Source organism: Paenibacillus marchantiophytorum, from assembly GCF_014640555.1.
In the GTDB taxonomy this organism is placed as follows: domain Bacteria; phylum Bacillota; class Bacilli; order Paenibacillales; family NBRC-103111; genus Paenibacillus_E; species Paenibacillus_E marchantiophytorum.
On sequence record NZ_BMHE01000041.1, the window covers coordinates 1 to 57,671 of the forward strand.

The 57,671-nt window shown below is 49.3% G+C and carries 33 protein-coding genes (1 of these 33 running past the window's edge); 31 read left to right on the plus strand and 2 right to left on the minus strand.

Features of this window, described 5'->3' with window-relative positions; genetic code table 11:
* The first annotated feature begins 420 nt into the window (after window positions 1–420).
* The 11 genes from IEY34_RS27200 (at window position 421) to IEY34_RS27250 (ending at window position 30,657) form a co-directional block, all read left to right on the plus strand.
* On the plus strand, window positions 421–3,534 hold the full coding sequence (locus tag IEY34_RS27200) for a hybrid sensor histidine kinase/response regulator (protein WP_308423054.1): 3,114 nt from the start codon (window positions 421–423) through the stop codon (window positions 3,532–3,534).
* Window positions 3,527–4,639 carry a response regulator gene (locus IEY34_RS27205; protein ID WP_189017855.1) on the plus strand — a complete coding sequence of 371 codons (1,113 nt, stop codon included), beginning with the start codon at window positions 3,527–3,529 and terminating at the stop codon, window positions 4,637–4,639. Before IEY34_RS27200 ends, IEY34_RS27205 begins: the two co-directional genes overlap by 8 nt.
* A gap of 186 nt (window positions 4,640–4,825) precedes the next feature.
* Entirely contained in the window at window positions 4,826–5,545 is a 720-nt protein-coding gene (locus IEY34_RS27210; RefSeq protein WP_189017858.1) for a S1 family peptidase, read from the plus strand.
* A gap of 32 nt (window positions 5,546–5,577) precedes the next feature.
* A complete protein-coding gene (locus tag IEY34_RS27215) occupies window positions 5,578–10,854 on the plus strand; it encodes a DUF5011/hyalin repeat domain-containing protein (protein ID WP_189017861.1) in 5,277 nt (1,758 codons plus the stop codon).
* A 29-nt stretch (window positions 10,855–10,883) separates the two neighbouring features.
* A complete protein-coding gene (locus IEY34_RS27220; RefSeq protein WP_189017864.1) occupies window positions 10,884–18,371 on the plus strand; it encodes an S-layer homology domain-containing protein in 7,488 nt (2,495 codons plus the stop codon).
* Between the two features lie 37 nt (window positions 18,372–18,408).
* Window positions 18,409–25,254 carry an S-layer homology domain-containing protein gene (locus IEY34_RS27225; protein ID WP_189017866.1) on the plus strand — a complete coding sequence of 2,282 codons (6,846 nt, stop codon included), beginning with the start codon at window positions 18,409–18,411 and terminating at the stop codon, window positions 25,252–25,254.
* Between the two features lie 1,508 nt (window positions 25,255–26,762).
* Window positions 26,763–27,137, plus strand: coding sequence for a response regulator (locus tag IEY34_RS27230; protein WP_189017869.1), 375 nt, complete (start codon window positions 26,763–26,765; stop codon window positions 27,135–27,137).
* Between the two features lies 1 nt (window position 27,138).
* Window positions 27,139–27,369: a helix-turn-helix domain-containing protein gene (locus tag IEY34_RS27235; RefSeq protein WP_268240187.1), complete on the plus strand. Its 231-nt coding sequence runs from the start codon at window positions 27,139–27,141 to the stop codon at window positions 27,367–27,369.
* 112 nt (window positions 27,370–27,481) lie between these two features.
* Window positions 27,482–28,309 (plus strand): hypothetical protein, encoded by an 828-nt coding sequence (locus IEY34_RS27240; protein WP_189017874.1) that lies wholly within the window; start codon window positions 27,482–27,484, stop codon window positions 28,307–28,309.
* A 179-nt stretch (window positions 28,310–28,488) separates the two neighbouring features.
* A complete protein-coding gene (gene aroC / locus IEY34_RS27245; protein WP_189017877.1) occupies window positions 28,489–29,544 on the plus strand; it encodes a chorismate synthase in 1,056 nt (351 codons plus the stop codon).
* Window positions 29,545–29,838: 294 nt separating this feature from the next.
* Complete coding sequence (locus IEY34_RS27250) at window positions 29,839–30,657, plus strand: ADP-ribosylglycohydrolase family protein (RefSeq protein WP_189017880.1); 819 nt, start codon at window positions 29,839–29,841, stop codon at window positions 30,655–30,657.
* Window positions 30,658–30,668: 11 nt separating this feature from the next.
* On the opposite strand, the gene IEY34_RS27255 is transcribed toward IEY34_RS27250, so the two are convergent.
* Both IEY34_RS27255 and IEY34_RS27260 read right to left on the minus strand, forming a co-directional pair.
* Window positions 30,669–32,258 (minus strand): response regulator transcription factor, encoded by a 1,590-nt coding sequence (locus tag IEY34_RS27255; protein ID WP_189017883.1) that lies wholly within the window; start codon window positions 32,256–32,258, stop codon window positions 30,669–30,671.
* The gene (locus IEY34_RS27260) at window positions 32,245–34,053 is read right to left on the minus strand and encodes a cache domain-containing sensor histidine kinase (RefSeq protein ID WP_189017886.1); all 1,809 of its coding nucleotides are present in this window, start codon (window positions 34,051–34,053) and stop codon (window positions 32,245–32,247) included. Before IEY34_RS27260 ends, IEY34_RS27255 begins: the two co-directional genes overlap by 14 nt.
* 183 nt (window positions 34,054–34,236) lie before the next feature.
* Between IEY34_RS27260 and iolD the strand changes: the two genes are divergently transcribed.
* The 20 genes from iolD to IEY34_RS27360 form a co-directional block, all read left to right on the plus strand.
* A complete protein-coding gene (gene iolD, locus IEY34_RS27265; protein ID WP_189017954.1) occupies window positions 34,237–36,102 on the plus strand; it encodes a 3D-(3,5/4)-trihydroxycyclohexane-1,2-dione acylhydrolase (decyclizing) in 1,866 nt (621 codons plus the stop codon).
* A 21-nt stretch (window positions 36,103–36,123) separates the two neighbouring features.
* Window positions 36,124–37,032: a myo-inosose-2 dehydratase gene (iolE, locus tag IEY34_RS27270; protein WP_189017889.1), complete on the plus strand. Its 909-nt coding sequence runs from the start codon at window positions 36,124–36,126 to the stop codon at window positions 37,030–37,032.
* A 7-nt stretch (window positions 37,033–37,039) separates the two neighbouring features.
* On the plus strand, window positions 37,040–38,050 hold the full coding sequence (gene iolC / locus IEY34_RS27275; RefSeq protein WP_189017892.1) for a 5-dehydro-2-deoxygluconokinase: 1,011 nt from the start codon (window positions 37,040–37,042) through the stop codon (window positions 38,048–38,050).
* Window positions 38,051–38,075: 25 nt separating this feature from the next.
* Window positions 38,076–39,521: a CoA-acylating methylmalonate-semialdehyde dehydrogenase gene (locus IEY34_RS27280; protein WP_189017895.1), complete on the plus strand. Its 1,446-nt coding sequence runs from the start codon at window positions 38,076–38,078 to the stop codon at window positions 39,519–39,521.
* A gap of 20 nt (window positions 39,522–39,541) precedes the next feature.
* Window positions 39,542–40,420 (plus strand): class II fructose-1,6-bisphosphate aldolase, encoded by an 879-nt coding sequence (gene fba / locus IEY34_RS27285; protein ID WP_189017899.1) that lies wholly within the window; start codon window positions 39,542–39,544, stop codon window positions 40,418–40,420.
* Window positions 40,417–41,454, plus strand: a complete 1,038-nt coding sequence (iolG, locus tag IEY34_RS27290) for an inositol 2-dehydrogenase (RefSeq protein ID WP_189017902.1) — start codon at window positions 40,417–40,419, stop codon at window positions 41,452–41,454. The genes fba and iolG overlap by 4 nt, the downstream gene beginning before the upstream one ends.
* An 18-nt stretch (window positions 41,455–41,472) precedes the next feature.
* Entirely contained in the window at window positions 41,473–42,291 is an 819-nt protein-coding gene (gene iolB, locus IEY34_RS27295) for a 5-deoxy-glucuronate isomerase (RefSeq protein ID WP_189017905.1), read from the plus strand.
* A gap of 76 nt (window positions 42,292–42,367) precedes the next feature.
* Complete coding sequence (locus tag IEY34_RS27300; RefSeq protein ID WP_189017908.1) at window positions 42,368–43,387, plus strand: LacI family DNA-binding transcriptional regulator; 1,020 nt, start codon at window positions 42,368–42,370, stop codon at window positions 43,385–43,387.
* Between the two features lie 587 nt (window positions 43,388–43,974).
* A complete protein-coding gene (locus IEY34_RS27305) occupies window positions 43,975–44,940 on the plus strand; it encodes an ABC transporter permease (protein WP_189017910.1) in 966 nt (321 codons plus the stop codon).
* Between the two features lie 21 nt (window positions 44,941–44,961).
* Complete coding sequence (locus tag IEY34_RS27310; protein ID WP_189017913.1) at window positions 44,962–45,834, plus strand: carbohydrate ABC transporter permease; 873 nt, start codon at window positions 44,962–44,964, stop codon at window positions 45,832–45,834.
* 92 nt (window positions 45,835–45,926) lie between these two features.
* Complete coding sequence (locus IEY34_RS27315; protein WP_229757866.1) at window positions 45,927–47,612, plus strand: type 2 periplasmic-binding domain-containing protein; 1,686 nt, start codon at window positions 45,927–45,929, stop codon at window positions 47,610–47,612.
* A 107-nt stretch (window positions 47,613–47,719) separates the two neighbouring features.
* Window positions 47,720–48,799: a Gfo/Idh/MocA family protein gene (locus IEY34_RS27320; RefSeq protein WP_189017918.1), complete on the plus strand. Its 1,080-nt coding sequence runs from the start codon at window positions 47,720–47,722 to the stop codon at window positions 48,797–48,799.
* A 24-nt stretch (window positions 48,800–48,823) separates the two neighbouring features.
* Window positions 48,824–49,834, plus strand: coding sequence for a Gfo/Idh/MocA family protein (locus tag IEY34_RS27325; protein ID WP_189017921.1), 1,011 nt, complete (start codon window positions 48,824–48,826; stop codon window positions 49,832–49,834).
* A 94-nt stretch (window positions 49,835–49,928) separates the two neighbouring features.
* A complete protein-coding gene (locus IEY34_RS27330) occupies window positions 49,929–50,876 on the plus strand; it encodes a sugar phosphate isomerase/epimerase family protein (protein WP_189017924.1) in 948 nt (315 codons plus the stop codon).
* An 11-nt stretch (window positions 50,877–50,887) separates the two neighbouring features.
* Window positions 50,888–52,624: a hypothetical protein gene (locus tag IEY34_RS27335; RefSeq protein ID WP_189017927.1), complete on the plus strand. Its 1,737-nt coding sequence runs from the start codon at window positions 50,888–50,890 to the stop codon at window positions 52,622–52,624.
* Between the two features lie 14 nt (window positions 52,625–52,638).
* Entirely contained in the window at window positions 52,639–54,870 is a 2,232-nt protein-coding gene (locus IEY34_RS27340; RefSeq protein ID WP_189017929.1) for a glycoside hydrolase family 88/105 protein, read from the plus strand.
* 10 nt (window positions 54,871–54,880) lie between these two features.
* Window positions 54,881–55,111, plus strand: coding sequence for an MgtC/SapB family protein (locus IEY34_RS27345; protein ID WP_373291352.1), 231 nt, complete (start codon window positions 54,881–54,883; stop codon window positions 55,109–55,111).
* Window positions 55,090–55,239 carry a hypothetical protein gene (locus IEY34_RS37940; RefSeq protein ID WP_189017932.1) on the plus strand — a complete coding sequence of 50 codons (150 nt, stop codon included), beginning with the start codon at window positions 55,090–55,092 and terminating at the stop codon, window positions 55,237–55,239. The genes IEY34_RS27345 and IEY34_RS37940 overlap by 22 nt, the downstream gene beginning before the upstream one ends.
* A 670-nt stretch (window positions 55,240–55,909) precedes the next feature.
* Window positions 55,910–57,217 carry an ABC transporter substrate-binding protein gene (locus IEY34_RS27355; protein ID WP_229757867.1) on the plus strand — a complete coding sequence of 436 codons (1,308 nt, stop codon included), beginning with the start codon at window positions 55,910–55,912 and terminating at the stop codon, window positions 57,215–57,217.
* 69 nt (window positions 57,218–57,286) lie between these two features.
* Window positions 57,287–57,671 carry the start of a carbohydrate ABC transporter permease gene (locus tag IEY34_RS27360; protein ID WP_229757868.1) on the plus strand. It continues 506 nt past the right edge of the window, so only the first 385 of its 891 coding nucleotides appear in the window; it begins with the start codon at window positions 57,287–57,289; its stop codon lies beyond the right edge, outside the window.

The following is a 57,671-nucleotide window of genomic DNA, read 5'->3' on the forward strand; positions in this document are numbered from 1 at the left end:
TATTCCTAAGAATCCGCAGTGTGATCTCCACTCTACAAAAACAAGCTCGCCCAATTTTCGACTCTCTTTTCCGTGCATTTCGGGGGCAATTTATTTTCAACTAACTGATACCTAAGTAGTTACAGCGAAAAGTGTCCTTATCGCGAGCTGGAGGGAACTACAGTCCGCTATTTTGCTGTGTCCTGGGAAATTCAGCGTTTTTCGTGGAAATAAGACCCTGTAGTTCCGCTATCACCCCAGAGCCCCCACTATTTGCCTAAATAGCGCCCTGGAGTTCCCTTAAAAGGCCGAGTCGCTTGTAATCGACTCATTTCCTAGGGGCGAAGCCGTTTTTCACATACTTTCGGACTTGTGAGTTTTTTGTGAGTGTGAAATGATAGGATCATTACTATCTGACAAACGGAGAAAGGGGAGATAACGGTGAGAAACTTTCCTAAAATGATAAGCATAGGAATGGTTTTCTCTCTTTCTATCCTACTATTTATCGGTATTTATTCACAGATGATCCCCAGTCAAAATAAGCAGACAGCAAAGCACGGAGTCATGGACTTATCGAACTATGATTTTCACAAGTTGGGGCTGGTTTCTTTAGATGGTGAGTGGGAGTTCTATGAAGGGAAGCTTCTGGGACCTAGCGATTTCCAGGGAGGTTCACGAGCGGATGTCTCTTACTTAAACGTGCCGGGAACGTGGAAAGGAACAACGAAAGAGGGCGGCATGAGCAGGAAAGGGTACGGAACGTACCGCCTGAACGTACAAGTGAATGATGCTGACGACATTTACGGCATCAAGCTGCGCAGCATTCGAATGGCCCATCGGCTTTTTATCGATGGGAAGCTGGAGGGGGAAAGCGGACTTCCAGCGATGAACAAGATGACGAATATGCCGGGGAATACGCCTTACAGCACTTTTTTTCACACAAAGTCGAAGCAATTTGATATTATTCTCCAAGTATCGAACTATGAATTCCCGACAGGCGGTATCATTAATGCTATTCAATTTGGCTCGCATGCGGATATTACGAAGCTGAACAGTCTGTTGATCGGCGGCGATCTGTCCATCATTATGATGCTTGTCATGTTCGGGGGCTATCATGTCAGCTTATATTTTCTGCGTATCCGTGAGAAAACGTACCTGCTTAGCGGGATGTATCTCTTCTCCACAGCTGGGGTCCAAATGTTGTATGGCGAGAAGCTTTTTCAACGACTGCTGCCGCATATCCCATTTGAGATCGCATACAAGATGTTGGATGTTTGTGAGTTTTTTAGTTCTATTTTGAGTCTTTTATTTTTTTGCTCGATCCACAAACAACTGCTTTCACGCACAAAAATGAATCTATTGAATGCACCGGTCGTCTTAATTCTATTGGCCGTTGTCTTCTTGCCCTATTCGCTTTATAACGAAATGAGAAGCATCTTCTTTCTCTATATCGGCTTGGTGCCTGTGCTGCTTTTCATTAGAATGGTCTACCTGTACATGAAGAGCAACAAGGGGACATATGAACGCAAAGAACTTGGGTTGTTCATCGTTGCTCTCGTTGCTTTGATGGTCTTTTTAGTGGATGGGGTTCTCTATGCGGAAAGTGCAGTATCTTCGGATATGTGGGGGAAAGTCGGCGTTATTAGTTTCATTACTTTAATGAACCTCTTGTTGGCCGTCCGGTTAACTACGGCGTATGAGAAGACAGAAACGCTGACTCACCGACTCACGATCTCCAATCAATTGAAAGACGAGTTCCTGATGCACACTTCGCATGAAGTTAAAACGCCGCTGCACGGCATCCTGAATATTACGTCATTTTTGCTTGACGACAATGAGGGCAATTTGTCATCCAGACAGAAACAGCATCTGTGGCTGATCAAGGATACTTCGGTTAAGCTGTCGATGCTGATGCAAGATCTCATTGATGTCACCCGCTTGAAGCACGGCGAGCTGCGCCTGCACATGACGGTTGTGGACGTTAGGGCGGTGACACAAATTGTCTTCGATGTTCTGCAGTTCGAGCTCGCAGGCAAATCGGTGCGTCTCGATAATCATGTGATGCCGGATATGTGGGTACAAGCTGATGAGAACCGTCTGCGCCAAGTTATGTACAATTTGGTGCATAATGCTATGAAGCATACAGAACGAGGAGCCATTAGCATAAAAGCGAGAACACTGGAAGAAACCATCCAGATTACAGTCGAGGATACGGGGACGGGGATTCCGCGCGATAAGTACGACAAGGTCTTTGAATATTTCGATCAAATGGACCATGCTTTGCCCGAGGACGGCTACACAGGTATGGGAGTTGGCTTATATATTAGCCGCAAGCTTGTGGAGCGAATGGGCGGAGAAATACGGATTGACTGGTCAGAGGTGGGAAAAGGGACGCGCATGGCCTTTAAGCTGCCGATCGCCTTGGATTACATCCCTGTGAGTCATGACCGTCTGTTCGTCGATAAGTTTCAGCAAAGAGAAGTCGAAGACCCCGATTCTCTGGACATTCTGGAAGAACATGCGCATACGGTTCTCATTGTGGATGATGAGGCTTCTAACATCTACACGCTGCTCAATATTTTGAAAAGGCACCAATATAATGTGATCGCAGCCTTATCAGCCAAGGAAGCTTTGGCCAAAATAAAAGAGCATCCGCAAATTGATCTGGTTATTTTGGATGTGATGATGCCGGGCGTATCAGGTATTGAACTTTGCCGGGCGCTGCGCACGCAATATTCGATTCTGGATCTGCCGATTTTATTCGCCACGGTCAAGGATACATCGCAAGATATTGCCCTCGGATTTAGTGCGGGAGCTAATGACTATGTGACAAAGCCGTTCGAAGCGGAGACGATCGTAGCGAGAATTCAGACGCTTATTGCGATGAAAACATCTATTCAGGAAGCTATTCGGAGCGAACTTGCCTTCCATCAGGCGCAGATTAAACCTCATTTTCTATATAATGCTCTCAGCAGCGTAATTTCGTTTTGCTATACGGATGGAGAGAAGGCCGCTTACTTGCTGTCGAAGCTTAGCCAATTTCTGCGTTACATTCTGGATATGGATCGCAATGACTTGTTCGTCAGCCTGCACAGGGAGTTGGAGTTGATTGATGCCTATGTCGAGATCGAGAAGGCTCGTTATGGAGAGCGGTTTGATTTCATTTGCTATGTAGACGAGGGTCTTAAACATCGCGCTGTTCCATCCCTCTGTATTCAGCCGTTCGTGGAGAATGCAATTCGTCACGGTTTCTTTGAGAAAGACGGGCATGGAACCGTTACACTAACGATTCAAGAAGGTGATACCTACTTGCAAATTACGGTGCAGGACAATGGTGTCGGTATCCCGGATGATCTTCTATATCAGATTGCTCGAGGTGAACGAGGAAGCGGAGGTATCGCGATTGCCAATATCCGCAAGCGGTTGGATGCGATCCCAGGCGCTACGTTAACTGTCAGTTCGGAGATGGGGCGCGGTACGAAGGTTACGATGTATTTGCCCTTAAACGGGAAAGACCAGGATATCATAGAGGAAAGGTGGGATAATCTTGTTTAGGGTTGTTATTGTAGAGGACGAAAAGCCGATTCTCGAATTAATGAAGGTTTTGATCGGGCGCAATCCGCATTATACGATAATCGGTGCTTTCAGTAACCCCTTGGAGGCGCTCGCCAGCATGCCCGAACTGAAGCCGGATATTGCTTTCCTGGACGTGGAGATGCCCAAAATCAACGGTCTTGAACTCGCGCAAAGAATGAATGACATGGCGGGGACGACCAAGATTATCTTTACGACCGCTTACAAGGAGTATGCGCTGGAAGCATTCAAGGTCTATGCGTTCGACTATATATTAAAGCCGGTCACGCCGGCTGCCATCGAACGCATTACGACTCGGTTGATGAAACTTGAACATCCGCCTGTCCCTGCTCAGCAGAAGACGAGGCAGTCTGCGATTCGGTGCTTTGGCAGTTTGGAGGTGCGCAATTCGGAAGGCGCGCTTGTTCGCTGGCCGACGAAGAAAACGGAGGAGCTGTTCGCTTACTTCCTTTGTTATCCGGGACAAGAGATTAATAAATGGCATCTGGCCGATATGTTATGGCCGGAGATGCTGGAAGACCGGGCTTCGCATAATTTGCACAATACGATCTACCGCTTGAAAAAGCTCTTGAAAGAACAAGAGATCGGTTTGGACATTCTCAAAACGAACGACGGTTACATGATCGACACGCTGGGTATGACTTACGATCTGATGGAGTTTCAGATGAGCGAAGTGACGTCAATAGATGGGACGCCGGATAAGGAGCGAGCGGAACGATTATTTTCTCTGTACCGCGGCCCTTTGTTAGAACGTAAGGACTATCTGTGGAAAACCCAACTGGAGGAAAGCTACGGCAAGCAATATACTTCGCTCGTGCGACTTATGATTCAACAAGGTATGTTGGAACAAGCCTGGAGTCAAGCTGAGATGAAGTTGGATACGTATTTGAGCTTATATCCATTGAATGAAGAAATGAACCAACTGGTTATGGATTTGTATGCAAGCAGTGGGAAGAAGGAACGAATCGCCAAGCATTATGCCAGCTTCAAAACGTTGTATTTGAGGGAACTGGGGCTGGAACCTCCTGTGGGGATGAGCGCCAGAGTAGCGGCTTATTTGGAATAGACAGATAGAAAGACGGAAGGTGTATAGGCGCCTTCCGTCTTTTTTTACGTGATTCGACAGTATTTTCTGCTTTGTGAGAATTTTGAGAGAGTGTCTCTCTATAATGTATAGGTGTAAAGAACTATTCGCCAGTGAAGTCATGCGTGGTTCAAGAGTAGCGACATTGAATGTATGAGGTGAATGTAATTGCGGAAAGTACGACAAATAGTAGTGATATTGCTTGGGTCTTTAGGCCTATTCACCAGTCATTTTTCCATTTCTGGAGCAGATCCGCCGGAAACTTACGATGCGGAAGGCATCTATGCACATGCGGAAAAGTCGGTCTTCTATGTAAGGGCATTCCGTGCTGACGGAACGTTGCAGGATGTTGGTACTGGCTTCACAGTGGGGCAGGATGGTACCGCACTTACCGCGTATCATGTGATTGGCGGGGCTGAGCGGATTGCCTGTGTGTGGAATGACGGTACGGTGGCAGCGACATGCTCCGTCATTGCGCAGGATGAAACAACCGATGTGGCTGTGCTCAAGCTTGCCCCTTCGGGGCATATGTCAGGCCAAGCCGACGAGGATATACCGCTTGAACTCAGATCGAGCCAAGTCAAGCATGGAGCAAAGATGTTTGCCATCGGCTATCCCATGAAGGAAACAAAGATCATTACAGAGGGCATTGTGAACAGCCCGCGAGCTCCGATCAACGGACGTGATCGAATGCTGATCTCCGCGCAGATTGTAAGCGGGATGTCAGGTGGTCCTGTTTTGGATAAATACGGGAAAGTTGCCGGGCTCATATCCGGATCGCTTAGGACGATGAATAACATTCATCTCGTTGTCAGCGCACAGGATATTCGGAAAGTCATGACAGATAGTGCCTATAAAGTGAAGGATTCGGCTGAAATGAGTAACTAGCCACTAATTTCTTACCTACTGGAGGTCAAAGTGTGAACATACGGTTGAAAAAGAGAATTTCCATGTTTATGGCGGGTTGTTTGCTGTTAACGACACTGCTTACGAGTTTGACGGCAGGTATCGCAAGTGCTGCCAGCACGAACACTGACTATTTGGATACGTATATCTACGGTGCGAAAGTTGTGAATCATAAGGACATGCCGTCTTGGTCGTCCAGTTATGATTCTGCCGAATTAAATTTTTTCTCGGTTTTTATGCGAGTTGCGTATCCGTGCGGAGCAAAGCAGCTGCCCGGAATTTCGTTCTCCATGGAAGGGGACGATTATGATTGCAAAGATCGTGAGTTTACGGATAAAGACGTGGACCGTGTAAATGGCTTTTTTAATGGCTATATTAACGTATCGCAAATTCCAGAACTTAAGCGGATTGCTGAGGGAGGCACAGCTAGATTCCTGGTCAAAGCAGGGAAACTGGACAGTACGACGAACAACGGCGCTTACATCAAAGCTTTTACGAATGGGACGGAGCGCTGGTACGAGCATTCTACGAGCAGTGAAGCTGATAAAGTGAATGTCGACTCAGGATGGCTGACATTTGGGCCGAACGATACAATCCAGGTCCAGACTGAAACAAATGGAAGTGATACGCAAGTCAATAACATCCGCATCTATTTCGCTGACATCGATCTACCTACAATTTCTGATTACACGTTTACTTCGAACGGTAGGGAGCATGACAACACCAAGATTAATCAAAAAGAGCTATTTATAAAAAAAGACCAGAAAATCAATTTGACTTACAACTTCAATGAGCCCGTCAAAGCTCACGAATCAGTGCTAGTTACCAAACTAACGAGTCATTACTTATTTACGAATCCTGCGGGAACGGGGCTGCCAGCCTCGGGTAAAAATCAAAGCATGAAGCTCTCGCTGGACGCTAATGAGTTAACTGATTATACAAAGGTGCTCCCTTATGTGTACACGGGTTCTGATTTCCATCATACCGGCAATCTTCCGATTTCAGATGGCGGCGAGTTGGAAACGCATCGGCTGAACGATGAGTCGCTATGGACCCAAATTGACGAGGCTGAGTTTCACGACACAGCAGGAAATCCGCTGACCCTGGATGGTGGCTTCAAGAAACCCAGCAGCGCCAGCAGCCAGTTTTTGCAGGATAAGATCGTGAATCCATTCGACTATGCGTCTGGGCAAGGCTATCGCGTAATCATTGACGCTGTCCCGCCCAAATATACTTCTTCGGCTAACGGGATTCAACCGGATATTGTAACGGGAAGCACGCTCAACAAAGGGGATGTTATTGATTTCAAGGTGCAACTGACCGAAGACAGCGAGGTCAAGGCAGGTTTGAACGTCGGCGGACTCTATCTGTTGTTTAATAATGGCATGAAGGCCTACTACTATAGTGGCGAAAACTCCAGCATCTGGACGTTCCGAGCAACGGTAAGCGAAAACGATCTGGACGTATCTCTGCTGAAAGCGTTAGCGTTGACCCACAATGAAAAGCCGGATCAATCGGACAAAGGGGTTATTCAGGATTATGCGGGCAATCTGCTCATGGACGCCGCTAATGCAAGTAAGTCAGACAATAATGACCCGTCACAGCGGGTCCCGAATACGAAGATTGATTGGGCCAAGCTGTCCATTGATAATACGAAACCAATTCTGAGCTACATCTATGAAAATGGAGGCGCCACAGATGCGGTTTACCAGAAAACCGGGAAAATTAAGATTGATGCCAATGATCCTTCCATTACAACGCCTCCGCTTGATCCTGACGAACCTGGGAAAGTAAGGCCGGGCAGCGGTATCTATCGTCCACTCAATCTGACAGGATCGACGCCGGAAAGCTCGCCAGGGGTAGGGCTTGTCTACTACCAATGGAGCCGAAGCGAGCTTAATCCTTTAGCTGCCAAAAATGCGGACCAATTCGCAGCGGTAAAAAGGTACTCACTCACGGGCTTGCAGCCGAGAGAAGGGCTGTACCCCGGTGAACTTCCGGACGTGAACCTGATGGTTGTGAACAATAAGACGAACTCGTTGATGCCTCCGTCTGAAGCTTTCACACCAGAAAACAGCGGGAAGTGGTACCTGCATACATGGACTGCAGATATGACTTGGGATACGGCACGGGAACTGATGCAGGTCAACAAAATGAAAACATACAAATCCTCCAATGCAGCTCAATATGACGGATGGATAAATGAATATAAAGTAGCACATCCAGGCAGCTCGGATACGGATGCCCAACTGTATGCAGATGGCAAAGCCATGGAGGCAGTCGGCCAATATAAAAACTTGAGTGTATGGACGCCAAATGATTTTAAACAAGATGATTCCAACTGGGTTTATGGAACTGGGATAATCTCGATCGACAACAAAGCGCCAGTTGTGTCGGCCCATATTACTGGCGGCAACAATATGGCAGAGGTTAAGGCAAGTGTAGAGGCAAGTGATGAGCACAGCGATATTGATCCGAATCAACTGCTGTTCCAATGGGTGGAATTCGACGGGCTGCCGCAAGAGATAAGTTGGAAACGGGTCCCGGACAGCCGAACGGTTACTACGCGGAATGAAGTCCTCAACAATGGTAAGTATGTCCTTCATCTTCGAGCTGTGGATAAGGCCGGCAATCAGACGGATACTGTGATGAAAGAACAGGCCATTGTTAACTCGAATGTGAATATTCGCTCAGCCTTCTTGCCGGAGTCCTCTGAACAGTATATGCGGAGTCGTGATATTGCCTTTTCGATAGAAGGCGTATCTGTTGCAGAAGCCGTATATGCTTTCAGCTCATCGGCCGTTGTGCCTGATGCGAGTGCATTCAAAGCATTTGACTTAGCTTCAAATGCGCCGACGCCTGATCCCGGGAGCAGCGTTACAGGTGCGGTTTATACGGCGCTGAAAGATACGTCGCTGAATGGTACGCAGTACCTGCATATCCGAATCAAAGATCAAACGGAGGGGAAATATTACTTCTTCAGCAGTGCCTACAATTTTGATAACAAGGCTCCAACTGTACATTTCAGCAAAACAGAGGTCGGCTATGCCAAACCATCGCATAGTATTGATGTTGTGGCAACAGAGCTGTACGCGTCTGCCGGAATGACAACCAAGTATCAATGGATACCTACAGCGGCAGCGCCGCCGGATGAATTATCGGCGAATTGGAAATCCCTTCCGGGCAATAGCGGGACGGTGGTTATTGATAATTCGCAGATGGCTCCAGGCGAAGTCCTCGACTATACCCTATATGTGTATGCCACAGATGGATTAGGCAACGGAGCCATCACGCATACGGGCTCTTTCAAAATCTCCAAAGAAGAACATACGCCGATTGAAGTCCTGAAGTCGGACCTCGTCTCTTTGGAAGGCAATGAATCGGATGGCTATTATGCCATCACGAAGATTGAACTTAAAAGCGTGTCCAAAGAGGGCTACGAATATGCAATTTCCACGGATGACGGAGCAACATGGCATCCATGGCTGCCCTACAGCAACTTCATTAAGGTCGAAGTGGCAAGCAGCAACGTCGAACAATTGAAGCTCAAGGTCAAATTCAAATCAAATTCCGGTATTGTCAGCAACGTTGTGAATGTGGATACGAGGGATTATTCCTCTTCCATGGATCCGATTTATGGACTTGCCTCCCAGAATACACTGCGGCCGGTGGCTGGCAATGCCTTGCTGACCATCACGGTGAAGCCTGGCATCAAAGTAGTGCCTGCGCCGATTACTGAGAATCAAATACTGCCTGTACGGACGAAGGGCAATAACTTTGAAGTTAGCCTGAATGGCGTATATACCTTTGATCTTACGGATGTGACGGATGATACGCGCAAAGATAAGTTGGTTATCGTTGTGAAGAACGTGGATAATACGGCGCCAAAAGGATCAATCGAACGAAGTGTAGTCGGTCCAACAACGGAGAATGTCCGTGTGAAACTTACGACCGATGAGGACGTTCGCATCAAGAACAACGAGGGGCGTTCCACTTATCTATTCACTGAAAACGGCACATTCACATTCGAGTTCGAGGATGAAGCAGGGAATGCGGGCACGGCTACAGCCGTTGTTGATACGATTGACAGAAGTCAGCCGTCAGCTCATATCGTGAAGTCCTACAGCTACGGAAGTCGCGGCGAGAAGACGTTCAAAACGGTAAAAGATGCCATGGGTCATGTGGTTATGGCGCAGGGGGCAACCTTCGGCGTTGAGAAAAACCAAGCGAGTGACAAAGATTTCATCATCGTAAGAAAACCGAAACAGTCCACGCTGTATGAGAACGGCGGAGTGGAATTCACCATTGCGGACCAGATGGGCAATACTTCCGTCCTGGAGGAGAACATCACGACGATTGTCACCAAGCTGCCGGATCCTGAGCTTATCGAATACGCCTTTGTTAATAACAACGGTCAACTGCTGACTCTGGATCAAACAGCCCTGATTGGCGGCAAACGGTATGCCAAAGGCAAAATGAGAGTTACCCTTCACGGCAAAGTGGATGCGCCTAATCAAGTTTTCCGAGGAACGGTGCCAGTTGCGGAAGGAGCAGGCTACGTTAATCTAATCAGTGATGTGACTGGGAAGTATGACTATACGATGACTTACGGCACGAATGGCGAGATACGAGTGGCCTTGAGCGATCTTTTAGGAAATACGAATATCTCGCTCATCAGGGTTGAAGGGCTCGACAATACAGCTCCAACCATTCGCCTGAATAGTGCTTACATCGCGATTGCGCAAAACAAGAAAGACTTCAACCCGCTTGTCGATCTTGGCGGCTATACGGTTTCAGATAATGTCTCAGAAGCTCGCAATCTCAAAGTTACGGTAGATCAATTGGACATTTCCAAGCTGGGCAAGCAATCGGTGATCTATACCGTTACGGATGAAGTTGGCAATTCAACGAGCATCAAACAAGAAGTCGTCGTGCTTTCAAGCGCTGGTTTGCTTATCGTGGGCAATGATCAAGTCTTGTCTTCCGCATCCAGTGAAAGCATTTTATTGGATCGAAATGATATTACGTTCACGATTTCGGGTTACAACCTGATGAATGTTGATGGGGAAAGTAAAGTCAATGAACGCGGAACCTTCGATATTCTATACCACAGCGGTCTATATCGAGAAGGGCAGATGAAGTATATTGCTCAGAAAATCACGATGGAGCAGCTGATCAACCATAAATTCGAAGTTGTTTTCCCGGAAACCGGTTGGTATACGATCATTGTTAGAACACAAGAACGCGAGAGGGAGTTTGCTACCTTCTTCATCGGCAGAATGAATAAATAGACAGGCAGACAACGAAGGAGCCATTGTGAATGAGAGTTATTAGGAAATGTTTGGCTATTCTGATATTCGTTACACTCGTTATGAACTTTCCATTAGCCGTCTTGGCTGATGGACTTAATGCCAAAGACGTGACGGTGCTCAGCAACAGCTTTATCAAAGTAACCGTCGATAATCACTCCGGACGATTCGCGATTCGTACTGTGGATGGACAGCCGGTGCGCAAGAATGATCAGCAAGTGGATATGATGTTTAGAGGTGATGATCCAGAATCATCGTTTACGACGTTCCGGATTGACGGCACGGACTATATTTTCGGTAATCCTTATAAATTTGGCGTTAACTTCCTATCCGAAGTGACGCCTCCCAAGATTGTCAACAACACCGATGGGACAAGGCAGATTGAAACGGTCTGGACCATCAAAGGCGTAGAGATCAAACAAATCATTATGTTGTATATGGATGTCAAAGATAAGAAGAATTCCGGCAATGTGAATGTCCGTTACGAAGTGACCAATCACTCGGGTGCAGATATTCAAGTGGGTTCACGGATTCTGCTTGACACGATGGTCGGGGGCAATGACGGGCCTGCGTTCCAAGTGGGGACAGCTTATAAAGTGCCTTTGCAAGTTGAAAGAAAGCTCGTCGATGAATCCAAATTGGACGGGAGCATTAGCCCAGAAGAAAAACCATTGTATACATTGCCTGCCTATTGGGTGATGAAGGACAAATACGATCTGACGAACCCGCTCGCGACCAATGTGGTCGCCTATGGTTTTAATAATTTCTCGGAAAAAGATATTAACATTGTCGATGAGATGATCGTCGGTCATTGGAATAAAATGGCCAATACCAAGTGGGATTATCAGGTTAATCCTAACTTGGATTTCACAACAGACACCAACGATTATGGTACTGCCGATTCAGCGGTTGCCTTGTACTGGAACCCTGATCCTGTCGTGAAGGGAGCAACGAAGACATTTGAAACGGTATACGGACTTGGTGAAATTGTAGAGCCAGACAAAGTTTTTTCCATCCGATATATCGATCCTGTCAATCAACTGGCAACGACCCCAGATGGCAGTGCCTATGACAATGAGGGCGTGTTTAATGTTGTTGCCGAAATAGAAAATTTGCCTGCTTTCCAAATGGAACAGTCACGGATCGATGCCGAACTGCAGCTGGCTAACGGGCTTAAGTTCGTCGATCTTGACGAAAGAGGGCAGATCAAACGCGATGGCAATGGCCATATCATGACCAAAACATCGGATAGATCTTCGATCTCGTTCAAAAAAGAAGCCACGCCGGAAGAAGCGCAAAATGGCATCCAACCCAAATTTAAGCCTGGGGAAACCGTAACGGCTTCCTTCAAAGTCGTAGCGAAGGGCAAAGCATGGCCGACGACCAAAGAGTATATGCTGACGGCCAGCAGTCCTGAAACCGAATTAAAGCTGGAAAATGTGAAAGATGAATCGATTAAGGCGCAGTACACGTCCAATAAGGCTAACTTTGTCTTTTTGCCTGCTGTAGGCCAAGGTTCACAGACATTCGTGTATGCGATGTCGCCTAAGGAAGCTTATACGACGGATGTGAAATACATTACGCTCAATTTAAGCAATATTGAAGCTTATAATACCGGCAATGCAACAGCCGAACCGAATTTCGACCTCTATCTGAAGGAATCCGCAACGGGGCACCGCTACAAAGTGCCTGTGAAGAACTCCGTGATCCTGCAGCCGACGGGTGACGGGCTTGTCGGAGATATGCGGATTACTTACCGCACCGGCGACCTTGTCGACACCAAAGGTGCTGTCATGAAGGACGCCGACGGCAAGGAAATGAGAGATTTGGGCGCTGCCCTGCCGCTTGGCGAATATCAAGTCGAGATCGACTACAAAGGCGATAGCGGGGATGACCCGGACGGCGCCAAACTGTACGATATCACGACGAGCCAACGTTTTGTTGTCAGCGAGAATGAAGAAGCCAGAGTGAAGAAGGCTAATCTATTGGCCGTCGTGAAGAAGATGGTTAATTTAGGCCAAGGCTTGACAGATGCAACGAAAAAGGAACTGGAAGAGGCCTACCCTGGGTATACCGTAAATGGCAGCTTCCAAACACATAAGACACTTTTTAACCAAGTGAAGGGCCTATTGGAGCAAGGGAGTAAACTTGCCGATCCTGAACTGGATCTCACGACGATGCTGCCGGAAGCTCGCGTACCGGCTTATCGCTTGGTAGCTTTTGAGAGTGAAGAAGAGCTGGACAAGTTCAAAGAAAAAGCCGAGCAAACCCATCAGGAGGTACTCGTTGAAATTCAAGGGATGATCAACCGTATCGGATCAGGCAATGAAGCCAAATATGTCGTCGATACGAAGTCGGAGCCCGCGATTATTAATAAAAGCGTCGCTTACCGCGGGAAGGACATGGTTTTCTCGAACGGACAGCTGGATGTCTTAGGACTTGTCGGGAAAATTCCTGGTTACAAAGGGATTCCTTTCTTTAATACGCTGAATGTAAAAGGGGACGGCTTGCTGACCGTGGCAAGCAGCGGCTTTGTTTTCCATCAGGGAGAATGGACGCTGGATTTCTTCAACGGCTTTGACAAGTCCTTAGCGGAAGGAGAAAAAGAGAAGAAACCGGACAAGGGCGGCGAAGACGAGTCGTTGAATGGCTCCTTGAAATGGGCAGCCGGCGAGCTTGGCGATCGGTTGAATCCGCTTAGGCAGCTATTGATTCACGATGTTTATTTCAACAAACATAGTTTGTTTGCAGCGCCAAGCTTTTCGATTAGCGGATTCGGATTGAAGTTCAACGATTTCATCCTGCGTGAAGACGGCGTCTCCTTCGGAGGAAGCATTGCAATGAAAATTGCGGATGCGGAAATCAGGAACGTCAAATTTAATGACAAAGGTTTTGTGGGCATTGATGCCGATTTGAAATTCGAGTTGTCGAAGAGCATCGGTCTCATTGACAGTTCTGAATCAGAGGGTGAAGACGAGAAACTGGCTTCCGGGGAATTCAATCTCGTACACTACGAGCAAAAGCAAGCGGGGGTCGTGAACAAATACGATCTTAATTTTGATGCTAATCTTCGCGGCATTACGCAGGTACATGTCGAGATTGCCTTCAAACAGGTTGCAGACAAGCGGATTCTTCCCAATGTCATTGCCTTCTCGGCGGACTTGGGCGATCCCGGTATTATGATCGCGGGCGGGACGTATTTGACCAGCATTCGCGGAGCGATTCGTGAGCTGGCAGATACGATTGCTGGAGGATCCAGCGATGTTCCTTTGACCATCGAGGCCGGAGCCGACGTCACCTTTGGCGTGAAACCGGCAACGTTCTACGGCAGCATCGATATGACATTGAGACGATCCGGCATTAAGCTGGTCGGTAGAATGGACTATCGGGCGAGCTCAACGTCTGATCGCGTAGAGATGCTCAAAGAGGCCACGGTCTCTGCACAATGGATGACGCCTTGGTTCGTCAGCGCATCCGCCGAAATCGATGTTATGGGTTGGGACTTGATCATCGGGAAAGCTTCGATCTTCCTGGGGCAGAATCTACTGAAAAACCGCATCGATTTCGAAGGCTTCGTCAGCGCGAGAGTCCAGGTGCCAGGCAAAGTGCCAATTCTCGGGGGCATGTCTCTCGGAGGTGTCTCCTTGGGAGCCAACAATGACAAGATGTGGGGCGGCGTCTCCATCCTGTTCTTTAGCCTAGGCATCACCTATTACTTCAACGGAGGCGTCGAATTCGGTACATCGGGAGAAGGCTTGCCAGAGGGACTGCTTTACTTGCAAGTGCAGGATCCGGAGACAGGACCGAAATTGGTCGTATTCGGAGAAGGCGTTCAGACCATGGCGACATCATGGGTGTCCAAAGAGGATGCTGTTCATGAAATCCAGTATCACAGCGTCGCTGAAGGTGTTGAGATGTTGGATAACGGCTCCATGAACGTCGGAATCGGTGGCATTAAAGTAGCGGACGAAGGAAAGATTCATGAGATTCCGATGAACAAGATTACTGGCGATGCCCTGCTTGAGCTTACTTATAACGGCCTAACAGCGCCTAATTTTGTATTCAAAGACAACAACGGCAAAGATTATAAACTCATCTATGATGAAACCAGAACGAATGCTCAAGCAAACGCGTTTACACAACAAATAACAACGGATGGCGTTTCATCTAAGAAAGTCTACATTGCTATTCCGCATGATCGCATTGGCGGAAGCATATGGAAGCTGTACGCAGATCAAGCTGTAGAGTCCAAGCTGTTGAACATTCCGCAAGTGGCGCAGCTTGACGAAATCAAGCTGGATCCAAGTCAAACGGATGCGAATAAGTTTACCGCATCCTGGAAAGTGAATCATGCCAAACCAGGCGACAAGGTCAGCCTGTATCTCACCAAGGATGCCGTGAGCGAAACGAAACAGGCATTCAATGAAGAGATCAAGGCTCCCGGCGATGCGGGATTAATTATCGCCAAAGACTTGAATGTTGCTAATTTAGGTGGATTGTCCGGCAGCGTAACATCCGGACAAACCGAAATAGATGTCACGAAAGTGCCTCTTCTTGGCGACACGGAAGATATTCGCGGCTTGCTGTCGCAAGGGAATTATTATTTGCGCGCGGAGTTGAAGTCAGCAAGCAACTTCCAGACGAAGACGACGAAGAACAAGTTCGACATCATCGATCCGCTTGCACCGTCACCTGTCAGTGACGTCGTAGTAAAACCAGCAGGCAACGGTTATTTTGAACTGTCCTTTAAGCCTGCGGGAAGAAAGTTGAACCAAACCGATGCGGAACTCAGCTATGCGATTGATGTTCTTCAGGAAGCCAATGGGAAACTAGGGGCATATCCGAACTTCGCATCGCAGCAATGGACAGAAGCGGAGCTCGCGCCTTACTGGAATAAGACAAGCGGCAAGTACGAACATATTCGTCTTGGCGGCTGGACAGCGAACTCCAACTCAAGCGAAGTCAATCAAGCGAGCTTGGCCGGTCAGCCTGTGGAAGGGAAAATCAAGTATACCGGCTTGGAAGTTGGACAATCGTATGTTGTTGGCGTTTCGGCAGCAGCCAAGCCGTCCAAAGCAGCCGACAAGCATCAGAACGATCATTATGCAGAGCGAGTAAACACGGTTAGCACACTATTGCCTGTACCAAGCAAGCCCAAGCTTACTGCGCAAGTCAGCCAAGCGAAGCAGCTCAGCGCTGTGCCAAGCTCCTTCCTGGAAGTACTGACGAATCAGAAGGAGCAAAGCATTGTCATTACCTCGGATCAAAAAAATGTGGAGGTAGAAGCGATCTATGACGACAAATCAATCGGCATAATAGGGCTGGCGGATCAGTCGACAGGCAGCGCAGGCAAGCTGCAGTTCACTACGTTTAAGACCGATGGCAAATATGCCATTGAACTTAGAACACGGAATAAAACGACAGGTGATTACTCCGTCACGATGCTGTATTTAACGGTCGATACGATGGCGCCTGTGATTTATATCGATACACCGTTAACGGGCGAGCGGACGAAGAACGGTAAAATCAAAGTGTCCGGCACTACGAGCAATGATGCGACGCTCCAGGTCAATGGTCAACCCGTTGCGGTAAGCCAGAACGGCAAGTTCGTAGGCGAAGTGGCGGCTGTCAGCAGCGATGCGACGTTCAGCATTGCCTTTGAAGCAAGCGACCTTGCAGGGAACAGCAATAAGGCATCTGTTATGCTGACCAATGGCGCATTTCAGGTACCTGTTGCCTTGGTGCTTAGAAAAGTACCGAACCTCAAAGTAAACGAGTCCGCACAAGTGAAGGCCTACTTACGGATGGCTAACGGCAAGAATGAGGTCGAGGCGGATGCCAGCAAGCTGACCTTCACCAATTACCTCGGAGAAGCGATCTCCGTAACCGGAAACGGTGCTGTGAAAGCACTGAAAGTCGGAGCGGGCATTGCCAAAGCGGAGTACAAACTATCAGATGAGATGTCGCTGCAAGCGATGACAGTTGTGAACGTGGAAGGCACAATTATCGCCAATACTTCTGGAATAGCGAATAATGGCAAAGCGACCAAACTCAACATCATTTCCGCGGGAGATTTAACGGACGCAGCGCTTGTATATCGCTTGTATCCTAAGTCTGAAGGGACACCGGTTGCGCCTGTCTATCAGGATGATGTGAGTGGTTGGCTGCCAATTCCTGCCGATGGAATTATACCTGCTGTGGAAGGTGACAAATTGGCGGTTGCCAAGCAGCCTAAGGGCGGCAAGCTGAATATCGGGGTTACCGGACTTATGCCAGCAGCTATTTGGACAGTTAGTAGTGGCGGCGCTGGTGGCGGAGGAATGCCTCCAGCCAATTCGGATATTCGGGTCGGTGGCGAGAAAATTGCCTCCGAGCGCAAAGATGATCGTATCTATGCGAAAATCGCTGATTCGCTGGGAATGAATAACGGCAAATCGACGCTGCTTATCCAATCTGAAGATAAGACGGCTAACGGTTACGAGTTTGACATTAGTCAAACAAGGCTGGCACAAGCGGCCAACAGCAAGCAAACGATCAGCTTTGAATTGCCGTTTGCCGAATTAGCCTTCCCGGCTGCAGCAGCCGTTGGTATTAAACAAGATCTGAAAGTGAAGATCGATAAAAATAGCAGCCGTGTACAAAACAGTTTCCGACAGATTGCAAACGAGCTTCAGGCAAATGTGCTGGGCGATGGGCAAGGCGCTAGCTTCGATCTTCCATTGCCGAATGGCTACAAAGATCGCAGTGTTAATGCCAAAGTAGCCATCCCTGCGAATATGAACCCCAAAGAAATTACAGCCGTTGTCGTGCGAGATGCGAATGGGAATTGGACAACGGTGCCGTGGAAGCTGGAAGTAGTGCATAATCAGCCTTATGTCAGTTTGACGTTGACAGGCAGCGGCAGTGTGGCCTTCTTCAGCAATCATAAGAATTTCGTCGATGTCGACGAACAGGATTGGGCGAAACAAACCATTAGTGAAGCAGCCGGCCAACTGTTCATGCTGGGCAGAACAGCCGATCGCTTCGATCCGAATCTTTCTATTACAAGAGCGGAGTATCCTACAGTGCTACTGAGAGTGCTTGGTCTGATGAATCAACAAGCGGTTCACTCCTTTGCTGATATTAACCAGGAAGACTGGTACAGCCGGAGCGTAACAATCGCAGCAAATCAAGGAATTGTGGATGGCTTCCAAGACGGGACCTACAAGCCTAATGAGGAACTGTCGAGAATGGAAGCAATGATCATGGTTAGTCGCAGCTTGAAGCTGATTGGCGCTAATAGCGCGATCACGGAAACCCAAGTGAACGAGACGCTTGGCGCATTCAAGGACGATGCGTCCATTCCGGATTGGGCCCGAGAAGCAGTTGCTTTGTGCATCAAGGCCGGCGTTATTACAGGACAGGATCAATCGATCAATCCTGCGGCCCCTCTCACCAGAGCGCAAGCAGCGGCGATTGCCATGAGACTGAGTCATCTTATAGTCGTGAGCAATCCTTAAATTCTGAGATGAGATCAATAGAGCGGGACGGTGCAATATGCGGTTGAAAAGTAAAAGAGTCGGTCTTATGATGCTCTCGGCAGTTATCTTGTCCCTCTCGGCAGCGGCATTCATGGTGTATGCGGCTAATGACAGTTGGGAAGACCATGCGTCGACGAGTTGGTACAATGAGGATTACAAGACCTTTACCATCGATACGGAAGAGAAACTTGCCGGTGTGGCCAAGCTGGTTAACAACGGCGTGACAGATTTTGATAAAAAGGTGCTGGAAGTTAGTGCTCACTTAGACTTGTCAGCTCATAAATGGGAGCCGGTCGGAAGCGCTAGCCATCCGTTTCGCGGAACGTTGGTGGGAAAAGCCGGGCAGATGATGAATCTGTCCGGTCTTACGATCGCCAGCAGCAGTAAGCAAGCTGGGCTTTTCGGCTACCTAAGCGGAGCTACAGTTGGAGGCTTCCACGTGCTGGGCAATATTCAAATCAACAGCACGGAAGGCGTCCAAGTCGGTGCCATTGCCGGATTCATGGATCAAAACAGCATCGTGTATAACATACGAAATGAAGCATCGATCCGTGTTGCTTCGACCAAAGAAGCTTATGTCGGCGGTGTTGTGGGCGCTGGCTCCGGCGAGTTGTCCGACATTGTCAATCAGGCTGGCGTTACGCTGACCGGTTCCACAACGGGAGTTGTTGGCGGTATCGCAGCAGCCTCAACAGGCGGCTCAGGCCTTTCGCTGAAGAAAGTTGAAAATACAGGCGCGGTAACGGTGACAGGCAGCGTATATCAAGCGAATGTGGGCGGTATTATTGGCTTGGCGAACGCTTCGCTTTCTATGAAGGATCAAAATACACTTATCACCAACAGCGCTCTAATCACGGCAACGAATAACACGAGCAGCGTGATCGGCGGTATTGTGGGCCGAGTGGAGTCCGGGGCGGTTGTGACTTTTTCCAATCTGACTTCGAACAAGGGGAATATCACGGTGTTGGCACCCGGATCGAAGGGGTCATTTGTCGGAGGACTCGTTGGGTCCTTCGAACATGATATGCTGCTGGACGTTCCTTTCACGCAAACAGGCACCATCACCAATCAAGCGGGATCATCCATCTTCACTGGTGGCGTAAGCGGGATTGTCTATGGCGACTTCACGTTGGGACAAAACTTCGCGAACGCCGTTCCTATCATCGTTAACGGGGATAGTGAACTGTATACAGGCGGGATTGTCGGGAAAGCGGGAGGAACAGTTACATTTACCAATGCGGTTCAAAATAAGGCGTCCCTGCAAGTATCGGGGACCAGGGATCAGGTATTCACGGGCGGCCTTGTAGGCTTCGCAGGCAACCGATTCTTCTTGAACAGCACGGTTAAAGACGCTTATATAAACAGCGGGCAGATCACAGTGTCCGGCGCTTCGGAGATATACACAGGCGGTATCGTTGCGAATAAAGCGTATGTAAAGGCAGCGAATAACGTGCTCAGCAAGGGTGATATTGCAGTCACTGGGGCGCAAAAGCTGTACACAGGCGGTTTCGTTGGGATTGTATCCGGCAGCGATACGAGTATGAGCAGCGAATCATTCAGCAATAAAATAACGGTCACAGCCTCCTCCTTAGGAGAAGACAGTGCTGTGTATACAGGTGGTATCATAGGATACTACGGTGTGAACGGAACAATAACGAGTCCGGCATTTGCGGGACAGCTGACGGTGACAGGCGGCAAGGGCGCCAATACCGGAGGAGCAGTCGGTTATGTAAGCGGCGGGACGATCACGGGAGCGACGATCGGCGGCACAAGCGCAAGCTTCGCCAAGTTGGTTTCCGACGGTCGCATCGGTGGTATCGCAGGTTATTTGGATGGAACCGCGGCGGCGTCCAGTGTCCGATTTACAGCTATTCAATCGAACGGAGCCAGCGGTTTCGCGGGAGGCGCAGCTGGTCAAGCCAAAGGTACGATGACGGGCGTGACGGTCGGCTTGGCAGAAGCGGAGAATAGTGACTCAGCTGCGATCAGAGTCACAGCAGGGAACACGGCAGCTGGCGGTATTGTCGGCGCAGATGACGGGGCGCTCTTGATCGCTAACAGCACGGTGAACAAGATGACCATAACTGCCGAGAGTGGTGCAGATCATGTCCGAATCGGCGGTGTGGCAGGAGTCGCTTCCGCAAGTGTTACTAGCGGGCAAGCGATCGTCGTTCATAACGTTGCGCTTGCAACCCAAGGAGCGGAAAGCCTGGTTGGTGGCGCCGTAGGCGACAACAGCGCACTGCTGACAGGACTCGTGGTCAACAACGGAACTATCGAGACACGGGGAGCCGCCAGCGCGATCGGCGGCATCGCCGGATTTACGCGAGGGGATATCTTGAACCCGCGGGTGTATGCAGAAGAAGGCGGTATATTGAAATTTACCGCGAATGGCAAGGACTCCACGGTCGGAGGTATCGTTGGCATCGCGGAAGATAGTGTTATCAGAGGCAATGGTCAAGACGGCAATGTGACAGGCGTTGCGATTACGACTTCGAGTACGGCCAGTGGCGCTCAAGTTGGCGGTATCGTAGGACGCAGCAACAAGACGTCGCTTCAAAACATCGTCGCCGAAAGTCCTGTACTCACCGTTTACGGTGTTGGTACACAGGCTGGCGGATTGGCAGGTCAGATGAAGGACGCGTCGATTACACAGTCCTATGCGCTAGGCGTTCTGCCTGACTATATGCTGCTAAGTGTTTATGGCAGTGATTCACACGCAGGCGGTTTGGTGGGTCAGGCTGAGCGAATTAGTGTGACAGGCAACGCTGCGAAGAACAATGTGGAGAACTTGTCGCTCGTTGTTGACAGTCTTGCGAGCGGAGTACACGCAGGTGGATTTGTTGGAACGAATATCGAGAGTAAAATTGAAAAGGTATTCGGCGCATTCATCAGCCTGACGCCCAAAGGTCAGAGGTCCGTCGTTGGCGGAATGACAGGCTATAACAAAGGCGCAGAGACAGCGGTGCTGAATCTAAACTTCATTGAGTCACTGGCTATTAATGCTGCGGGCACAGCCGTCTCTTCAACGATTGGCGGGATGATCGGTCTCAATGACGCAAGAAGCGGGCAAGCCGATGCGGCTGCGATTGAGAAGGCCGTCAGCACGGTGCAAAACAGCCGTGTTTTGGGCAAAATAATCGTCCATGCGCAGTCCGCGATTACGGGCGGTATGATCGGCGAGAATCGCAGCATTTTGGCCAATAACAGCATTGCCGAGAAACTTCCGGTCACCTCAGACGGGAACAACGGTGTTGTTGGCGGTCTGGTTGGCCGAAATACAGGAACGATCTATTATACGTATTCCAATGCACTTCTAAGCGTCAGCGGCGCATCAACGGTCGCGGGAGGACTTGCCGGAGAAAACAACGGTAACGTTATTGCTTCCTATATTGAAACCGACCTGACTGGCAATGCTGTCGGGACGAGCGGGAATTATGCGCTCCTAGGCGGTTTGGTCGGCAAAAATAGCGGCACTGTAGACAAGAGTTTTACAGCAGCTAAAGTAACGGCGAATGGTGCATACACGTATGTCGGCGGTTTGATTGGCGGAAATACGGGTACGATGATCAACACCTATTCCGCGAAAGAGATCACGGCAAATGCCAAAGATGCTTATGCGGGAGGCTTAATTGGTCTAATGAAGGCAGGCAGTGTCAAAGGCAGTTATTCCGCTGGTCAGGTGAATGGCCGCAATGGGGCATTGGCTGGGGGCTTTGCAGGTTATTACGACAATGTGAGCCGAGATCTCATCGACAATTCGTATTATGTGAAGGATGCAAAGCTGGCGATCAACAGCGATCATCTTGATTTTGGCGGCGGAACCTACGACGAACTGAAGGCGAGTTCGCGTCTCAGTCCGATTCTTGCGGCTTCTCTCGCGAACCGGGAGACGTTCCCTGTTGAATCCAAGTGGACCTTCAGCGATACGGCATGGCGGTTTGGTTCTTTGAATGCCGTCTACCAATACCCTGAACTTAATTTGAGCGCCAACACCGGAGGCACACCGGGCGGTTCGAATGGGGGAAGCGGCAACGAGGTTAACATGAACATCAATTGGTATACCAAAAAACCATCCGCCTTACGCTTTGTCATCCAAACCGAAGCCGATCTGGCGGGGTTGGCGGGGATTGTGAATGGCACGATTACGGGGATGGAGCCGTTCGATTTCAAAGGCCGGGAAATTGATCTGACAGCGCCGATTCGTCTGCAATCCAATCAATGGGTACCTATTGGCAATAAGGAACAGACTGCGTTCGAAGGATTATTTAGAGGCAATCACTTGTTGATTAGCGGACTTCAGGTCACAGCCAACTCGTATGCCGGATTGTTTGGTGTTATCGGACAGTACGCAACTGTGCAGGATATGAGAATAGAGCCTATCTCCGTCGAGGGGAATCAGTATGTCGGTGCTCTGGCTGGCTATAACAAAGGCATTGTTTCACAAATTCAAGTGACATTACCCAAACAAGCCAAATTGGCTAACGGGACCTTCGTCGGCGGCTTGGCAGGAGTCAATGCAGGCTCGATTGCGCAAGCATCTGTACAAGGTTCGATGATCGGAAATGGGACAGCGCTCGGCGGTATCGCCGGTAATAATTTGTCGGCAGCTTCGATTACGCAAAGTTTCTCCTACTCGGATCTATTGGTCAGCTCTGGTGCGCCACATGCAGGCGGTATTGCCGGCGAGAACCATGGGATGATTGCAGACAGCTACAATTCGGGAACGGTCACGGCAAGCGGGATGACCATTGCCAGAGCAGGCGGCATCGTCGGTTATGGACCGGAAGGCTCCATCGAAGATTCGATGAACAGCGGACAAATCTCCGCTAACATCAATGGCGCCCTAGCCAAAGGCAAAACATTCTTTGGTGGCATTGCAGGACAGTTGGGTCAGCGAGCGACGCTTCGCAACAACATCTTCGATGAACAGATGCTTCAGCTGAAAACGGCTTATTACAGCGAAGCGGGCAATCGGATACCGACAGAAGTGAACAAAGCGACAGCGATGAAAACGGCGAACCTTGTCCAAACAGATTTGCCTGCTGGGCTTGATCGCTCTGTTTGGAAAGCGAAGGCAGGGTACTACCCGCAATTAGCCGTATTTAATGGTACGACCGAAAGCGATCTGTCGACTGCCGCGGTTATTTTGAATGCAGATGATACCGCATATCGTGCTGTCAGATACTACTATACGCAAACTTGGGACCCGACCTTGAACTGGGCGACCCAAACGAGCAGTGAACAAACGCTCTTGACGGTGTCCAAGAACGGCAAAAACAGGACGATCGCCATCAACAAGAAGCCGGTTTTGTATGCGGAGACCGCTGCAAAGCCGACGGGCACCGACACAGCGGATTTCAAAGATAAATTTGATGTGACGCTTGCAACGACGGAGCCTGACGGTATCATCTACTATACGGTGGACGGCTGGGATCCGACAGTAAACTCACTCGTGTATGGGCAGTCTATAACACTGGATCGTACAACAACGATCAAAGCTATCACTTTTGTTGAGGGGAAAAACAATAGCGAAATTTTCGCGGCTACCTACAAGAAAATGATAACTGGCGGTGGTGGCGGTGGCGGCTTCTTCCCGCCGGCCGGCACGACGGTTGAGGTGCTTGTCAACGGCAAAGCGGAGTCGGCTGGCAGCGAAACGACTTCAGTGAACGGATCCGTTATCACGTCAACGATTGTTCTTAACGAGCAAGTGTTAGCCAAGCTGCTGGAGCAGCAAGGCGAGAAATCGGAAATTAAGGTTCAGTTCGCCAATCGCGCTGACATCACGATCGGCGAACTGAGCGCCGACTTCATCAAGAAGATGGAGAGCAAGAAAGCTACTCTTATCGTGGACACAGGGAAGGCTAGCTACAGCATTCCGGCGCAGCAATTCAATGTGAAGGCCATCGCCGAGAAACTCGGGCCGAGTGCTGCGTTGAAAGATATCAAAGTGCGCATTGAAATGCGCGCCGCTGCACCAGAGCTGGCGAAGCGGCTTCAAAGCTCTGCAGCAGCAGGTGGATACACATTGCTGACTTCCCCAGTAAGCTTCAAAGCGACTTATACGTATGGTGAAAATACTTATGAAGTCGGCAGTTTTGACACTTACGTGGAGAGGGCGATTATCTTGCCTGACGAAGCGGCAGCAAGCAAGCTGTCTACGGTCATTGTCGTGGATCAGGATGGCACCGTTCGTCATGTCCCTACCCAGATCCGGCAGGTGGGCGGTAAAAGTTATGCAATCATCCGCACGCTGGCAAGTAGCGGCATGTACGCTCTGATTGCCAATCCCACATCATTCGCTGATGTCGCGGCACACTGGGCCAAAGATACAATTAATGATATGGGCGCTCGCTTGATTCTAGGCGGCGTTAGCGCTGAATTATTTGAGCCGGACCGTGATATCACCCGCGCTGAATTCGCCACCATTATGGTGAAAGCATTGGGGCTCAAAGCGAACGCGGGGAACATGCCATTTGGCGATGTCCATGATTCGGACTGGTACGCTCCTTATATCCAGGCTGCCCAGCAGCATGGCCTTATTTCCGGGTATGAAGACGGCACATTTGGCTCCATGGATGTTATTTCCCGCGAGCAGGCCATGACGATTATGGCGAGAGCCATGCAGCTCACAGGATTGGGAGCGACACTTGCAACCAGCGAAACAGATCAACTGCTGGCAGGTTTTGCAGATGCATCAGGTGCTGCTGAGTATGCAAGATCAGGCATAGCCGCGAGCTTGAAAATGGGGCTCGTCTCCGGCCGAGCAGAGGCCGAGCTTGCTCCCAGCGCCAACATGACGCGCGCAGAAGTCGCCGCCATCATCCAAAGATTATTGCAGAAGTCCGGCTTGATTTGATTAACACGACACCGGATTTCTCCTATTGATACTGTGTTCCTCCAAATTGAAACCGAGTTACTCCCATGAAACGGGGTAACTTCCATTCGTTTGGGGTTACTCCCACTCATACCAATTCGTCTAGTTGCACTTAAGTATAAGTTTACACGCAAAATGGCCGTCAGGATCTTCCTGACGGTTTTTCTTGTGTTTGTATGTTTTGGAGTGAAAGAGGAGTTAGCTCAGCTGCCTCGCGCGGGGAACTACAGTGGGCTATTATAGCCAAAAGTGTCATTATCGCGGGGTTGGGAACTACAGTGGGCTATTTTGCTGTTTCACGGGAAATTCAGCGTTTTTTGTGAAAATAAGACCCTGTAGTTCCGCTACGACCCTCGTATCCCTACTATTTGCCTAACTTGAGTCCTGTAGTTTCCTTAACAGGATTTCCTGAAAGAATTAGTCGCTTTAGAGGCTCAACTCTCAGGGCGGCGAAGCCGTTTTTTCTTTTAATCCCTGCACCATTGGCTTCATATCCTGCTCCACTTTGCTTAACTCCGCAAAGGTGGCTGTCTATATGGCCATGGAACGAAAGCGGAGGCCCTTTACGAACTCAATGAACCCTAATCGATCAAAATGGTTCAATTAAAAAAGCTAACGCATTCCAGATGCGTTAATTCAGACAAATGATCATCATTCCGCCTATAAGCTGCTCGATAACGCCAATTCAGTTCATTAGATCGCCAAAGTAGCCATTTTCTCGTGTATAAGCATCATGCAGTTCATTAGAATAACGGATTGTTGGTGAGGTGGCTCGGCTCAACTCTCAGGGCGGCGAAGCCGTTTTTTCTTTTATTCCTGCACCATTGGCTTCATATCCTGCTCCCTTGGCTTAAATCCGCAAAGGTGGCAGTCTATATGGCCAATGGATCTAGTGGGGAGGCCCCTTACGAACTCTATACCCCTTATTCGATCAAAATGGGTCAATTAAAAAGCTAAAGCATTCCAGATGCGTTATTTCAGACAAATGATTATCATTCCGCCTATAAGCTGCTCGATAACGCCAATTCAGTTCATTAGATCGCCAAAGTAGCCATTTTCTCGTGTATAAGCATCATACAGTTCATTAGAATGACGGATTGACGGTGAGGTGGCTCGGTGGTATTTGGCTCAGCCTGTAACGCTGTTTTACAGCGTTACAGAACCAACATTGGCCTGAGGCAGCACAGTAAGGTTGAAATTCAACCTTAACTTGCCTGGTATGTCATTCACAGTGCTCTTTCTTTAACTGTAACGCTGTTTTACAGCGTTACAGCTCCCACTTCGACCGCAGGCAGCACAGTAAGGTTGAATTTCAATCTTAACCTGCCTCACTTTCAATCCCAGATACTCAGCTCGCCAAGGCTGCGCCAAGGCTGCGCCAAGGCTGCGCGGGGAACGTGGCGGGAATGATTATGTGAGAATTTTGAGAGAAGACATTGGTAGAATTAGAAGCAAGATCCATATAGACCGATGTAAAGGGGAATCCGAACATGGGAAACAGAATTATCATTGTCGATGATGCTGCTTTTATGAGAGCGATATTAAAGGATGTCCTCATCTCCCTTGGTTATGAGGTTGCGGGAGAAGCCAGCAATGGACAGGAAGCGGTCCAATTGTACAAGCGAATTAAGCCGGACTTGGTGACGATGGATATTACGATGCCGGAGATGGATGGAATTACAGCGTTGAAGGAGATCATCAGCTACAATCCGGAGGCAAGAGTTATCATGTGCTCGGCCATGGGGCAGCAGAAAATGGTCGTTGACTCCATTCAAGCGGGGGCCAAAGATTTCGTAGTGAAACCGTACAATAAAGAGCGGATTGCTGAAGCAGTCGAGCGTATCCTCATTTCAGAATCAAGATAATTTGCTGTTTAAAGAAGTCACGGGGATGACGATCAATCATTCGATAATCCGACTTCGCAGGCAAGAAGCAGCCCGGCTGTTGAAGGACCCCGCCATCAAAATCTACGAAATCTGCGACTGGATCGGGTACACCGATCAGGATCATTTTCGGGAAAACTTGAAAGAAACAATACGGCTTGACGCCGATCGAGTATTGCAACAAATTTTGATGAGGAACGGTGTGGCGAGGTAAGGAACTTCTTCCAACTAATATTTGACAATGATAATCATTATCACTTAAAATAGGATTATGATGATTCAGCGATCCATCCCGGATGGATTTCGGTTTAGAAGGAGTTGAGCTTGTGCTGCAACGTTCGCAAAAAGATGACAAAAATGATAATGACAATTTTCTGTTTCACTTTTCCTCCATTAAAATTCTAAAAAATGAAACATTGGTGGCAGCTCCTTTGGGAAGCGGCGTATTCCTTAAACATAAAGACGGCGATTGGCAGGGCGTGCGTCACGGTTTGCCGGAAGGGGTTCATGTGAATCGGCTCATCGTACAAGAGTCACAGCTTTTCGCCTGTGCGAATAAAGGGTTGTTTAAGTTCGATTTGGAAAGTGAGCGTTGGCATGATACCGAACTCGCTATCGGCTGCTACCAGTACAAGGATTATTTCGGAGTCTCGTGGGCAGCTACGCCTTATGGTTTGTGGAGCCGCAGTCATCATGGCTGGCAGAAAGCGGCTTATACGCATGTTAAAGTTTATGATTTTCTGATGTATCCACAGTATTTTATCCTTGCCATAGAGTCCGGTGTTGCCATCTATGATCGATTGATCAATGAGTGGATGGACTTCCCGATTGGGCAAGGAGTAACTGGCCTTGCGATCTATCAAGGGCACATTCTCGGCGTCACAGAAGACGGTGCTTTACTGCATGGGGACAAAAAGGGCGGCTTCGAGCAAATCCGCTTTCCCCATCTATTTCTGTTCTCAATCGTTACCAAAGGCACGGAAGTCTTCGTTTGTACAGACCGCGGCTTATACCGTGTCGGCTACATCCGCAATCAAGTCACCCTAATTTCAGTGCGGCTTGGCTGCCCAGTAACGGACATCGACTGCAACGCTGAAAGCTTGTACATGGCTACGTTGTTTCAGGGCATTCAGCGGATGGAGCGGGACAGCTAACGGCTGGACACGTCGCATATTGGTAGGGGCTCCCCTTTTTGGGGGGCTTTTTGTGGTTCTTTTCCGCAGCCATAAACTCTCTCTATGCCAAACGGCGATTATTCCGATTTCATTTATGCCAAAGAAGCGTTTAGAATCATGGATAGAGCTACAACAATCGTAGATTAGGAGATGCGCATATGGCTGGCAACACATTTGGTGAGAGATTTCAAATTATGACGTACGGTGAATCGCACGGAGAAGCCGTCGGAGTCATTATAGATGGCGTGACGCCGGGCGTTGAGATCGATGAGGCTTATATTCAGGTGCAGATGGATAGAAGGAAACCAGGACAATCGTCCGTCACTTCGCCTCGTAAGGAATATGACAAAATCCATATCATTTCGGGCGTATTTGAAGGCCGTACAACGGGAACGCCGTTATCCATTATTTTGTACAATACGGACATGAGACCTGAAGCGTATACGGATATTCAACATGCTTTCCGTCCGGGTCATGCCGACTTTACGTATTTGAAGAAATACGGGTTGCGCGACCATCGGGGAAGCGGCAGAGCTTCAGGCAGGGAAACGGCGTCCAGAGTTGCGGCGGGTGCTGTCGCACGTAAGCTGCTAGAGCGTAGAGGCGTCTCTATTGTTGCCTATACAACCGAGATCGGTGGCATACAGTGCCGTGATTTTATAGAGGATGTTATTGAGACTAACCCTGTTAGGGCCTGTGATCCGGAAGCTGCGGTTAAAATGGTCGAGAAAATTGAAGCCTTGGCACAGGCTGGCGACAGCTGCGGCGGCATTGTAGAATGCCGAATCCGGGGTGTCGATCCGGGGCTCGGAGAGCCGGCTTTTGATAAGCTTGATGCCGAATTAGCCAAAGCGATGCTGTCCATCGGTGCGATCAAGGGGATCGAATTTGGAGCGGGCTTTGCTGCGGCGAGCATGCTGGGCAGCGAACATAATGATCAGATGAATGCAGAAGGGTTCAGCAGCAATCATGCGGGTGGGATCATTGGCGGCATCAGCACGGGCGCCGAAATCGTATTCCGTGTCGTAGTCAAACCGACATCCTCCATCTCCGTGCCGCAGAACACAATGAACGTGAAGGGCGAGGAACAAGTTATTGTGACCACAGGACGGCATGATCCTTGTATTTGTCCGAGAGTCGTGCCCGTGATCGAAGCGATGGCCTGTCTTGTTATCGAGGATCATTATAAGCGTCAGGCTGCTATGCTGTATTGATTGTCGTAAAGTAGGTACTGCCGGATAGACTCCCCAAATGAAAGCAGGTATAGCAGAAATCCCGCGTCTTCAACTATTGGAGAGGCGGTTTTTTTCTATATGGAGGTGTAGGATAAGCTTCATCCTATTCGCCAAAGAAGCCGCCAATTCACTGTCTGAGCAACCAATAGAAGTTTCCCTAAGACTCCTAATTCACTCATCTCTCGCTAATTTCCCTATTTCCTCCCATTTGACGAAATTGATAGAGTTAGAAGGAGCTTTACATGTATGATGGTAAGTACTAGGAGGTGAATCATGCTAGGTGCAGTGATCGGTGATGTTATTGGTTCTGTGTTTGAGTGGCATAATGTTAAGTCAACTGAATTTCAGTTGTACGATAGGTTCACACGATTTACGGATGATACAGTGTTGACAGTAGCAATAGCCGATGCTGTTTTGAATAAGACAAAGCGAAGCAACAGGCTATTGGATTACTATGCAAGTAAGCGGCTATACGCTTATAAACTTAGGCAATACGCAAAATGGTACCCAAACGCTGGCTATGGACAAAAGTTCGAGGAATGGGCGTCGAGCAGCGACCCCAAGCCGTATCGCAGCTATGGCAATGGATCTGCTATGAGAGTGAGCCCGATCGGATTCGCTTTTAACACGCTGGAGGAAGTTCTGCGGGAAGCGAGGAGATCTGCGCTTGTAACGCATAATCATCGACAAGGCATTTTCGGTGCTCAGGCCGTGGCAAGTGCTGTTTTCTTGGCAAGGAACAATAGGCCAAAGGCAGAAATCCAAGCCTTTATCCAGCAGAAATTCAAGTATAATCTGACACGAAAATTGGATGATATCAGGCCGAAATACGCTTTTGATCCAAGCTGCCAAGGATCCGTGCCGCAGGCGATTATCGCTTTTTTGGAGTCGACGGATTTCGAAGATGCGATCCGCAAAGCGATATCAATTGGAGGAGACAGCGACACAATCGCCTGTATAACAGGAGGCATTGCTCATGCTTTTTATAAAGAAATTCCGAAAGAGATAGTGTCGGAAGTGATGCTAAAGCTGGATCTCAAGCTAAGGCAGATCATTGAATTGTTTCAGGATAGATACAATATTCCAATCTAAAGTCGCCTCAGCTAAGGAGTCAACCGCCCATTCCGATACTCCTTAGGGGACATCAAGTACTGCTGCTTGAACACATTGGTGAAATAATTCGGTTCATCGAAGCCAATGGCGCAGGCGATTTCGAATATTTTCATATCGGTATTGCGCAGTAGGATGGCCGCTTTGTCCATGCGGACGCGAGTGACGAAGCGGGTGAAGCTTTCTCCCGTTGATTTCTTGAATAGCACGCTGAAATAGCTGGCATTCAGATGAATATGAGCAGCGACATCGGTTAACCTGCATTCCTCGTTGTAATGTTCTTCGATGTATTTGACGGCACGTTCGATTAGATTGACATTCTTGGAAGCTTGCCAGTTGTTGAAAAGATGCAAGAAGTTCGCCACTTGCTCACTGGCCCAGCGGAGCACTTCCTCGGCGGTCCAATGGGTTTGGGGCATGTCGCTGGGAATGCGCGCGAGCAGGTTTTTCTCATCCGGGTCAAACTGCTTCTGAATCGTGCCGAGCAGCGCGATGGAGAGGGAGAGCGCCTGGATTTTCATGTCATCGAGCGTGATAGCGGAAAGCTCTACCAGCATGCGATCGAGCAGTTGAGGAAGGCTTTCTTCGTGTCCGACTAGAATGGCCGACATGAGTTGGACCTCCAGCTCCTGCACTTTGGACTGGTTCAGCGACAAGGTCATACCGGAGCCAATGCTGCTGGCGTCCCTGTCGCTTCCTGCTGATGCGCTGCCAGAGATGGCGCTGGCGCCACTGCCTAAGGCGATTACCTTAAACTTCACATAGCGCTCAGCAAGCGGTTTGTCGCTCGAGGCTTCGCCCATTGACAGCAGCTTAATGCTGATTTTCAAATATTCCAGCGAGGCCTGTTGAATCGCTTCCTGCAAATGTTCATGGATGCCATGCTGCTCCGTGACGAGCACAAAACTATCATGTTCCACGAGCAGAAGGCGGGCATCCAGCCCTGCGCCCTTGAGCAGCTCCTCCACAATATTCGAGAGGGCGAACTGGATTAAACGCATATCGTTTTTTTCGTAGTTTTTGCTCGCCAAATCCTGTTGATTCATCTGCAGCAGCCATAAATTCTTGCCATCCAGAAGGCTAGCAAGGCTTTTCTCAGCATTGCCGCCAGCGGCATACGGCAGATTAAGTAGTGCTGCGCGGAGCTCCTGATTCTGCTGAAGCTTGTGCTCACCAAGACGCTGCTGCTGCCGGGTATATTTTTCATAGAACCGCTCGGATGCCTTGCTCATAACCTGTCTGACATCCTGCTCGGTGCATGGCTTTATTAACAGATCGAGTGCTCCAAGCCGGACAGCCGCTTGTGCGTATTCAAAGTTTTTGTAGGCTGTCAAAATAATTACGATCAGCTCCGGATGGCTCTGCCGCAGATGCCCAACGAACTCGATACCATCCATGATGGGCATGCGAATATCGGTCAGCACTAGATCCGGCTGCACCTGCTCGATTAACGCAAGCGCATCTTGACCGTTGCTGGCCTCGCCAACCACCGTCCAGCCTTGTTGGCCGTCTTCGAACATTTTTCGCAGTCCTTTGCGGAAATTGGGCTGATCTTCCACGATCAGCACTTTACCCTTCAACATAGGTGAGACCTCCATTCTCCATGGTGATATACGGCAAAATAAGACGCATCGTCGTTCCACTGTCCACAACACTTATGATTTCCAACCGATAAGGTTGACCGTAGACTAGCTCAATTCTTCGAACAACGCTTCGCACCCCAAGGCTTTCACGCCCATCAGAACGCTGCGGTAATGCAGCGCCTTTCACTCCGAGCAATCGCGCAATCGCGGATTCATCCATGCCGCAGCCATTATCCGTCACATCAATTTCCAGAAATCCATCCACATTGCGAGCTCTAATGACTAGCACTTTGTGGGCAATTTTGTTGCGGAATCCATGCACGAACACATTTTCAACAAGCGGTTGTAGCAGGAAACGCATGATTTCACAATCCAGGATATCCTCATCCGCTTGAATGATGGTCTCCAAATTCGCTTCAAACAGTTCCGTTTGCAGCTTCAAATAATTGCGCATCTGCTGCAATTCTTCTCTGACGCTGGTTGGTGTTCGGACCGGCATTAACGAGTATTTGAGCATTTCGGATATCGCTGCAATCAAGGAAGCGGTCTCTTTCTCATTTTGCAAATAGAGCTTCCAGTAAATTTCATTGAACATATTATGCAGAAAATGCGGGTTCAGCTGCGCTTGCAGCGCCTGAAGCTCGGCTTCCCGTTCGCTTAGCTGGGTCAGATAGACTTCTTTAATCAGGCGGCCAACTTGTTCGGCCATGGCATTGAAGCTCTCGCCGATGTAGGCGAGCTCATCTTTCGTACGGATTTCGATACGTGCTTCGAAGTCGCCGGAACGCACTTTACGAAGTCCAAGCAGCAGATCTTTAAGTGGCCGCAATAGATTTCCTGTGGACAACACAATCAGGATGCTTGTAAGCAGAATGCTGATTAAACCGGAATATACGATCTTTTGGGAGAGAACTTTATTTTTAACGCGGATTTCCGCTAGTGAAGTTCCGCTTACCAGCTTAAACGCGGTTGCCTTCGACTCACCTTGAACGAATAAATGGTTGTCCATGACTTCAGTTTGCTTGAGGTTGACCAACAGTTGTTGTTTCTCAGCCAAATTCTCAGAAATATTGCTGTATAAAAGTTCATTGTTGTTATTAAACAAGTAAACTTCGCCTGTACCGTCTTTCGTTAATTCCTTCAGCGAGCCGGAGAAAAATGATTCGTCCATCGCCATAACGAGCACACCGTAAGTGTTCAGCGTACTATTTTTCATATAACGGGCGACGATAATCGTTTGTCGGTAGCCGCTGGGCTCAACGGCGCTCGGCAAGGCCATGCTGGTCCAAACTAGATTGCCGTACGTATCGCTAAGCTTGGAACGTATGACTTGAAACACTTGATCACTTAAATTATTAATGGTGGAGGTCGTGTAGCTGAAGTAAGAAGGATTGCCGTTTAGATCATAGAGATACATCCCGGTTATGTAAGGGGCATCCGATTTGATTTGGAAAATCTGTTCTTCGATCTGCTTTTTGTCATAATACAAATTGAAAGCGTCTGCATCTTCGGCCGAATTGATGCGTTTAATGACCTGTTCAATCTGCGGATTAAACACGATGGTTTGGGAGATGCGGATGATCTCCTGAACTTTAAGCTCCATTTTGGCCAAAGCTTCCTCATTGGTGCGAGAGAACTGCTTGCTGATCTCTTCTTCAAACAGTTTCAGGTTGTATTGATAGGTCAAATAACCGGTGATCCCAAAGGACAAAAGTATGATGGTAGACAAGCTTAGGATAAGTTTTACGCGAAAGCTTCGGTTGATTCCAAGCAAGGCTTGCAGCCAATTCGGCATCGTAATGACCTCGGTTTCAATCATTTTTAGGATAAATAGGGGAACACAGATGAGTTATTTACTCCCTAAAGAATAACACAAAAAATAAAGATTGCGATGGAAATAAATATGGTATATCATCGGATTAAGCGCTTAACCCACAAAGATTAAGCGCTTTACCTTACCTTTGAGGGGGAGAAAGCCATTCATACGATACGTCTTACCATGGCCCAAGCATTGCTTCGCTTTCTGGATCAACAGTACATCTCAGTCGATGGGCATGAAACGAAATTTGTTCGGGGCGTCATGGGCATTTTTGGTCATGGCAATGTGACCGGCATCGGGGAAGCCTTGGAACGCAGCGCAGGGAATCTGACTTACATACAGGGGAAAAATGAACAGGGCATGGTGCACGCGGCGGCGGCATTTGCCAAGCAAAAGAACCGCCAGCAAATTTACGCTTGCACAAGCTCCATCGGGCCAGGCGCGTTGAACATGCTGACAGCCGCTGCGACGGCAACCGTCAATCGGATTCCGGTGCTGCTACTGCCGGGGGATAATTTTGCTTCCAGACAGCCGGACCCGGTTCTGCAGCAGTTGGAAGTCGCAGGAGACTACAGCCTGTCTGCCAATGATCCTTTCAAGGCCGTCAGCAAATACTGGGACCGCATCGTGCGTCCCGAGCAGTTGATGACGGCGGCGTATCAAGCGATGCGTGTGCTTACCGATCCAGCGGAAACAGGAGCTGTTACACTAGCGCTTCCGCAGGATGTGCAGGCTGAGGCTTATGATTACCCGGAAGCCTTTTTTGCCAAGCACGTGCACTATATAGATCGGCGGCCTCCAGCCAGAGAAGCTGTGAACCGTGCGGTGGATTTGATGCTCGGGAAGAAGCGGCCGCTAATCATCGCCGGCGGCGGTGTCCTCTATGCCGATGCAACGAAGGAATTGGCTGAGTTCGCTGAGGCATTCCACATCCCGGTAGCCGAGACGCAGGCAGGCAAAAGCTCGCTGCCATGGAACCATCCGCTGCATGTCGGGGCGATCGGTGTGACAGGATCTCGCGCAGCGAACATCCTCGCGCGAGAAGCTGATCTGATCATCGGCGTCGGGACGCGTTACTCTGATTTTACAACGGCATCCAAATCAGCTTTTGCTCATCCGGATGCGCAGTTTATCAATATCAACATCAGCGGCTTCGATGCATCCAAATTAAACGGCATCGGCATCACCGCAGATGCCAAAGAAACGCTAGGCACCTTATTCCACGCGCTGTCCGCTCATTACTATGAGAGCGGTTACGAAAGCGGGTATGTGGAGCATTTGAAAGCGCAGTGGGAGCAGGAGGTCGATCGTCTGTATGCCACTGAGCACGCCGAAGGCATGGCGCAAACGCGCGCGCTTGGCGTGATCAACCAAACCATTGATCCCTCAGCAGTTGTCGTTTGTGCAGCCGGAAGTCTCCCGGGCGATCTCCACCGATTATGGCGATCAACCGAGCCCAAAACGTATCACATGGAATATGGCTTTTCCTGCATGGGATACGAAGTAAGCGGTGCTTTTGGCGTGGCGCTGGCTGATCCCCATCGCGAGGCGTACGCCATCGTCGGAGATGGAAGCTATTTGATGCTTCACTCCGAGCTGCTGACCAGCTTGCAGGAAGGCCGCAAAATCACGATTTTGCTGTTCGATAATCACGGCTTCCAGTGTATTCACAACCTGCAAAGAGGCCACGGCAGCGATGGCTTCGGCAATGAATTCCGCTATCGCGAAGCGGCGACGGGCAAGCTGACAGGCAGCTACATGCCGATCGACTTTACGGCGCATGCCCGCAGTTTGGGAGCGAAGGCTTACAAAGCAGGCACGCCTGAAGAACTTAGGGAAGCGCTGCTGAAAGCGAAGGAAGAGACCGTGACGACCTTGATTGAAATTCCGGTCGTGCCGGGAACGAACACGGATGGCTATGAATCCTGGTGGCAAGTTGGCGTGCCAGAGGTGTCCGAGAGCGAAAAGGTGCTTAAAGCGCATGAAGAAATGAAGAACCGCATTCAAGCGGCCAAACCTATTTAACCAACAAAGGGGATTTTAACGATGACAGGGCTTCCATTCAAGCTGGGCGTGCACCCGATTAATTGGGTGGGCGAAGATGTTAAGGAGCATGGCGCGGATACAACCTATGAACAAATTTTAGATGATATAGCAGCACTTGGGCTTGCAGGCACCGAGATGGGGCGCAAATATCCAACAGACATTCCCGTGTTAAAAGAAGAACTCGCGAAGCGGGGCATTCAGCTCGTTTCGCAGTGGAAATCGGTGCTTTTCTCCGATCCTGCCTACCGCGACGAGGAGCTTGCCGCTTATCGCAAGCATGCGCAGTTTCTCCAAGAAATGGGCAGCACGGTCATCAGCACCGCGGAAGTGGGGGGCTCGCTCCATTTTGACCCGCGCCGGACGCCTAACGAGAAGGAAGTTCTTCGTCTGGATGAGGCAGGCTGGCAGAGCTTGGCTGAAGGACTTAACCTTGCTGGGGCCATCGCGCAGGAATATGGACTCAAGCTGACCTATCATCATCATGGCGGCACAGTGATAGAAAGCCCGGAGGAAATCGACAAGCTGATGGCAATGACGGATCCCGTGCTCGTGCATTTGCTTTTCGACACGGGCCATGCCTACTACGGCGGAGCAGATCCGCTAACCGTGCTGCGCAAGCATTACAACCGCATCGCGTACATTCATTTGAAGGATATTCGCCAAGCGGTGCTGGATGAAGCGAGAGCCGAGAACGTGGACTTTGTGACCTGTATTCGAAAAGGCGTGTTCACCGTTCCTGGCGATGGCTGCCTTGATTTTGGGCCGATTTTCCAAGAGCTGCTGGAGCGGAAATATGAAGGATGGGCGATGCTGGAAGGCGAGCAAGACCCGGCGACACACCCCGCTTACGAATATGCACAGAATGCACTTCATTATATCCAATCTCTTATTTCCCAAGAAAGAAGGTAAATGTTCGATGACCTACGTGACTTTTCCGCAAGATAAACCACTTGATTTTGTCGCTATTGGCAGGCTTTGCATTGATTTGAACGCCAACGAAATTCACCGTCCCATGGAAGAGACGATGACATTTACGAAGTATGTCGGAGGCTCTCCGGCCAACATCACGATCGGGATGGCGAGACTTGGCCTGCAAACGGCTTTTATCGGCAAAATCGCCAATGACCAAATGGGCCGCTTCATCGAGGATTACTTGCAGCGCAATCGGATCGAGACGACGAATGTCGTGACCGATCAAACCGGAGCTGTCACAGGGCTTGCTTTTACCGAGATCAAAAGTCCCACCGATTGCAGTATTCTGATGTATCGCGACAATGCGGCCGATCTGCTGCTTACCCCTGCGGAGGTTCAGGAATCGCTGATCGCTCAGGCGAAGGTGCTGCTGATCTCCGGGACGGCGCTTGCACAAAGCCCTTCGCGTGAAGCGGTATTCCAAGCCCTCAGCTATGCGAAGAAGCATGGCGCTGTGATCGTATTTGATTTGGATTATCGCCCCTATACGTGGAAATCAGCGGAAGAAACAGCGACTTACTACAACTTGGCGGCTGAGAAATGCGATATTATCCTCGGCACGCGCGAAGAATTCGACATGATGGAACGTTTCGAGACAAACCCAGAGAAGGATGATCGGATTACAGCGGCCAAATGGTTCGACTATTCGGCCAAGATCGTCATCATCAAACACGGCAAAGAGGGTTCCATTGCCTATACGCCTGACGGTGTCGGCCACCGTGCCAAGAGCTTCCCGGCTAAAGTTGTGAAGACGTTTGGAGCTGGAGATTCGTACGCGGCAGGCTTTATTTATGGCGTTATGCAAGGTTGGACGATTGAAAAAAGTATGGAATACGGCAGCGCAGCCGCTTGTATCGTCATTTCCAGCCACAGCTGCTCGGATGCTATGCCAACGGCTGCACAGGTGGATGATTATATCGAACGCTGCAACCGCGGCGAGATTACAGCTTCATAATTGACTAAAAAGGGAGAGCTTAACGATGACAGAAACTTTGAAAAATTGGATCGGCGGCGAATGGATCGCTTCTGCATCCACACAAACAGAACCCGTATATAACCCTGCAACGGAAGAAATTCTTGCTTACATCCCAATTTCTACGAAGGAGGAAGTCGATCAAGCCGTTCGCAACTCACAAGAGGCGTTCCAGTCCTGGAGCCGCACGCCGGTGCCGCGCCGAGCACGTATTCTGTTTAAATATCAACAATTGCTCGTTGACAACTGGGAAGAGCTTGCGCGGATCGTAACGCGTGAAAATGGCAAAAGCTACACCGAAGCCTACGGCGAAGTGCTGCGCGGCATCGAGTGCGTTGAATTCGCGGCAGGAGCACCAACGCTCATGATGGGCAAACAACTGCCCGATATCGCGTCGAATCTGGAATCCGGCATGTACCGCTATCCGATCGGGGTCATCGGTGGCATTACACCGTTTAACTTCCCGATGATGGTGCCCTGCTGGATGTTCCCGCTCGCGATTGCCTGCGGCAACACGTTCGTGTTGAAACCGTCGGAGCGCACGCCGCACTTGGCTAACCGTTTGGCGGAGCTGTTCCAACAAGCGGGTCTTCCGGACGGCGTGCTGAACATCGTTCATGGCGCGCATGATGTTGTGAATGGACTTCTGGAGCATCCAGAGGTCAAAGCGATTTCATTCGTTGGCTCCCAACCGGTAGCCGAATACATTTACAAAACCGCTTCAGCCCATGGCAAGCGGGTGCAAGCTTTAGCCGGCGCCAAAAATCACTCGATCGTGATGCCGGATGCGGATCTGGATATCGCGGTGAAGGAAATCGTCAACGCGGCTTTTGGTTCGGCGGGCGAGCGCTGCATGGCGTGCTCGGTTGTCGTAGCCGTCGGCGATGTGGCTGACACGCTTGTCAGCAAGCTGACTGAGGCGGCTAACCGCATCACGATGGGCAATGGCGCAGACGAGGGCGTGTTCCTGGGGCCGGTGATTCGCGACCAGCACAGAGAACGCACCTTGAAATATATCGAGATCGGCGAAAAAGAAGGCGCGATTCTGATTCGCGACGGACGCAAGGATAAGGCATCCGATGAGAAGGGCTATTTCGTAGGGCCGACTATTTTTGATGGCGTGGAGTGCGGCATGAAAATTTGGGAGGACGAAATTTTTGCGCCTGTGCTTTCCATCGTTCGGGTAGCAACGCTGGAAGAAGCGATTGCGTTATCCAATCGCTCGGAATTTGCCAATGGCGCCTGCCTGTTCACGCGCGATGGCAGTAATGTCCGCCAATTCCGCGAAACGATTGATGCGGGTATGCTGGGCGTCAATCTCGGCGTTCCTGCGCCGATGGCTTTCTTCCCTTTTTCAGGCTGGAAAAAGTCGTTCTACGGTGATTTGCACGCGAATGGGACAGATGGCGTTGAATTTTATACACGCAAAAAAATGGTCACAGCCCGCTGGTAGGCCTAGAAAGGAAGAATCTCATGCGACTTGTTTCGATGAAAGAGATGCTGCATCAGGCGCTAGCCGGTCAATATGCGGTTGGACAGTTTAATTTAAACAATTTGGAGTTCACGCAAGCGATTCTGCTGGCTGCTGAGGCGGAGCAATCGCCCGTCATTCTTGGCGTCAGTGAGGCTTACATTCCTTATATGGGCGGGCTGCCCTGCATCGCGGGTATAGTGAAATCGTTGATAGCGCATTACGGCATTACGGTGCCAGTCGCGCTACATTTGGACCATGGAACCAGCTATGAGGTGTGCATTCGGGCGATTCACGCGGGTTTTACTTCCGTTATGATCGATGCTTCGCATCATTCGCTCGAACATAACATCGAAGTGACCCGCCAAGTGACTCAGGCCGCTCACGTTCTCGGCGTTTCCGTTGAATCTGAGCTGGGCAGAATTACCGGACGCGAGGACGATTTGGTCGTCGATGAAGCCGAAGGCATGTATGCGGTCACGGCGGATTGCGTGCGTTTAGTGCGGGAAACAGGCATCGATTGTTTGGCGCCAGCGCTTGGTTCCGTACATGGTCCTTATCGGGGACAGCCCAAGCTGGGCTTCGAACGGATGGCTGAAATCCGCCAAGTGACGGGCCTTCCGCTCGTGCTACATGGCGGAAGCGGCTTGCCGGATGAAGAAATTCGTCAGGCTATTGCCTGTGGAACGGCCAAAATTAATGTGAACACAGACAATCAAATCGCTTGTACAGAGGCCATACGATCGTTTTTGAATGAACATCCGGAGGCCTATGACCCACGGAATTATTTAATCCCCGCGCGGGAAGCGATTGGGGCATCCGTAAGAGCCAAAATTCAATTGTTCGGCAGCGCAGGCAAAGCCGGAGGGAGTCTATCATGAAAACTATTCAAATCGGAATCATCGGTGCAGGCCGGATCGGCAAAATCCACGCAGACAATTTACTGCGACTGCCGCAGGTGAACATTGTGGCGGTGAGTGATTTATTTGCAGGACCTGAGTTAGAGGCTTGGGCGGCAGCGCGCCAAATCGGTCTAGTTACGAAGGATAGCAAGGAATTGATCGAACATCCAGAGATTGATGCTATCTTCATTTGCTCCTCAACAGATACGCACGTTCCGTTGATTCAGCAGGCGGCAGAGGCAGGCAAGCACATCTTTTGCGAAAAGCCGATCAGCATGGATATTACGCAAACGGAGGCAGCGATTGCGGCTGTGAACAAAGCCGGCGTGAAGCTGCAAATCGGCTTTAACCGCCGTTTTGACCATAATTTTAAGCGTGTTCGCGAGGTTGTCCAAGAAGGGACGATCGGGAACCCGCATATTATCAAAATTACTTCCCGTGACCCGAATCCGCCGCATGAGGACTATATTAAGGTGTCGGGCGGCATTTTCATGGATATGATGATCCATGATTTCGATATGGCTAGGTTTGTAGCCGGCAGCGAGGTTGAAGAGGTGTATGCGCAGGGCAATGTGCTGATTAATCCGGTTTTTGCTGAGCATGGGGATGTGGATACGGCGATAGTCACGCTGCGCTTCGAGAATGGCGCTCTTGGCGTCATCGACAATAGCCGTCAAGCCGTTTATGGCTATGACCAGCGTGTGGAGGTGTTCGGGTCCAAAGGCAGCGTAGCTGTCGCCAACGATCATCCGAATACGGCCGTGGTTAGCACCGCAGATGCGATTGTGAGCGAGAAACCGCTGCACTTTTTCCTCGAGCGCTATCAAGCTGCTTATATGGAAGAGACACAGATCTTCATAGATTGTCTGTTGAACGATAAGGCTGTGCCTGTGGACGGTCATGATGGTATGCAGGCGGAGCGGATTGCCTTGGCTGCCAAGCTATCTTCTAGGTTAGGTCGTCCGGTGAAAGTTAGCGAAGCTTTGGCTTTGTTACAGCAGAATTCGCTTTGAGGGGAGGAGTTGAGGGATATGCCTAATCTGATAGTGAAACCTTTGGAACATCCTCATGTTGAGGGCAGCATTTTGAAAATAACGCCGGAATCCGCGGGCTGGAAGTATGTCGGTTTTGAAATTGTACGGCTTGCGGCTGGGCAATCTCTGAGCCGTGTTACGGGCGAGCAAGAAATTTGCTTAGTGCTGCTGAGCGGTAAAGCGGACGTGCAGACCAAGGAGGCAAGCTGGAGCGACATCGGAGAGCGGATGAACGTTTTTGAGAAAATTCCGCCGTTTTCGGTCTATGTCCCGAGTGATGATCAGTATGAAGTTGCTGCTAAAACAGCTGTGGAGCTTGCGATTTGCAGCGCTCCCGGTGCTGGCGGTTATCCTGCGCGCTTGATTGAACCTAGCCATGTGGGGGTTGAAACCCGCGGTTACGGGAATATCGAGCGGCAAATTCATAATATTTTACCGGAAAATGAACCAGCGGACAGCTTGCTTGTTGTCGAGGTTTTTACCCCGAACGGACATTGGTCGAGCTACCCGCCGCACAAGCATGATCGGGATGCGCTTCCGCAGGAGTCTTTTCTGGAGGAAACGTATTATTATCGCGTCGATCCTGGGCATGGTTTTGCGATCCAACGTGTGTATACGGATGACCGTTCGCTGGATGAAACGCTGCTGGTGAAGGATGGGGAAGCTGTGCTGGTGCCGCGAGGTTATCATCCTGTTTGTGCGCCTCCCGGCTATGACGTCTACTATCTGAATGTGATGGCAGGCCCATCGCGGATCTGGAAGTTCCATAATGATCCTGAGCATGCTTGGCTAATGGCGAAGCCGGTGGAGGAGTAGGCCGTTTGCAACTTCCCTTGTGCCCCTGCATAATAGAAGACAAACAAGTATTCTTCGGGAAAAATGGGGTCATAGGATGAAGGCAACAATTTATGATGTCGCCCGCGAGGCTGGGGTTTCGATTGCAGCGGTGTCGCAGGTGATGAACGGCAAAGGGAAGATCAGCGAAGAACGGCGCGCGGAAATTCTCAAAACGATGGAGCGGCTCAATTATCAGCCGAGTGTGATCGCTTCGGCTTTAACCGGCAAGAAGACATTTACTTTGGGACTGCTTGTGCCGGATATATCGAATCCTTTTTTCGCGGAAATTGCGCGGGCGGTTGAGGATCAGGGGCACCATTTGGGCTATAGCTTGGTCATTTGCAGCACAGACAATAAGGACGAACGGGTCGAGCGCTACCTGAACCTGCTGCAGCAGAAAAGCATTGACGGCATGATCATCGGGACCGGGATGGACAACAAGGAGATGCTGACGCCTCTAATGAAGCAAGGGATCCCGATTGCGATGATCGCCAGAGAAATGCCGGATATCGGCGTGCATACCGTTGTTGTGGACGATTGCGTTGGCGGCGCGTTGGCGGCCAAGCATTTGTTGGATTTGGGGCATACGCGCATAGCTATTCTGGCGGAGCATGCCAAAGTTATCAGCAGCCGTGAGCGGGTGCGCGGGTTTAGGAACACGCTGGAGGAAGCGGGTGTTGTGCTGCCGGACAGCGGTGTGCGCAACTGTCACTATACCGTGGAAGATGGGAAGCGGCAGGCGATTGCGCTGCTGGAAGAGTCGGCAGGGGTTCGGCCGACTGCTCTGTTCTGCTGCAACGATATGCTGGCTATCGGGGCTTTGCAGGCTGCGAAGCAGCTGGGCTTGAAGGTACCGGAGCAGCTATCGGTGATTGGCTTCGACAACACGATTCTGGCTTCGGTGACGGACCCGCCGCTAACGACGGTCGCCCAGCCGATTGAGCCGATGGGGAAGAGGGTTGTCGACCTGCTGATTCAGGAGCTGAAGAAAGAATCCACAACCAAGCAACGTGTGGTGCTGCGTCCTGAATTAATGATTCGGCAGTCTACGGCTTCGCCGACTGAAGTGGACTAATTGGATAAGGGGACTGCCTGAAAAGTAGATGTATCTACTTGGGGGGCGGCCCTTTTTGTTTATGTTTGAGGCTCCACGATCCCGCTGGTCTAGTTTAGACAGATGGTTGGGAGGACGCTGAGAGTAGATGATAGGAAAGTAGCTGATAGGGAAAGTAGCTGAAATACTCGGACTGTGCGGCGAATGTCTAAGCAACGGCTGTTTGATTGGATAAATCCAATCAAACAGCCGTATAGGCGGTTAAATTCGTACCTACATTGGATTTATCCAATGTTATCTGATAAAAACGCCATATAGGCGGCAGATTTGAGGATTCCGTTGGATAAATCCAATCCAACAGCCCAATGGGCGGCCAAATTCACGATTACATTGGATATATCCAATGTAATGAGATTCCTTATGTTGTCTGGTGCGAAATCTTGAAGTTAGCTAGTTTAGTCAGATGGTTGAGAAAACGCTGAGAGCAGCTGCAACAAGCCGACGCCCGCAACACCCAATAAAATTATAGTTTTATCTATAATTTTTTAAGGGAACCCTATGCGCTACCTTCTATAATAGGGGTATACCAAAGAAGGAGCGATGCAGTGATGAGCAGCAGGTTAGAGGAAACTCCTGTCACCCTTGATGTACAACGGCTTAAACAAGCTGCGTTAGTACGAAGAAGAAGATTATTGAAGCAAAATATCCCCTTGTTCATTATGCTGATCCCCGTGATCGCCTATTATATTTTGTTCAAGTATTGGCCGATGGGCGGACTTGTGATCGCTTTCAAAAACTATAATTTCGCCGACGGCATCTGGCACAGTCCATGGGTTGGATTAAAGTATTTTAAGTTATTGTTCTCCAGCTCCAACACGCTGCAAATTATTTGGAACACGTTCTGGCTCAGCTTGTTGAGCCTGGTCGTCGGGTTCCCGGTACCGATCGTTCTCGCGGTTTTGATTAATGAAGTCCGCAAATCCTGGTTTAAAAAATGGATTCAAACGATCATCTATTTGCCGCATTTCTTCTCATGGGTGATTGTCTCGGGAATTGTGCTTTCGTTATTCGCTACCGATTATGGGTCCATCAATAAGGTGTTTAAGTTGTTTAATATAGAACCAATTACTTTTCTATATGAGTCTCATTCATGGACGGCGATATTCATCGGCTCAGGTGTTTGGAAGGAAATGGGTTTCTCCACTATTATATATCTCGCTGCCCTCACCACGATTGATCCATCACTGTATGAATCAGCTTGTATGGATGGGGCGACGAAGTGGCGACAAATTTGGCATATCACTTTGCCAGGCATTCGGCACACGATTATCCTGCTGCTGATCCTTGCGATGGGTCGCGTGATGGAAGTCGGCTTTGACCAGGTGTACAATCTCCAGAATTCAGCTGTCGCCGATGTGTCTGAGGTGATTAGTACCTATATTTATAAAATAGGACTAGGCAGTTCGCAGTTTAGCTTAACGACGGCGATGGGACTTTTCGAATCGGTCATCAGCTGCAGCCTTGTTTTAATTGCCAATCGGATTGCGCGAAAATTTGACCAAGCTTTATTTTAGCCAAATGCTTAGGAGGAGCCCATGAAAACATCACGTGGAGAACGAATATTTTATGGTATAAACTATGTGCTGCTCGCTGTTATTGCACTAACTTGTTTGATGCCATTCATTCATATTGTTGCATTGTCGCTGAGTGAACGCTCGGCGGTCGACTCCGGTCACGTCTTCTTCTGGCCGGTAGGGCTGCAGTTCACAGCCTACAAAATCTTTTTTCTCGCGAGCCCTGCTTTCCAAGCTTTTAAAAATAGTATTGTTATTACGGTAGTCGGGGTCGTTCTCAGCTTGTTAGGTACGATATTGGCTGCCTATCCGCTATCCAGAAATTATTTGATCGGGCGTCGCTTTCTTGTGCTGGCTATGGTTTTTACGATGTTGTTCTCAGGCGGGTTAATTCCAACATACCTGATTGTGAAAGAAATGTCTCTGATTGATTCGTACTGGGCGATCTGGCTCACAGGGTTTATCAGTACGTACAATATGCTTCTAATGCGCAGCTATTTCGAGAATATTCCTTATGAGGTGCAAGAAGCTGCAAGAATTGATGGCTGTAATGACACATCGCTGCTCATTCGGATTATTCTCCCTCTATCGCTTCCTATGTTGGCAACATTAGCGCTGTTCTATGGGATTAGTTACTGGAACTCGTTCATGAACGTGCTGATGTATATCAACAAGAGCAGCTTGCAGAATTTAACGGTTATCGTTCAGGCCATGCTGCAAAAAAACGACTTGCTGAATTCGCCTTCTCTCAATAATGAGGAGCAAGCGGCCGTCGCTACCGAGATGGTCAAAGCTGTGGGTGTTGTGGTCATGGTTGTTCCCATGTTGGTGGTATATCCCTTCCTCCAGAAGTATTTTGTGAAGGGTGTCATGCTTGGATCTGTTAAGGGTTGATATCGTTTCATGGCTGTTATCAAGGCAAGGTTACTGATTAGGGTGTTCCCGTTTAACAAAACTTCACAATATATGAATTGGGGGAAATGCGAATGACGAACAAGAAGATGTGGCTTGGTGTAACAGTAGGGTTCGTAGCATTAGGGGCAACATTGGTGGGGTGCAGCAGCGATAAGAAAGAAACAACTGCAACCTCAACCGCAGCAGCAACAGCCAAAGCTGGAGACAAGGCAGCAGCGAAGCGTGGAGATGTCACCGTTACGATGTATGATCGCGGTGCGGTTCCGGCTTCCGAAGGCTCGTATGAAGAAAATCGCTGGACCAAATGGATTAATCAGAACGGCCCGGAGAATGTGAAATACGTGCCTATTCTGCGAAGTGATTCAACGAAGAAATTGAATGTGCTTTTTGCATCAGGATCGGCTCCGGACATCGTCAGTGAATACAATACGCCATTCCGTGGCAGTTTGTATGATCAGAAGCAATTGCTCCCAATTGATGACATTTTAAAATACATGCCTGAATATCAGAAATTACTGACGCAATATCCGCAGTTGAAGAAGGCGGGAACGAAGCCGGACGGCAAGATTTACGAAATTGGCAAAGTGAAGGAAGCCGTACCTGCCCACATTTTGCTCGTACGCACAGATTGGTTGAAGAAGCTGAATCTTTCGATGCCCACAACGACGGATGAATTGATGGCAGTTGCCAAAGCATTTGCAGACAACGATCCTGACGGTAACGGCAAGAAAGATACCTACGGGATGAATATGAGCACGTACTCCGAGCAAGCGATTAATGAGATTTTCGGGGAAGGTTCCTCCAAAGACTTGTTGGCGTGGGGCGTGAAGGACGGCAAAATTTATCGCCAATGGGACAATGAACTGGCTTCACTTACCTTTAAGAAAAAACTATATGATGATGGCATCATCGATAAGGACTACATTAATGACAAAGATGGCGCCAAGGCGAAGCAGGATTTCCTGAATGGCAAAATCGGGATTTACGTGAAGTTCACGGGCGGTTGGTACGACTTTACGATGAATGATATGGTCACACTGAAGAAAAATGTGGCTACTGCGGCAATTGCGCCATTAGGTTATCCGAAATCCCCAGTCGGAACGTTCACGGGAGCCATTGACAACCCAGTTCAAATGACGACGGTCATTAATGCCAAAGCCAAAGATCCAGAAGCTGTTGGCCGTTACCTGGATTTCATGATGAAACCGGAAACCGCGCTGAAAGTTATCAATGGCGATGAAGGCACGCACTGGAAAAAAGCAGCGAACGGCTGTCCGCAAGCGATTGACGCTGCCAAATCCAAGAATGAGGTTGGTTATGCGGGCGATTACGAAATGTTTTATTCCTCAGGTCAAGATAAATGCAGCTTCGTGCTAAGTGGCTTTAACGCCGAAGTTCCTGATCAAAAGTCCGCAATGGATATGTATAAAGAGATCCAGAAAGTTTACTTTGATCCGCAAAGAGAATACCCAGGTCTTACTGTCGGTGAACATATGCCGGTGTACAACGCCGATCTGCAAATTATCAACACGACGATCCTGAAAGAAAAAGGCGATCTTTTCGTTAAAGCGATTATTAGCGGAAGTAAATACACACCTGAACAAGCGATCAAAGATTCACAAGCAGCCTGGGACAAAGCAGGAGGCAAGCAGCTTGAGGATTTCATGAATAAATGGTACCAAGAAAATAAAGATAAAGCGTTCCTTGCCAAAGATGTCATGGCAATTGCAAAACAACAAATGGAGCAAGTGAAGTAATACTTGTTGGTGAAGATCCGGACAGTGAAGGTGCTGATGGTTAGGCGTCAAACCTTGCACTGTCCGATCTCTTTGCACAAGTCATTGCCTCATAGGGGGATACGGGAATGAATAAGCTTAACGTAGCTATTATCGGTTGTGGCGGTATTGCCTTAGGGAAGCACTTACCGAGTTTGCATAAGATTGAGCAGGTTGCTATTGTCGGTTTCTATGATATCGAACGCGTAAAGGCTCAGGAAGCGGCAGCCAAATATGGTGCCCCGGAAGCCAAGGTTTACGAAAGCTATACGGAGCTGCTAGCTGATGCTTCGATTGAAGTCGTGCATATTTGCACACCGAATGATTCCCATGCGGAAATTTCGATTGCGGCCTTGGAAGCTGGCAAGCATGTGATGTGTGAAAAACCGATGGCCAAAACGGCTGCTGACGCCCGTCGGATGGTGGAAACAGCTAAGCGTACGGGGAAAAAGCTGACGATCGGCTACAACAATCGCTTTCGCGCGGACAGTCAATATTTGAAACGAGTTATGGAGGATGGCGATCTGGGCGAGATTTATTACGCCAAGGCCCACGCTGTTCGTAGACGCGGTGTGCCCACTTGGGGCGTATTTCTGGATGAAGAGAAACAAGGCGGAGGTCCGCTGATCGATATTGGCACACATGCACTTGATTTAACGCTGTGGATGATGAATAACTATGAACCCAAGGTAGTGCTTGGCACTGCTTACCATAAGCTTTCCAGCAAAGAAAATGCGGCTAATTCCTGGGGACCCTGGGACCCTGAGAAATTTAAGGTGGAAGATTCAGCGTTTGCGATGATCGTCATGAAGAACGGAGCTACCGTCATGGTAGAAGCTAGTTGGGCACTGAATACGCTGGATACGAAGGAAGCGAAATGTACGCTATGCGGTACGGAAGGCGGGGCCGATATGCAGGACGGTCTTCGTATTAACGGAGAAAATCATAGCCGTTTGTATATGAATCAGCTGCAATTCGAAGCGAAGGGCGCTGACTTTTACGATGGTAAAAAGGAAAGCATGCAGGATAAAGAAATTCGCGTCTGGATCGACGCCGTCATCCACGATAAGGAGCCTGTGGTAACACCTGAGCAATCCTGCGTCGTATCGGAGATTCTCGAAGCGATCTATGAATCGAATCGGACAGGGAAAGCGATTTATTTCGACTAAAATGAGGGAAGAGGCAGTTCAGACATGATAAGAGTCGCTATTCTAAGCTACTGGCATGTTCATGCAAAGGATTATGCGCGCATGGCTGCTGAACATCCACAAACAGAAATTGCAGCGTTATGGGATGAGAATCCACAGCGGGGACGTCAGAAAGCAGAGGAACTAGGAGTTCCTTTCTATGAGGTATTGCCAGAACTTTTGGCAAATCCCGATATCGACGGTGTGATAGTTGTTACGCCTACAACGCAGCATCGTGAGGTTCTAATCGCAGCTGCTGCTGCGGGCAAGCATATTTTTACGGAGAAAGTTGTCGCTACAACGACAAAGGCGTGCAACGAAATCTTGGCGGCTGTGGAGACAGCGGGGATTAAGCTCGTAGTTTCTCTGCCACGCTTATACACCGGATTCACGCAAGCGGCTCAGCGTCTCATTCAGGGAGGCGATCTCGGCACCGTAACAACGGTTCGTATCCGGCTCGCCCATAACGGAGCGCTGCCGACCGACGCAAGTCCCAACGGCTCACTGCCCGCACATTTTTTTGATCCGCTAGAAAGCGGCGGCGGCGCGATGATTGACCTCGGCTGCCATCCGATGTACTTGGCGCGATTATTTCTCGGTCTGCCAGAACGTGTAAGTGCCGGTTATGGTTCCATCACGGGACGCCAGGTTGAGGATAGCGCCGTAACGATTATGCATTATGCGAATGGCGCTCTGGGTATCGTCGAAGCAGGATTCGTGAACAGTTACTCGCAGTTTAACATCGAGGTGCAGGGTACGGAAGGCAGTCTGTTGTATGACAGATCTGATAACAAGCTGCTGATGCGCAAGTCTGGCGGACCTGCCGAGTGGCAGGAGGTGACTGAGATGCCAGAAGCAGTACCAACCGCTTTCGAGATGTGGGTATCTCATATTCAGCAAGGGACGATAGCGACTGAGAATATAGCAGTGGCACGCGATTTGACCCGTTTGATGGAAGCTTCCAATTTGTCGGCACAATCCGGTGCTGCATATCGGCTGAGTGACCTTTCAGAGTAAGTATCTCTTGAGAAAAGGCCAGTTCATCCCCTGCAGTATGGCAAGGGGTGTCTGGTTTTTCTGTTTTTGAATTCACCTTAGGGAGGCCGCAACCATGTTGGATAAAGGTATATATTCGTTCTCAACTTGTTGGAACATTAAGAAACACACCGTTGGCAGAGAGATGATAGAGGAAATCAAGGATCTCGGGTTCTCGTATGTGGAACTGAATTATAACGTCACCGAAGAGATGATGAAAACGATCGAGCCGATGATTGAAAAAGGTGAAATCGGCGTGTCCAGTGTTCATAATGTATTTCCGTTTATTAATGATAAGGACTATGACACGGACTCCGTTATGCTCGGCTTCGATGATGAGGAGAAGCGTAAACGCTCTGTGGAGCTGTTGATTCGGTCGATGGACTATGCGAACCGGTATGGCGCCAAAGCTGTAGTTGTGCACCCTGGCGAAGTGCCTTTTGACTATAATATCGATTCTGATTTGAAGAAGCTGTACAAGGAACAAGGCAAGGACTCTCCGGCTTATCGACAATTGTGGCAGGAGATGACGGAACGGCGCGAGCGGTTAAGCCCTTTGTATACCAAGCGAATTCAGGAAAGTCTGGAAGTAGTCAGTGAGCATGCTGCCCAAAAAGGCTGGGACATCGCCATCGGCATTGAGACGAGATCGCGCTGTTATCAGATGCCGTCGTTAATGGAAGCCAAAACGATCTGTGATAACCTGAAAGGCGGTCCGGTCTACCTCTGGTATGATATCGGTCATGCCATGATGATGGATCGAATGGGCTTGTACGACAATCTGAAAGAGCTGCAAGAGGTGCAGACCTATATTTATGGCGTTCATATCCATGAAACGTTGGAGTTATCTGATCACTGGTGTCCATATGTGCACAGTCAGGATATGGCTTACTTCGATCATTATCTGAGCGCTATCGATTTCGCCAAAGTGAAGGTCTATGAACTCAAGGCGGTATGTCAGCCTGATGAGATTGACGAGAGTCACCGACTGATCACAACTAAAATTGCAGCGATGAAAGGTTAAAGGTGACACGGATGGATGCCATTTATCAAAAATTAGTGAAAATAAATGACGATTATACCGCTTCTACGCTGGGGCGGCAGATACTTGATCCGAATTCCAAATATGTTGGCGGCGTGATCGACGAAACAGGCATTGCACGTGCCAACCATATGAGTACGCCGAGCATCATGGCGTGTTGGGCTTCCGCTTTAGTAAATCCAGATTCGCGTTATTACCACGATGAGAAACTGCTCACAGCTTTCGAAATGGCAGCCGATTTCATCCTGAACCGTCAGCATGCAGACGGTACGGTCTCGCTCGGCTCCACGAACTATAATTCGCCGCCGGATACCGCGTTCGTCGTTGGCGGTGTGACGCAGTTCTATCAACTGCTGGAAGCGCATGATTGGGCAGCGGTTAAGCCTGCAGCCGCCAAGTTGAAGCTATTCTTGGAAAGAACGATCCCGGCGATGCTGACCGGGGGCTGCCACACGCCGAACCATCGTTGGGTTATAACGGCCGCACTCGCCTTGTTGTATGAGATATTCCCGATGCCGGAGCTTGTCGCTAGAGCTGATGAATGGCTGGCAGAGGGCATGGATATTACGGAGGACGGGGAATGGACCGAGCGCAGCAACGGCATCTACAATGCCGTCAGTGATATTGCGCTCTACCATACAGCCAAGTTGTTTAATCGCCCTGACTTATTGGATGGAGTGCGCCGCAATCTGAACATGATGGTGTACCTGATCCATCCGTCAGGCGAGGTTGTGACCGATTACTCAGGTCGCCAGGATTTCGGGGAGACGTATGATATGGCTACGTACTTCCTGATTTACCGTCTGATGGCAGCGCACGATCGCAATCCGTTGTTTGCGGCGATGTCGGATTATGCCGGAACGTTTATTCGCAAATCAGAAGCCGTGAACAATCATGCTCTGCTGGGCATGCTGTTGTATCCAGAAACGGCTATCGAAGATTTGGAACGTGCTGAACTACCAGAGCGGTATACCTTGATGTTGAATGAGAAGCATCCGATGGAGAAGCATCTAAAGCAGATCGACCGAGTTGGCCATCATATGAAAATCCAGCATAGCAGCATGCATGTCGCTTTCGGGGCGCCGATCGTACGCATTCGTGATCGCGAGCAGAGTGTGACGATTATGCCTTTGGCGCCTTCCTTTTTCTCCTTGCGCCACGGGAAAGTGCGGTTGCTTGGTATGAAGCTATCGACCTCTTTCTCGCCAGGGATTATCAAGTTTAATCATCTAACTGCTGCAGAGAGCGGCTACAAGCTGAATATTGTGATGGAAAAAGGATATAACGGACCTATCCCGCAGCCGTTTCTGCCTGAAGCAGCGCAACAAGGCCAAGTAAGTCCTTGGTACTTGCTGCCGCATCAACATAGGCCTATGACACATCTGCAAACGCATGAAATTCAGGCAGAAATCGTGCAGGGAGACTCAGAATGGCAGATCCGCATTCACTCCGATGCGCGTGAAGATGTGTTTACGCAGTTATCTTTTATACTCGGGGATGAAGGCCAGGTTAGCGGTGAAGATTTGGCGGACGCCGGAGATGGCAAGTATTTCTTGAAGAGCGGTGGAATGAGGTATGAAGCTGAGGGTGACGCTATTGAGATTTCCTCAGGCGCTTATGAGCACTTCCTGCCCGCCCTACGCGAAGATCAGCATCCAATAGGTTGCCGGTACGTTCATGTGAATTTGGTGACACCATTTGATCGTACGTTTACGATTCGCTTGCGATAGGGGGGAGGTTCAAGATGACGACATATTTTCACGATATCGAAAGCATAGCTGCCCGTTTGGGAGATGATGACAGAGCGACCTTGAAGGTGCTTGCTGATCGCTATATGGGGGCAAATCCCCCGATTCCTTTTGCATTTCGCACATTTTATCGCTCTGGTATCTTGCAGAATGAGCATGGCATGTTCGATCTGAACCTAGGCAGCAGATTTCCAGAAGCCAGACCTGGTCAGTACGCTTATGCGTATGGGCTGGTTTGGAGTGACGGGGAACGCAATTTGGATGTGCTGCTGCAATGTTTAGGACCGATTCATTTGTATTTAAATGACGAGCTTGCGTACCGTTCCAATGTTATTGATGAAATTAAACCAGACGCTAGCGTAAAACTTAATTTTAATTTCGTCAAAGGCTGGAATCGTCTATTTATTAAAGCCAAACACACCGCCGCCGGTTTCGGCTGCCTGTTTGGATCAGATGAAGCCAAGGTAAGGATTCTCAATGTGCTGACTCCCTTCGCCGAGAGGCAGGGGCAAGCCGGTTGGGTTTACTCGGTACCGGTGGACCGGGATTTATTCGAGAACGCTCAACTGCCAGATGCGTTAGGATCAGAGCAGCAGGATGGGCTAAGCTGGCTGCCGCAGTGCGAGTGGAGCGCGAGCGAGCTTGCGTTGCCCATCGGTGAGCGCTTATTCGGTGTGCAGCCCGGTAAGCAGCTCTATGGTTGGACGAAGCTGAACCAAACCAGCTATAGGAGCGAGTTGTGTGTGTTTGAAGGAAGCTCGGCAGGTCCGCTAACCGTATGGGTGAATGGCTTGCAGGTGCTGGAAGTGACCGGGGGAGAGGGCATCTTCCGAGCGGAAGTGATGTTGCTGCCGGGCAAACATGATCTCGTTATCCGCAGCAGAAGCGGGAATCAGGCATGGGGCTGGACGATGAGTGCAAGTATAGCTGGAGAAACAGTGGCTTTGGCTGCTCCTCTTAGGGTTCATGGTTCGGATAAATCGTGGTTGTATATGGGACCACTAGATAATGAAGTGGAGTTGCGCTATACAGATTTAGTGCGTACGAATCAGTTGTATGCGACTAGTTTGAATACTGACGATAAGGTCTATTGGCGGCTGGATCAGCCAGAAGCTTGGATTCGTCCTTATTATGAGAATGCTATGCTGAGCAATAAATGGACGGTCGGCAATGTGACCAATTATGCCCGCTGGGATTATCCGCTAGGGGTCACGATTTACGGCTTGCTGCAAGCAGGCCGCTTGCTTGAGCGACCGGATTTGATCCGTTATGCGCGTGATCATGTCCAAAGCTGTACCCGCATGTTCGACTACTCGCTGTGGGACCGTGAGCAGTATGGGTTTCCAGCGATTAACCAGCAGTTGGTCATGATGAAGATGCTGGACAACTGTGGTTCCTTTGGTTCAGCGATGTTGGAAGCTTACCAGGAAGAGCAGGATCCGGGTTTCTTGTCGATTGCAAAGCGGATCGCGGATTTCATCCTTCACCGGCTGGAACGGAAGGAAGACGGCGCCTTCTACCGGGTATGCCAAGGCGAATATGCAGAAAACACGATGTGGGCCGATGACTTGTACATGAGCACGCCGTTTCTATGCCGCTATGCTAGGATAACAGGCAGCTATGCAGCTTTGGATGAAGCCGCCAAACAGTTTCTTCTATTCCGCAAGTACTTGTTTATGCCAGAACAGCGGATCATGTCCCATGTGTATGATTTCAAATATCAAATGGCGACGGGCATTCCATGGGGGCGCGGAAATGGGTGGACACTGTTCTCATTGACAGAGGTGCTCGAAGTTCTGCCAGCCGATCATCCGGATCGCCCTGCGCTGCTGGATTTCTTCAACGAGCTGTGTAGCGGTTACGTGGAATTGCAGGCAGAAAGCGGCCTGTGGCATCAGGTGCTCAATGATCCGGATGCCTATGAAGAAGCCTCTTGTACGGCGATGTTTACGTACAGCTTTGCGCGCGGTGTGCGTTTTGGTTGGTTGAAGCAGCCTGGGCGATATGTCGCATCGGCGTTGCAAGCATGGCACGGCTTAACCCGCAAGGCCATTGATGGTCAAGGAAACGTGCATGGTGTTTGCAGCGGATCGCGTTATGCGTTTACTGCGGATTATTATAAAAAGGATCTGCTCACCGTAACGAATGACAATCATGGCGTCGGCATTATGATGCTGGCAGGTTCAGAGGTAATGAAGTTAAAGAATTGGCTTGGACAGCAGGAGTAGGCGGTGACTAGTGGGCAATCTGAATAGTGTTTGGCAAATTAGTCATCTGGACTTGATTCTGCGATTGGTTCTGGCCGTCGTCTTGGGCTGTCTGGTCGGGATTGAACGAGAATGGAACAACCATGCGGCAGGCTTTCGTACGCCTATTTTAGTGTGCGCGGGCTCAGCGACCATCATGTTGCTGTCGGTGTATGGCTTGGAGAAGGGCATCTGCCGCTCATGCACGTCCGTGTCAGTGTGAAGGCTCAGCAGCCGGAGAAGCTGACAGCGGCGGCGTATGAGCAGGTTGCCGCGCTAGGAGTAGGTATGCGATTGGCAATGAGCAGATCAGAGCAGATAAAAGCCTTTGAAGGCTCTTATCTGCACTAAAAGCAGCCATCTTGAAGAAATAAGAGCCTTTCAGGACTCTTATGTGTCTCACTTTTGGGGGGATTAGCCCCATTGTGAGCAGATAAGAGCCTCAGGAGGCTCTTATTTGCATAGAAGGCGGCCATTTTGAAGAGATAAGAGCTTTTTAGGGCTCTTATTTGTTTCACTTAGTCGGGGGCTATTAACCCCATTGTGAGCAGACGGCTCTTTCCCCAATGTCAATGAACCTCGATTCAAGCATCCTTAAGAACTCAATAGCCTTTATTTGAGCAAAATAGATCACTTGGAAAATCTAATGAATTACAGATGCTTTATTTCAAGTAAATGATCACCATTCCGCCTATAAAAGACTCAATAACGCCAATACAATTCATTAGTTCGCAAAAGTAGCCATTTTCTCGTCTATAAGCATCATACAGTTCGTTAGAGCGACAGATTGCTTAGGCGGCGGCTTTGGGTGGGGGGCAGGGTAAGAACTGCAGCAAGCACTTGGAGGAAGAGACTGAGTGAGCAAGGAGTTTGCCAAGCAGCTCTATTTCACAGAAAGCTGTTTTTTCATAGTGTTCCAAAAAATCTTAGATTTTGCCTTCGCGTCTCATTCGATATACTTAGTGACAGAACCGGTTCAGTTCAAACGACGACATATGATACATATCGGGAGGGTCATTTTGTGAAAAAATTATCGACCATGCTTGTCTCTGTAGGGTTGGCTGCTTCCATGGCACTTACGGGTTGTTCCAGTCAAAATGCAAGCGATACCAAATCGAGTGCAACGCCGAATTCAGACGCTACAGCGAAGCCGGCCGCAACCAAGCAGGAGAAAGTAAAAGTAAGAATGGCTTATTGGAATAAAGAAGACAGCGTGAAGTCATTGCTCGATTTAATTAAACAAAAGCTGCCGAATATTGAACTTGAATATCAATTTATCGATAATAAGCAGTTCGACAATATTGTCGCTACACAGCTAGCCGCTCAGTCCGGCCCGGACATTATTTCGGTGAGTCCGCCGGCTAGCGCCAAATATGCCAAGCTGGGCTACTTGGCTGATCTATCTTCCGTAGCAGACCGCTATAATGATGCCGGCAAAAATGTATACTCCCAAGACGGCAAACTGTACGCTCTGCCAGGCATTAGCTGGTTTGAGGGGATTTTCTATAACAAAGAGATTTTTGATAAACTCGGCCTGAAGCCGCCGACGACGTTCGAGGAAGAACTTCAATTGCATGAAGCTTTGAAGAAAAAGGGCATTAAGCCGCAAGCGATGGGGGCCAAGTCATGGGAGCCAATGATGAAGTCCTCGATGGGACTCGTCATGAATGATTTCCTAGCCAAAGCGGAAAACAAAACCTTCGACGTGCAATTCGGTCAAGGCCAAAAAACATTGGATGGCAACTGGAATGGCGCGATAGAGAAATGGACGGAGCTTATCAAGCGAGGCTACATTACGCAGGATATGCTTGGCATTGATTACGATCAGGCGCTGGATGAATTCGCAACGGGCAAAGCTGCGATGTGGGAATCAGGCCCGTGGGCAATGGAAGCGATCAAGAAGAAAAATCCGAACATCAAGGTGGATATGTTCCCGTTTTATGGTTCTGCGCCAGGAGCAGGGTGGTTAATCGGCGGACCGGGTGTTGGTTTTGCGGCGAACAGCAAGTCGAAGAACTTGGATGCTGTGAAGCAAGTGTTTGATCTGATCTCCACACCGGAAGGGCAGAAAGCGTTCTGGAACGATAACAAGGGCGGCAGCAGCTACTTGAAGGGCGTCGAATTCGAGATGCCGGCTGAATATGAGAGTGTGAAGGCTACGTTCAAAGCGGGGAATGTTTATGCGCCGTGGAACAATTGGGGAGATAATGCGCAATCGATGATCGAAGATTACGGGAAGCATTTGCAGGAACTTCTTGGCGGCAAAAGCGATGTTAGCCAGGTATTGAAAGGTACGGATAAGAAGATGGCGGAAATTGTGAAAAAGTAAAACCAAACTTGCGGCGGCGCTTGGCAGGACCAGGCAGTCGCCGTGCGTTTTCTAGAAAGGTTGAATGCTGTGCGAATAAAGCTGCTGCGAAGAGAGCTGGATTATGGGTTACTAATTGTGCCTGCGCTTCTGTTCTATCTCTTGTTTTCGGTTTATCCATTTCTATCGATGTTTTATTATAGCGTGACGGATTACTCGGTTTCCAAAATGACCAATTTGAGCTTTGTTGGCTTGAAAAATTACGGAAGTATTTTTCATAATGATCTCCTTCTTGCAGGCTTCAAAAATTCCATCATCTACGCGGTTTTGATGACGGTGTTTCAGACGGCATTTGGCCTTGTGCTGGCCGTATTTCTGGATCGCAAGCTGCTGACACGCAATGCACTGCGTTCCGTTTTCTTTTTGCCTGCCGTATTTAGTCCGCTTATTATTGGATTCCTTTGGAATTATCTGA

Bases quoted from the DNA above. Each gene is read 5' to 3' on its own strand.
- IEY34_RS27310 (WP_189017913.1), top strand. From the start codon at position 44,962: ATGAAAACATCACGTGGAGAACGAATATTTTATGGTATAAACTATGTG.
- IEY34_RS27315 (WP_229757866.1), top strand. From the start codon at position 45,927: ATGACGAACAAGAAGATGTGGCTTGGTGTAACAGTAGGGTTCGTAGCA.
- IEY34_RS27335 (WP_189017927.1), top strand. From the start codon at position 50,888: ATGGATGCCATTTATCAAAAATTAGTGAAAATAAATGACGATTATACC.
- iolC (WP_189017892.1), top strand. From the start codon at position 37,040: ATGACCTACGTGACTTTTCCGCAAGATAAACCACTTGATTTTGTCGCT.
- IEY34_RS27260 (WP_189017886.1), bottom strand. From the start codon at position 34,053: ATGCCGAATTGGCTGCAAGCCTTGCTTGGAATCAACCGAAGCTTTCGC.
- IEY34_RS27330 (WP_189017924.1), top strand. From the start codon at position 49,929: ATGTTGGATAAAGGTATATATTCGTTCTCAACTTGTTGGAACATTAAG.
- fba (WP_189017899.1), top strand. From the start codon at position 39,542: ATGCGACTTGTTTCGATGAAAGAGATGCTGCATCAGGCGCTAGCCGGT.
- aroC (WP_189017877.1), top strand. From the start codon at position 28,489: ATGGCTGGCAACACATTTGGTGAGAGATTTCAAATTATGACGTACGGT.
- IEY34_RS37940 (WP_189017932.1), top strand. From the start codon at position 55,090: ATGCACGTCCGTGTCAGTGTGAAGGCTCAGCAGCCGGAGAAGCTGACA.
- IEY34_RS27320 (WP_189017918.1), top strand. From the start codon at position 47,720: ATGAATAAGCTTAACGTAGCTATTATCGGTTGTGGCGGTATTGCCTTA.
- IEY34_RS27300 (WP_189017908.1), top strand. From the start codon at position 42,368: ATGAAGGCAACAATTTATGATGTCGCCCGCGAGGCTGGGGTTTCGATT.
- IEY34_RS27230 (WP_189017869.1), top strand. From the start codon at position 26,763: ATGGGAAACAGAATTATCATTGTCGATGATGCTGCTTTTATGAGAGCG.
- IEY34_RS27220 (WP_189017864.1), top strand. From the start codon at position 10,884: ATGAGAGTTATTAGGAAATGTTTGGCTATTCTGATATTCGTTACACTC.
- IEY34_RS27280 (WP_189017895.1), top strand. From the start codon at position 38,076: ATGACAGAAACTTTGAAAAATTGGATCGGCGGCGAATGGATCGCTTCT.
- IEY34_RS27225 (WP_189017866.1), top strand. From the start codon at position 18,409: ATGCGGTTGAAAAGTAAAAGAGTCGGTCTTATGATGCTCTCGGCAGTT.
- iolG (WP_189017902.1), top strand. From the start codon at position 40,417: ATGAAAACTATTCAAATCGGAATCATCGGTGCAGGCCGGATCGGCAAA.
- IEY34_RS27255 (WP_189017883.1), bottom strand. From the start codon at position 32,258: ATGTTGAAGGGTAAAGTGCTGATCGTGGAAGATCAGCCCAATTTCCGC.
- IEY34_RS27305 (WP_189017910.1), top strand. From the start codon at position 43,975: ATGAGCAGCAGGTTAGAGGAAACTCCTGTCACCCTTGATGTACAACGG.
- IEY34_RS27340 (WP_189017929.1), top strand. From the start codon at position 52,639: ATGACGACATATTTTCACGATATCGAAAGCATAGCTGCCCGTTTGGGA.
- iolB (WP_189017905.1), top strand. From the start codon at position 41,473: ATGCCTAATCTGATAGTGAAACCTTTGGAACATCCTCATGTTGAGGGC.
- IEY34_RS27325 (WP_189017921.1), top strand. From the start codon at position 48,824: ATGATAAGAGTCGCTATTCTAAGCTACTGGCATGTTCATGCAAAGGAT.
- iolE (WP_189017889.1), top strand. From the start codon at position 36,124: ATGACAGGGCTTCCATTCAAGCTGGGCGTGCACCCGATTAATTGGGTG.
- IEY34_RS27250 (WP_189017880.1), top strand. From the start codon at position 29,839: ATGCTAGGTGCAGTGATCGGTGATGTTATTGGTTCTGTGTTTGAGTGG.